The 57671-nt window shown below is 61.8% G+C and carries 44 protein-coding genes, 2 tRNA genes and 1 pseudogene (1 of these 47 running past the window's edge); 22 read left to right on the top strand and 25 right to left on the bottom strand.

Going from position 1 to position 57671, the window contains the following annotated elements:
* Positions 1 to 62, top strand: partial view of a YgdI/YgdR family lipoprotein gene (locus FFS12_RS03010; protein WP_137885457.1) — the final stretch only. Its footprint begins 160 nt before the window's first position; only the last 62 of its 222 coding nucleotides appear in the window; the start codon falls outside the window, past its left edge; its stop codon occupies positions 60 to 62.
* Positions 63 to 239: 177 nt separating this feature from the next.
* Positions 240 to 316: transfer RNA gene (locus FFS12_RS03005), tRNA-Pro, on the top strand.
* A 412-nt stretch (positions 317 to 728) separates the two neighbouring features.
* Here FFS12_RS03005 and FFS12_RS03000 read toward each other — a convergent pair.
* Together FFS12_RS03000 and FFS12_RS02995 are read right to left on the bottom strand one after the other, a co-directional pair.
* Positions 729 to 965 carry a glutaredoxin family protein gene (locus FFS12_RS03000; RefSeq protein WP_137817905.1) on the bottom strand — a complete coding sequence of 79 codons (237 nt, stop codon included), beginning with the start codon at positions 963 to 965 and terminating at the stop codon, positions 729 to 731.
* A gap of 164 nt (positions 966 to 1129) precedes the next feature.
* A complete protein-coding gene (locus FFS12_RS02995; protein ID WP_137885456.1) occupies positions 1130 to 1687 on the bottom strand; it encodes a TetR/AcrR family transcriptional regulator in 558 nt (185 codons plus the stop codon).
* A 147-nt stretch (positions 1688 to 1834) separates the two neighbouring features.
* Here FFS12_RS02995 and FFS12_RS02990 point away from each other — a divergent pair, with 147 nt between their 5' ends.
* The 4 genes from FFS12_RS02990 (at position 1835) to FFS12_RS02975 (ending at position 5675) form a co-directional block, all read left to right on the top strand.
* The gene (locus FFS12_RS02990; protein ID WP_137885455.1) at positions 1835 to 2431 is read left to right on the top strand and encodes a glutathione S-transferase family protein; all 597 of its coding nucleotides are present in this window, start codon (positions 1835 to 1837) and stop codon (positions 2429 to 2431) included.
* Positions 2432 to 2458: 27 nt separating this feature from the next.
* Positions 2459 to 3388: a pyridoxamine 5'-phosphate oxidase family protein gene (locus FFS12_RS02985; RefSeq protein WP_137885454.1), complete on the top strand. Its 930-nt coding sequence runs from the start codon at positions 2459 to 2461 to the stop codon at positions 3386 to 3388.
* 3 nt (positions 3389 to 3391) lie between these two features.
* Positions 3392 to 4255, top strand: coding sequence for an MBL fold metallo-hydrolase (locus tag FFS12_RS02980; RefSeq protein WP_137885453.1), 864 nt, complete (start codon positions 3392 to 3394; stop codon positions 4253 to 4255).
* A 139-nt stretch (positions 4256 to 4394) separates the two neighbouring features.
* On the top strand, positions 4395 to 5675 hold the full coding sequence (locus tag FFS12_RS02975) for an OprD family porin (protein ID WP_137885452.1): 1281 nt from the start codon (positions 4395 to 4397) through the stop codon (positions 5673 to 5675).
* A gap of 142 nt (positions 5676 to 5817) precedes the next feature.
* Here FFS12_RS02975 and FFS12_RS02970 read toward each other — a convergent pair whose 3' ends face one another.
* Positions 5818 to 7026 carry an ammonium transporter gene (locus FFS12_RS02970; protein WP_137885451.1) on the bottom strand — a complete coding sequence of 403 codons (1209 nt, stop codon included), beginning with the start codon at positions 7024 to 7026 and terminating at the stop codon, positions 5818 to 5820.
* Between the two features lie 463 nt (positions 7027 to 7489).
* On the opposite strand from FFS12_RS02970, the pseudogene FFS12_RS02965 reads away from it, so the two are divergent.
* Positions 7490 to 7678, top strand: a pseudogene (locus FFS12_RS02965) (diguanylate phosphodiesterase); the annotation flags it as partial.
* 134 nt (positions 7679 to 7812) lie between these two features.
* Here FFS12_RS02965 and FFS12_RS02960 read toward each other — a convergent pair.
* Positions 7813 to 8193 (bottom strand): DoxX family protein, encoded by a 381-nt coding sequence (locus FFS12_RS02960; protein WP_137885450.1) that lies wholly within the window; start codon positions 8191 to 8193, stop codon positions 7813 to 7815.
* 330 nt (positions 8194 to 8523) lie between these two features.
* Here FFS12_RS02960 and FFS12_RS02955 point away from each other — a divergent pair, with 330 nt between their 5' ends.
* From FFS12_RS02955 to FFS12_RS02945, 3 genes are all read left to right on the top strand, one after another.
* Entirely contained in the window at positions 8524 to 9855 is a 1332-nt protein-coding gene (locus tag FFS12_RS02955; protein WP_137885449.1) for a deoxyguanosinetriphosphate triphosphohydrolase, read from the top strand.
* A gap of 97 nt (positions 9856 to 9952) precedes the next feature.
* Positions 9953 to 11008, top strand: coding sequence for an FUSC family protein (locus FFS12_RS02950; protein WP_137885830.1), 1056 nt, complete (start codon positions 9953 to 9955; stop codon positions 11006 to 11008).
* A gap of 261 nt (positions 11009 to 11269) precedes the next feature.
* Entirely contained in the window at positions 11270 to 12715 is a 1446-nt protein-coding gene (locus FFS12_RS02945) for a transglycosylase SLT domain-containing protein (RefSeq protein ID WP_372239447.1), read from the top strand.
* 55 nt (positions 12716 to 12770) lie between these two features.
* Here the strand turns inward: FFS12_RS02945 and FFS12_RS02940 are convergent, their stop codons facing one another.
* On the bottom strand, positions 12771 to 13118 hold the full coding sequence (locus FFS12_RS02940) for a YggL family protein (protein WP_137885448.1): 348 nt from the start codon (positions 13116 to 13118) through the stop codon (positions 12771 to 12773).
* 252 nt (positions 13119 to 13370) lie between these two features.
* Here FFS12_RS02940 and dacB point away from each other — a divergent pair, with 252 nt between their 5' ends.
* Positions 13371 to 14828, top strand: a complete 1458-nt coding sequence (dacB, locus tag FFS12_RS02935; protein WP_137885447.1) for a D-alanyl-D-alanine carboxypeptidase/D-alanyl-D-alanine-endopeptidase — start codon at positions 13371 to 13373, stop codon at positions 14826 to 14828.
* Between the two features lie 75 nt (positions 14829 to 14903).
* Here dacB and rlmKL read toward each other — a convergent pair whose 3' ends face one another.
* Positions 14904 to 17165 (bottom strand): bifunctional 23S rRNA (guanine(2069)-N(7))-methyltransferase RlmK/23S rRNA (guanine(2445)-N(2))-methyltransferase RlmL, encoded by a 2262-nt coding sequence (gene rlmKL / locus FFS12_RS02930; RefSeq protein WP_137885446.1) that lies wholly within the window; start codon positions 17163 to 17165, stop codon positions 14904 to 14906.
* A 643-nt stretch (positions 17166 to 17808) separates the two neighbouring features.
* On the opposite strand from rlmKL, the gene rmf reads away from it, so the two are divergent.
* Positions 17809 to 18024: a ribosome modulation factor gene (gene rmf, locus FFS12_RS02925; protein WP_119954295.1), complete on the top strand. Its 216-nt coding sequence runs from the start codon at positions 17809 to 17811 to the stop codon at positions 18022 to 18024.
* Between the two features lie 321 nt (positions 18025 to 18345).
* On the opposite strand, the gene FFS12_RS02920 is transcribed toward rmf, so the two are convergent.
* A complete protein-coding gene (locus FFS12_RS02920) occupies positions 18346 to 19371 on the bottom strand; it encodes a quinone-dependent dihydroorotate dehydrogenase (RefSeq protein ID WP_137885445.1) in 1026 nt (341 codons plus the stop codon).
* Between the two features lie 88 nt (positions 19372 to 19459).
* The gene (locus FFS12_RS02915; RefSeq protein WP_137885444.1) at positions 19460 to 19681 is read right to left on the bottom strand and encodes a DUF2835 family protein; all 222 of its coding nucleotides are present in this window, start codon (positions 19679 to 19681) and stop codon (positions 19460 to 19462) included.
* Positions 19682 to 19831: 150 nt separating this feature from the next.
* Here FFS12_RS02915 and FFS12_RS02910 point away from each other — a divergent pair, with 150 nt between their 5' ends.
* Positions 19832 to 20710 (top strand): DUF6685 family protein, encoded by an 879-nt coding sequence (locus tag FFS12_RS02910; RefSeq protein ID WP_137885443.1) that lies wholly within the window; start codon positions 19832 to 19834, stop codon positions 20708 to 20710.
* Positions 20711 to 20842: 132 nt separating this feature from the next.
* Here FFS12_RS02910 and FFS12_RS02905 read toward each other — a convergent pair whose 3' ends face one another.
* A complete protein-coding gene (locus FFS12_RS02905; protein WP_137885442.1) occupies positions 20843 to 25720 on the bottom strand; it encodes an NAD-glutamate dehydrogenase in 4878 nt (1625 codons plus the stop codon).
* A gap of 194 nt (positions 25721 to 25914) precedes the next feature.
* On the opposite strand from FFS12_RS02905, the gene FFS12_RS02900 reads away from it, so the two are divergent.
* Genes FFS12_RS02900 through FFS12_RS02875 form a run of 6 tightly spaced genes read left to right on the top strand, consistent with a single transcriptional unit; the run spans position 25915 to position 32750 of the window.
* Complete coding sequence (locus FFS12_RS02900; RefSeq protein ID WP_137817921.1) at positions 25915 to 26874, top strand: MoxR family ATPase; 960 nt, start codon at positions 25915 to 25917, stop codon at positions 26872 to 26874.
* Positions 26875 to 26890: 16 nt separating this feature from the next.
* A complete protein-coding gene (locus FFS12_RS02895; protein ID WP_137885441.1) occupies positions 26891 to 27835 on the top strand; it encodes a DUF58 domain-containing protein in 945 nt (314 codons plus the stop codon).
* A complete protein-coding gene (locus tag FFS12_RS02890) occupies positions 27832 to 28326 on the top strand; it encodes a DUF4381 domain-containing protein (RefSeq protein WP_137885440.1) in 495 nt (164 codons plus the stop codon). Before FFS12_RS02895 ends, FFS12_RS02890 begins: the two co-directional genes overlap by 4 nt.
* Complete coding sequence (locus tag FFS12_RS02885) at positions 28319 to 29383, top strand: VWA domain-containing protein (RefSeq protein ID WP_137885439.1); 1065 nt, start codon at positions 28319 to 28321, stop codon at positions 29381 to 29383. Before FFS12_RS02890 ends, FFS12_RS02885 begins: the two co-directional genes overlap by 8 nt.
* A complete protein-coding gene (locus tag FFS12_RS02880) occupies positions 29380 to 31113 on the top strand; it encodes a VWA domain-containing protein (RefSeq protein ID WP_137885438.1) in 1734 nt (577 codons plus the stop codon). Before FFS12_RS02885 ends, FFS12_RS02880 begins: the two co-directional genes overlap by 4 nt.
* On the top strand, positions 31110 to 32750 hold the full coding sequence (locus tag FFS12_RS02875) for a BatD family protein (protein WP_137885437.1): 1641 nt from the start codon (positions 31110 to 31112) through the stop codon (positions 32748 to 32750). The genes FFS12_RS02880 and FFS12_RS02875 overlap by 4 nt, the downstream gene beginning before the upstream one ends.
* Positions 32751 to 33088: 338 nt before the next feature.
* On the opposite strand, the gene FFS12_RS02870 is transcribed toward FFS12_RS02875, so the two are convergent.
* The 10 genes from FFS12_RS02870 to FFS12_RS02825 form a co-directional block, all read right to left on the bottom strand.
* The gene (locus tag FFS12_RS02870; RefSeq protein ID WP_171011799.1) at positions 33089 to 35473 is read right to left on the bottom strand and encodes an RND family transporter; all 2385 of its coding nucleotides are present in this window, start codon (positions 35471 to 35473) and stop codon (positions 33089 to 33091) included.
* Positions 35474 to 35493: 20 nt separating this feature from the next.
* Positions 35494 to 36606 (bottom strand): WD40/YVTN/BNR-like repeat-containing protein, encoded by a 1113-nt coding sequence (locus tag FFS12_RS02865; RefSeq protein ID WP_372239444.1) that lies wholly within the window; start codon positions 36604 to 36606, stop codon positions 35494 to 35496.
* Positions 36607 to 36822: 216 nt separating this feature from the next.
* On the bottom strand, positions 36823 to 38193 hold the full coding sequence (locus FFS12_RS02860; protein ID WP_137885435.1) for a DUF1329 domain-containing protein: 1371 nt from the start codon (positions 38191 to 38193) through the stop codon (positions 36823 to 36825).
* 65 nt (positions 38194 to 38258) lie between these two features.
* Positions 38259 to 40292, bottom strand: a complete 2034-nt coding sequence (locus tag FFS12_RS02855) for a DUF1302 domain-containing protein (protein WP_137885434.1) — start codon at positions 40290 to 40292, stop codon at positions 38259 to 38261.
* A 504-nt stretch (positions 40293 to 40796) separates the two neighbouring features.
* Positions 40797 to 43454, bottom strand: coding sequence for an aminopeptidase N (pepN, locus tag FFS12_RS02850; RefSeq protein WP_137885433.1), 2658 nt, complete (start codon positions 43452 to 43454; stop codon positions 40797 to 40799).
* A 19-nt stretch (positions 43455 to 43473) separates the two neighbouring features.
* Positions 43474 to 44301 carry a DUF2797 domain-containing protein gene (locus tag FFS12_RS02845; RefSeq protein WP_137885432.1) on the bottom strand — a complete coding sequence of 276 codons (828 nt, stop codon included), beginning with the start codon at positions 44299 to 44301 and terminating at the stop codon, positions 43474 to 43476.
* Positions 44298 to 44558 carry a YeaC family protein gene (locus tag FFS12_RS02840; RefSeq protein WP_137885431.1) on the bottom strand — a complete coding sequence of 87 codons (261 nt, stop codon included), beginning with the start codon at positions 44556 to 44558 and terminating at the stop codon, positions 44298 to 44300. Before FFS12_RS02840 ends, FFS12_RS02845 begins: the two co-directional genes overlap by 4 nt.
* 27 nt (positions 44559 to 44585) lie before the next feature.
* Complete coding sequence (locus FFS12_RS02835) at positions 44586 to 45449, bottom strand: rhomboid family intramembrane serine protease (protein ID WP_137885430.1); 864 nt, start codon at positions 45447 to 45449, stop codon at positions 44586 to 44588.
* Positions 45446 to 46420 carry a metallophosphoesterase gene (locus FFS12_RS02830; RefSeq protein ID WP_171011797.1) on the bottom strand — a complete coding sequence of 325 codons (975 nt, stop codon included), beginning with the start codon at positions 46418 to 46420 and terminating at the stop codon, positions 45446 to 45448. The genes FFS12_RS02835 and FFS12_RS02830 overlap by 4 nt, the downstream gene beginning before the upstream one ends.
* A complete protein-coding gene (locus tag FFS12_RS02825) occupies positions 46421 to 47311 on the bottom strand; it encodes an NAD(+) kinase (RefSeq protein ID WP_137817934.1) in 891 nt (296 codons plus the stop codon).
* A gap of 261 nt (positions 47312 to 47572) precedes the next feature.
* On the opposite strand from FFS12_RS02825, the gene FFS12_RS02820 reads away from it, so the two are divergent.
* A complete protein-coding gene (locus FFS12_RS02820; protein ID WP_137885429.1) occupies positions 47573 to 48535 on the top strand; it encodes a DUF1853 family protein in 963 nt (320 codons plus the stop codon).
* Between the two features lie 52 nt (positions 48536 to 48587).
* On the opposite strand, the gene FFS12_RS02815 is transcribed toward FFS12_RS02820, so the two are convergent.
* The 5 genes from FFS12_RS02815 to FFS12_RS02795 all read right to left on the bottom strand — a co-directional run bounded on the left by FFS12_RS02815 (position 48588) and on the right by FFS12_RS02795 (position 54855).
* Entirely contained in the window at positions 48588 to 49697 is a 1110-nt protein-coding gene (locus FFS12_RS02815; RefSeq protein WP_137885428.1) for a cyclic nucleotide-binding domain-containing protein, read from the bottom strand.
* Complete coding sequence (locus FFS12_RS02810; RefSeq protein WP_372239443.1) at positions 49690 to 50712, bottom strand: 1-aminocyclopropane-1-carboxylate deaminase/D-cysteine desulfhydrase; 1023 nt, start codon at positions 50710 to 50712, stop codon at positions 49690 to 49692. The genes FFS12_RS02815 and FFS12_RS02810 overlap by 8 nt, the downstream gene beginning before the upstream one ends.
* A 3-nt stretch (positions 50713 to 50715) precedes the next feature.
* Complete coding sequence (locus FFS12_RS02805; RefSeq protein WP_137885427.1) at positions 50716 to 52080, bottom strand: chromosome partitioning protein ParA; 1365 nt, start codon at positions 52078 to 52080, stop codon at positions 50716 to 50718.
* Positions 52081 to 52294: 214 nt separating this feature from the next.
* Entirely contained in the window at positions 52295 to 52723 is a 429-nt protein-coding gene (locus FFS12_RS02800; RefSeq protein WP_137817938.1) for a nuclear transport factor 2 family protein, read from the bottom strand.
* Positions 52724 to 52818: 95 nt separating this feature from the next.
* On the bottom strand, positions 52819 to 54855 hold the full coding sequence (locus tag FFS12_RS02795) for an NADPH-dependent 2,4-dienoyl-CoA reductase (protein WP_137885426.1): 2037 nt from the start codon (positions 54853 to 54855) through the stop codon (positions 52819 to 52821).
* A 218-nt stretch (positions 54856 to 55073) separates the two neighbouring features.
* On the opposite strand from FFS12_RS02795, the gene FFS12_RS02790 reads away from it, so the two are divergent.
* Positions 55074 to 56204 (top strand): carbon-nitrogen hydrolase family protein, encoded by a 1131-nt coding sequence (locus FFS12_RS02790; protein WP_137885425.1) that lies wholly within the window; start codon positions 55074 to 55076, stop codon positions 56202 to 56204.
* Positions 56205 to 56208: 4 nt separating this feature from the next.
* On the top strand, positions 56209 to 57246 hold the full coding sequence (locus FFS12_RS02785; RefSeq protein ID WP_137885424.1) for an AraC family transcriptional regulator: 1038 nt from the start codon (positions 56209 to 56211) through the stop codon (positions 57244 to 57246).
* Between the two features lie 247 nt (positions 57247 to 57493).
* Here the strand turns inward: FFS12_RS02785 and FFS12_RS02780 are convergent.
* A tRNA-Asp gene (locus FFS12_RS02780) sits at positions 57494 to 57570 on the bottom strand.
* Between the last annotated feature and the right edge of the window lie 101 nt (positions 57571 to 57671).

Genomic DNA, 57671 nt, shown 5'->3' with positions numbered 1-57671 from the left:
AACTGGATGGTAAACACGTCAAGGTCAACAAAGACCAAGTCCGCACCGTCAAAGAACTCTAAGCAAGACCGGCAGTCATGAGTCACCCGATCGTGCATCGAATGACTCATGGCGAGCCACGCATCCCGCATGAATACTGGCGTTCTCCCCCGGCGCAGCAGCGCAAACGCCTGCTCCGATAAAAAAATCTAGCTAACCCCTTGTGCAACAAAACTTTTTCGGTAGAATTATTGCCAATTCGGAGTGTAGCGCAGCTCGGTAGCGCGTCTCGTTCGGGACGAGAAGGTCGCAGGTTCGAATCCTGTCTCTCCGACCAAATCCCCAAAAAACCCGCCTTCACGGCGGGTTTTTTATTGGCTGCGATTCGCCTTTACTGACACCGGCGGCCTGCCACACTTTTCAAGCAAGAAAGCCGCCGACCGGTACAGCGCAATGACAGCATCCGCGACAACGCTGTCGTTACTCTGCAACCTTTTACACACCTTTAGACTCAATGCGCGGGACACACCGATGACAGTAGGAAAAACCGTAAACGGCTATCTCATCAGCCAAGCCAGTGACGGCAACTGGTGGGTATGCACAGCCAATGAAGAACAGATAGCTGGCCCCTTCACCAGCGAGAAGCAGGCCGCAGAAGTCGCCGAGGTTCTTCAGGATCAGCCGCCACCGCCACGTCGCCGCTCGGGCCCGCGGGCGTAACTGGCTGGTGTTGTTCGGCGTAGATTGTTTCAGCGTAAAAACGCCACCACCTGCTCCGCCTCGAACGGCCAGTTGAGTTCGGCCCCGGTATCGCAACGGCGCAATACGGGGATGCGCAAGGCATAGAGTTCGACCCAGTCTTCGTGCTCGGCGATATCAACCAACTCGACCAGCAGACCGTGCTCGACAAAGGGCATCAGCAAGGTTTCAGCGACTTCACAGAGATGGCAGCCAAGGGTGCCGAACAGTTGGCATTCGGGAAGCATGATCGCGTCTCGCAAAGGAGTGAGACGCGCAGTTTAGCATTTGCCTCAGGCGGCTGAACCGGCCACGGCTGCTGGCGGTGGTGCTGTCCGGCCCATTGGGCGCTGGAAAGCCGTGAGGCGCGCCTGCTCGGCGGCCTGAGCTAGCCAGTTAAACAGCTGAACAGTTAAACGCCCGCGGCCTCGAGCAATTGCTCCGCCGCCGCCTTGGCCTCCAACGCCTGTTCGGCCGGGCCATGCAGGTGGGCCATGCTCAAGGCGCCCTCAAAGAGAAACTGCAGCTGTCGCGCCAAGCGCTCAGGCTCAATCGCCCCCAGACGTTGCAGCGCCGCGAGGAAGTAGTCGCAGACGAAACGCTTGTGCAGCGCCGCCTGCTGGTGAATCGGGTGCTCCCGGTTGGAGAACTCGGCGGCGGCGTGGGCAAACAGGCAACCGCAAAAGCCCTTCTCGCTCAACCACAGGTGCAGACCGTCATAGGTACGCAGGATCGCCTCGCGTGGCGGCAGGCTCTCTTGCGCGAGCTGCATGCGCTGGCAGATCTGCCGATGCTGCGAGTCCAACACCGCCAGGATCAGCTCATCCTTCGACTTGAAGTGCTTGTACAGGGTCATTTTCGCCACCCCGGACTCGGCCAGGATGCGGTCGATGCCCGTGGCGTGATAACCCTCGCGATAGAACAGCTCTAGCGCGGTACTGACCAGTTGATCACGTTTACTTGCTGCCATGTAAGGCCTCCTAGGCTCTGGCCATTATGCGCAAGCCGCGCAACCAGCTCAAAGTCGCACTCAGTGCAATCGAGCAAAATTGTCGCTTGAAATATACAGACCTGTCTGTCTAATATCCAGTTCACCGCCCACTCATGGAGAATTGCGATGCGGCTTCACGACTTTGACCTGTCCGGTAACTGCTACAAAGTGCGCCTCTTTCTCAGTCTGATCGGCCAACGCGCCGAGCGAGTGAGCGTCGATCTCCGCGGCGGCGAACACAAACGCCCTGCATTCCTCGCCATCAATCCACGCGGCCAGGTGCCCGCGCTGGAAGATGGCTCGCTGAGCCTTGGCGACTCCCAGGCCATTCTGGTTTACCTGGCGCGGCGCTATGCCGATGAACACTGGTACCCGCTCGATCCCGCGAGCCTAGGCCGCATCGCTGGCTGGCTGAGCTTTGCCGCCAACGAAGTACAGCACGGCCCCGGCCTGGCACGCCTGGGCAAGCTGTTCGGCGTAGCGATTGATGAAGTGGCGGTAAACGCCAAAGCCACGAGAGCGCTGGAACTGCTCAACAGCCACCTGGCGGAACACCGGTGGCTGGCGCAGACCACGGCGCCGAGCATCGCCGATGTGGCGGTCTACCCCTACGTAGCACTGGCGGCTGATGGCGGCCTCGAGCTGACGCCCTACGCTCATCTGCACGGCTGGTTCGCCCGCCTGCGCGAACTGCCGGGTTATATCGACATGCCGGGGCTGTAACACGGCCATTCCAGGAGCAGTTGCGCGATGAACAGTCCCTTCCATCCCGGCGAGCAGGCAGTCCAGGCCCAAGTCGGCGTGCGCGAAAAGGTCGAGGAAATCGGCAAGCGGGTCATCCGCAGCTTTATGCCGGAACAACACCGCGAGTTCTTCGCCCAGCAGCCCTGGCTGTTAGTCGGCAGCCTGGCGAGTGATGGCCAACCGCAGGCTTCATTAGTGTGGGGCGCCCCCGGGTTTCTCCATTCGCCCGAGCCGACTCGCCTGCGGATCGATGCCCTAGCGCAAAGCGATGACCTGCTGGCCACCAACCTGGTCCCAGGTGCGCGCCTGGGCCTGCTCGGTTTGGAGCTGCCAACCCGACGGCGTAATCGGCTGAACGGGACAGTCATCGCGGCTGATGCCAAGGGCTTTAGCGTCGAGGTCGCCCAATCCTTCGGCAACTGTCCGAAGTACATCCAGGCCCGTAGCTGGCAAGCGGTCGCACGCGAACCTGGGCCGCTGGAACTGGGTGTAGGCCTGGATCAACGCTGGCTCGCCCTGGTGACTCAGGCCGACACCTTGTTTATCGCCAGCCATAACAGCGATCCACAGGCCGGCGGGGTCGACGTGTCGCACCGTGGCGGCGCGCCGGGCTTCGTCAGCCTGGCCGCCGACGGTCGTTTATGGCTGCCGGACTACAGCGGTAACTTGCTTTTCAACACCCTCGGCAATCTGCTGCTGGAGCCACGCTGCGGCCTGCTGTTCGTCGACTTCGACAGCGGCGACCTGCTGCAATTGGAAGCCCGCGCCGAGCTGTATTGGCCGCAGCAGCTGGCGGCACTGGGGCAAACGCTGCCCGCCGGTGCCGAACGTCTGTTGGCGCTTACCCCCGGTCGTTGGCGCCTGCGCCGAGCGCGTTTGCCACTGGCCTTCGGCGCCCCCAGCGCCTCGCCTTTTCTTCCCGTACAAGGAGTCTGAACCATGCGTCTATTGAGCCTTGCACTACTCACCCTGCTGAGCCTGACGAGCCTGCCCGGTGCCGCCGCGGGTCTGCGGTTCAGCCTGGTGAGAACCGCCGAAGCCGAAACCCTCGACGCCTTCACGGTTGAAGGTGGTCAGTGGACCAAGAAAGTCACCCTCAACCATGTCGCGGTGCTGATCGAGCATCACGCCGCCACCCTGCTGTTCGACACCGGCCTGGGGCGTCAGATCGACAGCCAGTTCGCCGAGATGCCGATGTGGGACAAGCCGCTGCTACAGTACGGCCCCGTCGTGCCAGCGCGTGATCAGTTGGACCAGGACGGCATTCGGATCGACCGCATCCTGCTCTCCCACGCCCATTGGGATCACGCCTCGGGCCTCGCCGATTTCCCGGAAGTGCCGGTGTGGGCGCCCTACGAGGAAATCGAGTTCAGCCAGATCTCGACGCCGCCGGCGGTCCTCCCCAGCCAGTTCAAGCACCCGGTGAAATGGCTGCCCTTCACCTTCCAGTCGCCTGCTTTCATGGGCTTCCCGGCCAGCCTGGATATGTTCGGTGATGGCCGCGTGGTGTTGGTACCGCTAACCGGCCACACACCAGGATCGGTGGGGCTGTTTCTGACTCTGGAAGACGGCCGCCGCTACTTCTTTACCGGCGACGCCAGCTGGCGCCTGGAGGGCTTTACCGGCCCCCGAGAAAAATTCTGGATCAGCCGCAATATGGTCGACAACGACCGCGATGCCACGCGCAAGGTGTTGGAGCAGGTGCATCAGCTGATGGCCAAGGAGCCAAACCTCACGGTAGTGCCGGCCCATGACACCAAGGTGCAGCAAAAGCTGGGTTTCTATCCGCACTGGGTCGAATGATTAATCGCGCTAACGTCCTGAATCCGGGGCCTGCCGACTAAGGTCTAAAGGCTCCCAGCGTCTCTCTCGTGGTTTATTCCACCCGCCGTAACAGTTCGGTCACAACCCCTCTGTCCGCACCCACGAGAAGACAACAACAATGAGCCCCCTCAATAATGAGCACCCCCTCGCCCATGCCGTGGCTCTTGCCACCCTGGGCGTCAGCCTCACCCTGCCGAACCTGGCACAGGCTGAATTTATCCAAGACAGCAAAGCCAGCCTGGAGCTGCGCAACTTCTACATGAACCGTGATTTCCGCCAGGAAGGCGGCAACAAGGGCCAAGCCAAAGCAGAAGAATGGGCCCAGGGCTTCCTGCTGCGCATGGAGTCCGGCTACACCGAAGGCACCGTCGGCGTGGGTGTCGATGCCCAGGGGCTGGCCGGCTTTAAACTCGACTCGGGTGGCGGCACCGCCGGTACTGGCCTGCTGGAACCCGACCGTTCCGGCGGCTCGCAAGACAACTATTCGGAGCTTGGCCTGACCGCCAAGCTGCGCGCCTCGAAAAGCGCCCTGAAAGTCGGCACCTTGATGCCCAAGTTGCCGGTCCTGCAAGCCAACGACTCGCGCCTGATGCCGCAAACCTTCCAGGGCGGCCAACTGAACTCGATGGAAATCGCCGGCCTGACCCTCGATGCCGGCCAACTGCAACAGGTCAACTATCGCGACTCCTCGGACTACGAGGACATGACCATCAACGCTGGCGGCCGCCGCAACATCGTCTTCCAAAAAGGCCTGACCAGCGACCAGTTCAACTTCGCCAGTGCCAGCTACAAATGGAATGACCAGCTGACCAGCGCATACAGCTACGGCAACCTGGAGCAGTTCTACAAACAACAGATCGTCAACTTGGTGCATGTGCTGCCGATTGCCGACAAGCAGTCGCTGAAGAGCGACCTGCGTTACGCCCGCTCCACCGATGACGGCAGCAGCAACGTCGACAACCAGGCCTTCGGCGCCATGTTCACCTACGGCCTCGGTGGTCATGCCTTCGGCCTGGGCTATCAGTCGATGAGCGGCGACACCGGCTTCGCCTATGTCAACGCGACCGACCCCTTCCTGGTCAACTATGTGCAGATCGGCGACTTCGCCAACAAGGACGAGAAGTCCTGGCAGCTTCGCTACGACTACAACTTCGCCGCCATCGGTATTCCGGGCCTGACCTTTATGACCCGCTATCTATCCGGCGCTGATGTCGACCGCGGCGCCGCCCTCTCCGACGGCAAGGAGTGGGAACGCAACATGGACATCGCATACGTGCTCCAGGATGGCCCGCTGAAGAACCTCGGGGTGAAATGGCGTAACGCGACCACCCGCGCCAACTTCGGCAACGACCTGGACGAAAACCGCCTGATCGTCAGCTATAGCCTGCCGCTCTGGTAAACACCTGAATGTAGGCTGGGTAGAGGTGCCACGCCGAAACCCAGCGCGCGGAAGATGCTGGGTTTCGCTGCGCTCTACTCAGCCTACAAACGGAAAAAAGCCCGCTCAGTTGAGCGGGCTTTTTCATTCCGGGGCGAACGGCTCAGTCCTGGCTGACCGCCCCGATCTTGTGCACCGATAGGTCGGCACCGTAGTACTCCTCCTCCTGGCTCAGGCGAATGCCGAGCAGCGCCTTCAACAAGCCATAGACCAGGAAGCCACCGGCCAGTGCCACCAGCACCCCGAGCCCGGTGCCGATCAGCTGGCTGAACAGACTAACGCCACCCAGACCGCCCAGTACTTCCTGGCCAAACACACCGCAGGCGATACCGCCCCAGACGCCGCACAGTCCATGCAACGGCCAGACGCCGAGCACATCGTCGATGCGCCACTTGACCTGAGTCGCAGTGAACGCCCAAACGAACAAGCCGCCGGCGATCACCCCAGTCATCAGCGCACCAATCGGGTGCATCAGATCGGAACCGGCGCAGATCGCCACCAGACCGGCCAAGGGGCCGTTGTGCAGGAAGCCCGGGTCGTTACGCCCCACGAACAACGCCGCCACGGTGCCGCCGACCATCGCCATCAGCGAGTTGACCGCCACCAGGCCACTGACACCCGCCAGGGTTTGCGCACTCATCACGTTGAAGCCGAACCAGCCGACAATCAGAATCCACGAACCCAGCGCCAGGAATGGAATGTTCGACGGCGCGAAAGCCACCAGGCGGCCTTCACGGTAACGGCCATCGCGGCTGCCCAGCAGCGTCACCGCGCCGAAGGCCAGCCAGCCGCCCATCGCATGCACCACCACTGAACCGGCGAAGTCATGGAAGCTCGCGCCAAAGCGCGCGGCCAGCCAGGCTTGCAGGCCGAAATTACCGTTCCACACCAGGCCCTCGAAGAAGGGATAGATGAAGGCCACGATCAGCACCGTCGCGCACAGCTGCGGGCCGAACTTGGCGCGTTCGGCAATGCCTCCGGAGATGATCGCCGGAATCGCCGCGGCAAAGGTCAGCAGGAAGAAGAACTTCACCAACGCATAACCGTGGTCCGCCGTCAGCGCCGTCGCCGGCACCAGGAAGGTCACCCCGTAAGCCACCCAATAGCCGATAAAGAAGTAGGCCAAGGTCGACACGGCAAAGTCGGAGATGATCTTCGACAGCGCGTTGACTTGGTTTTTCTGGCGTACCGTACCGACCTCAAGAAAGGCGAAGCCGGCGTGCATAGCCAACACCATCACGGCGCCGAGCAAGATGAACAGGGTATTGGAACCGTGAACCAGGGTTTCCACGGCACTATTGAGATTTTCCATCGGCGAAGATGACTCCGGCGGCAAAGGAAAAAGCACCAAAGCAGCTCAGCTCAACCAATTACGCACCATCCTGATGCTTGCATGCACCAAATAAGCCCAATAGAGCGACCCGTTTTGGTACAAGCGGTATTGGCAGGAAACTCGAGTTTTTAGTCTTTTTCTTTATTTTTCATCTAGTTGAAGCAAGGTTTGCGGACTTATCCAATCAACCGAAATGCCCAAACAAAGGGCGCCTTGCTTCCGTTATGCACCAGCGCAATGCAATCGTTGTACCAGCACGGTTCGCAGGAACCCTCGGCTTCGCAGCGGACTCGCCCCCTGACGAAGCCAGCAACGGAGACATCGGCCTGAATTCTCCCCGCGCCGGATCGGCCGCCTGCGTCCCAACCGGCCCCGGCCCAACCGCAAACAACTTGAATAGCAAGGCGTGCCGCCCGAACGCGTGGTGTTCGACATCACCGAACTCGGCCACAACTGATCCTCGCGCCCCTACTTCTATCAACTACTCGCCGAAGGCTGGGACGAACGCCCACTGATCCTCTCCACGACCTATCGCGACGCGATCGGCAACCCGTACTGCCTGACGACCGGGCAATTTATCGACAATGGGCGACGGTTGTTGCTGCTGGATATTGATGCGGCGGGGTTGTAGCGATAGCGCAAAACTCGAGCGTAGGCTGGGTAGAGCCGCTTTTGGCGAAACCCAGCCTACGGATACCGCGTTTGCTAACTCCCAAGTCCAATCGACGCCAAACGCCACAGGCGTTCGGCGCCGGCTGGAAACTCTTACTTGGCGCGCCAAGCATCGACACTGAAGGCGCCAGCCCCCTGCACGTAGAGCAGAAGAAAACCGCCAGCTATGGCGAAGTTTTTCATAAACATGATCATCTGCATTTCATCGCTCCAGTTGCGATGAAAGATCAGCGCCGCCGCCAGACAAAATCCAGCCAGCGCCAGAGCGGCCCAGCGGGTAAGAAAGCCGATGATCACTGCAAGGCTAGCGCCGATTTCCAGCGCGATCACCAACGGCAGCAGCGCACCGGGTACGCCCATGCTCTCCATATAGCCCTGCGTGCCTGCGTAACCGGCACCGAGCTTGCCCAAGCCAGCGAGCAGGAAAATATGGGCGAGGAACAGCCGCGCGACCAAGACGATTGCATTATTCATACAGCCTCCTGTTGAGAGAAAACCGCTTTATCCAGCACCTAACATCGAGCTCACCGAGCTGCTTTAGTGGCTCCGCCCATGTAGGGGGGTGCATATGGGGAGAAACACAAACTAGCGAAACAACCCCCAGTACTGGCGGGATGCCTCCATTCGCACCTTGATTTGACCTTAGCAACGCTACACGCCGCTCGCCACCCGCGGCCAGATTGAGCGTCGACAAGACAGTGCCTATACGCCAGGCCTAATGCCACGGCGAAGCCTGGAGACTTGCAGCCAAGCGCCGGAACCCCGAAGCTAGGGCCATCAGCCACTGAACGGCGAGGACAGGCCTTGGACTGGCAAACACTGCTTAACCGTGAACGTCTCGGCAAACCCGCGCATAGCGCTAATGAACTGGGCCGCAGCCCTTTTCACAAAGATCACGATCGGATCATTTTCTCCGGTGCGTTTCGCCGCCTGGGCCGTAAGACGCAGGTGCATCCGGTCTCCAGTAACGACCATATCCACACCCGCCTGACCCACTCGCTGGAGGTCAGTTGCGTCGGCCGCTCGCTGGGGATGCGGGTCGGCGAGATGATCCGTGATGCCCTACCCGATTGGTGCGAGCCGAGTGATCTGGGCATGGTCGTGCAGTCCGCCTGCCTGGCTCACGACATCGGCAATCCGCCCTTTGGCCACTCCGGCGAAGACGCCATCCGCCACTGGTTCCAACAGGCCGCCGGGCGCGGCTGGCTGGAGGCGATGAGCGAGGCCGAGCGGCGCGACTTCCTCAACTTCGAGGGGAACGCCCAAGGTTTTCGCGTACTCACCCAACTGGAATACCACCAGTTCGATGGGGGCACGCGGCTGACCTACGCGACCCTCGGCACTTATCTGAAATACCCCTGGACCGCTCGTCACGCCGAGGCCCTTGGCTATAAGAAGCACAAGTTCGGCTGTTACCAGAGCGAACTGCCGCTGCTCGAACAGATCGCCCACAAGCTCGGCTTGCCGCAGATAGAGGACGAGCGCTGGGCGCGCCATCCGCTGGTGTACCTGATGGAGGCGGCGGATGACATTTGCTACGGCCTGATCGACCTGGAAGACGGCCTGGAGATGGAACTACTCGACTACGCCGAGGTGGAGTCCGTATTGCTCGGATTGGTCGGTGACGATCTGCCGGAAACTTACCGCCAACTGGGCCCGCAGGACTCACGCCGACGCAAGCTGGCGATCCTCCGCGGCAAGGCCATCGAACACCTGACCAACGCCGCCGCCCGGGCCTTTGTCGAGCAGCAGGATGCGCTGCTCGCCGGCACCTTGCCAGGCGATCTGGTCGAGCACATGCACGGCCCAGCCAAGCGCTGCGTACTGGGTGCAAAAAATATGGCGCGGGAGAAAATCTTCCAGGACAAGCGCAAGACCCTGCATGAGATCGGCGCCTACACCACCCTGGAAATTCTGCTGAATGCCTTCTGCGGCGCGGCGCTGGAGCAACAGGGCGGGCGCACGCCGTCGTTCAAGCATCGGCGCATTCTCGATCTGCTCGGCAATAACGCTCCGGACCCAGCCTGGCCGCTGCACAAAGCCTTCCTGCGCATGATCGACTTTATCGCCGGGATGACTGACAGCTACGCCACGGAAATGGCGCGGGAGATGACTGGGCGCTCCAGCCCGGTGTGAGGTGGCGTGGTGTTGGGGGTGACAGCGCCGAGCGACACCTATGCTAGACAGGGGAATCACCCGAGTGGCTTTTGGCAACTTTTAGAGATTGCTGATGATGCGTAAGGTCTTGCGGCAAGCCTTCAACTGGCATTCCGGGCCGCCGGCCTGGGGCCCGGCCATGGTCGCCGGCCTTGGCTGCGCCCTGCCCTTGTTACTGGGCCTGCTCAGCGCCCACCCAGGTTTTCTCTGGACCTCGGCGGGGGCCTTTCTAGCGGCTCAGGCTAATCCGCTACAGCGCTTCGGCATGTTGCGCATGTTGCTGCTGACCGGGCTCGGGGCCTGGAGTGCTGGCCTGGGGTTCTGGGGCGCGGATCAGCCCTTGATCAGCTTGGCGCTGTTCTCCAGCTACGGCTTCCTGCTGGCCTGGCTGCAACGTTTCGGTGCGGAAGCCGGCAAGCTCGGCCTCGGCCTCGCGCTGTGCCTCTGCCTGGGGCAAGGCCAACATGGCCTTGGCAACCTGAATAATCCTTATGCAGTGGGCATGCTGTTCATCCTCGGCGGGCTCTGGGTCACTCTGCTCGCCTTCGGTCTGCGCGGCCTGCACGGCTTACGCATGTGGCCGCGCATGCCACGGCTGTTAGGTCTGTTGAAAGTGCTGCGCCGGCATGCCCGGCGCTTACCGCAACAACAGTGGCGGTTGCACGCACTGAGCAGCACCTTGGCCTTCGCCCTGGCTGGCCTGACGGTCGAGCTGGCCGAGCTGTCGCGCGGCTATTGGTTGACCCTGACGGTGATCACCACCCTGCAGCTGGAGTTCCAAGGCAGCCTGGTGCGCGCCCTACAAGCCAGCCTCGCCAGCCTCTGCGCGGCAGCTCTGTTGATTTATCTCGGCCACAGCCTGCAAAGCCCGCCGCTGATGGTGGCCACCATGTTGCCGCTGATTGTCCTGAGCCGTACCTTCCAATCCCATAACTACGGCCTGTTCGTGCTGCAGAGCACATTGTGTTTCGTACTCCTGGCCGAAAGCTTGTCGCAGGATTGGCACCTGGCGCAGGTGCGGCTGTTCAACTCCTTAACCGGCGTCGCCATAGCCTTGTCGGTGGCCCTGTTGATATACGGCCTGCGGCAGTATCTGGCAAAACACCCCACTCCGGCGCCAGACGCGCCCTAAACCCTCTACCAGCGCATCCACGAAATACGCACGCGCTTCGAGCTCTTCAAGCGCGATGTCGGGGGCAGTTACTGGCAAGCGCTGGTGCAAGTCGGAGCAAATCGATGCGGTCGACCCAATCAGCATCCTCACCAGGGCCGGACTAAGCTGATGTGACCGGTCTGCGCGACTGGGGGTTGGCAGTCGGCCCGTTCTCACGAGTTCTGGAGCAACGTCATGCGTGGATGCCCCGCCTGGTGCCGCGATGCGATGCGCCTGTTCATGATCATCGCCATCAGCTGCTTGGCCCTGACCGGTTGGGCCGCCGACGAACTACCCAGCCCCGAGCTGACCCGCGCCGAGGAAGCCGAAGTCGACGCCATGGTGCTGCCGGTGCCGGATGCCTGGATCGGCGACTTCGACGGCATGCGCAAACGCCGCCTGATCAGGGTGCTGGTGCCCTACAGCAAGACCTTCTACTACGTCGACCGCGGCCGCGAGGGCGGGAGCGCCTACGAGTCGGGCAAGGCCCTGGAAACCTGGCTAAATCGGAAATACCCGCTCGAGGGTAAAGCGCTGCGTTGGCGGGTGATGTTTATCCCGATGGCCCGCGACAAGCTGATGCCCAGCCTGCTGGAGGGCCTTGGCGATATCGCCGCCGGCGGCCTGACCATCACCCAGGGCCGACTGCAGACCGTGGACTTCGCCGATCCCTTCGCCAGCGGTATCCGCGAAGCCCTGGTCAGCAGCCCCAACAGCAAGCCGGTCGGCAAACTGGAGGAGCTGTCCGGCCAGGAAATCATGGTGCGCGCCTCCAGCAGCTACTTCGAAAGCCTGAATGCGCTCAACCAGCGCTTCAAAGAACAGGGGCTCCAGCCGATCAAGGTCCTGCCGGCCGATGAAAACCTGGAGTCCGAAGACCTGCTGGAAATGGTCAACGCCGGACTGATCAACGCCACCGTGGTCGACCGCTATATCGCCGGCATCTGGCAGCCGCTGTACCAGGACATGGTCGTCCACGACGAGTTCTACCTGAAGGCCGATGCTGAGATCGCCTGGGCCATCCGCAAGAACAGCCCGAAGCTGAAAGAGCTACTCGCCGGCTTCGTCAAACAGCACGGGGTCGGCACCGCCTTTGGCAATACCCTGGTGCGCAAGTACGCGAACAATCCCAAGCGGGTGCTCAATGCCACCTCGGAAGCCGAGCTGCAGAAGTTCAACGAAATGCTCGGGCTGTTCCGCAAACACGCCGACAGCTACGGCTTCGACTACCTGATGCTGATGGCCCAGGGCTTTCAGGAGTCCCAGCTCGATCAGGGCGCGCGCAGCTCACGTGGCGCGGTGGGCGTGATGCAGCTGCTGCCGAGCACCGCGGCGGACCCGAGCGTGGCGATTAAAGGCGTAGACAAGAGCGCGGACAAGAACATCGAGGCCGGCAGCAAGTACATGCGCCTGCTCGCCGACAAGTATCTGAACGACCCCGGACTGACTCCGACGAACAAGACCCTGATGACCTTCGCCGCCTATAACGCCGGCCCGGGCAATCTGCGCAAGTTCAGGCGGCTGGCGGAGAAGTCCGGGCTCGACCCGAACATCTGGTTCCAGAACGTCGAGCACGCCGCCGCCCGCGTGGTGGGCCGCGAGACGGTGGATTACGTCGGCAATATCTACAAGTACTACGTCGCCTACAAACTGGTGCAGGGTCGGCAAAAGAAGACGCCGCCCTGAGTTTGACGGCCAGGGAGTAGCGTAACACCAAGGGGGCCATATGGCCCCCTTGGTGTTACGCGTGTTGCGAGTTGATCGCGTTGTCCGGGTACCAGACGTCGATCAACGGGCTAGCGGTGAAGTCAGTCACTTCGCTACGGCCCTTCAGCCAAGCTTCGACCGCGGCACGCTGCTCTTCGCTGACCGAGCCACGCTTAGCCAGGCATACCAGGCCATAGTCATCGCCGCCAACATAACCCAGACCATTGCCGGTCATGGCTTCACCCAGGAACTGGTCGAGGAAAGCGTCAACGGCCTCGTCGGCCAGATCTTCTTTGAAGTTCAGGTTCAGCTCAAAACCCAGCTCCTGGAATTCATCCACGCAGAGTTTTTTGCGCAGACGGCGGGAACGGTTAGTAGCCATGGAACAATCCTCAAGAGTGATAACGCGCGGCACTTTAGCAGTTTAGCCACCGACTTGCCCGACTCTCTGCCGCAGGCGACTTCACCTGCCCGCAGAAAATAGCGCCTTACGCTAGTCGCAGAGCGGCGCAAGCACCTTGGGCTTCGGGCATAATGCGTAGCACTTTCCCAAACTGCTGTGGGAACCCGCGACCATGTCATCTTTCTTCATGTCATCTTTCTTTTTTGGCCCTTGCCTGAAGGGTTTCTGCCAATGATCAAAACACTTCGTCACCTGGCATTCGCCAGCTTGCTGCTGCCAATCGCCTTGCCTGTCACCGCGGCGCCGATCAACAACACCCTGCCGCCCCTGATTCAGAAGGCGCTGAAAGCCGGCAAAATTGGCAACGACTCCCTCTCCCTGGTGTTGCTGCCGCTCAACGGCCCCGGCACGCCGACGCTGATCAATGCCGACGTGTCGGTCAACCCAGCGTCGACCATGAAGCTGATCACCACCTACGCCGCGCTCGAGCTGCTCGGCCCGACCCACCAGTGGAAGACCGAGTTCTACAGCGACGGCCCGCTGAAAAATGGGGTGCTGCACGGCAACCTGTACCTCAAGGGCGGCGGCGATCCCAAGCTGAACATGGAGAAACTCTGGCTGTTGATGCGCGACCTGCGCGTCAATGGCGTACAGCAGGTCACCGGCGATCTGGTGCTCGACCGCAGCCACTTTATGCAACCGCAGTTGCCGACCTTCGATGACGATGGCGGCGACGAGAACAAGCCGTTCCTGGTCGGCCCGGACTCCTTGCTGATCAACCTCAAGGCCGTGCGCCTGATCAGCCGCGCCGAAGGCGGCAAGGTCAGCGTGGCCATGGAACCACCGCTGACCAACGTGCGTATCGACAACCGCGTGAAGGCCCTGGGCAAAGGCAAGTGCACGGGCAATGTCCGCTTCAACCCGGTCAGCCAGTTCGACGGCACTACGCTGGTCGTCACCGGGCAGCTGGCGGAAGGCTGTAGCACGCAGGCCTATCTCTCGTTACTCGATCACCCGGGCTACGCCGCGGGCGCCGTGCGCGCCATCTGGCAAGAGCTGGGCGGCAGCATCCTCGGCAAAGACCGCATTGACGCCGTACCGAAGAACGCCACCCTACTCGCGCGGGCCTTCTCCCCCGATCTGGTGGAAATCATCCGCGACATCAACAAATACAGTAACAACACCATGGCCCGGCAACTGTTCCTCAGCCTCGGCGCACGGTTTCGGAACGCCGAGGATGGCGACGACGCTAAGGCTGCACAGCGAGTGATCCGTCAGTGGCTGGCCCGCAAGGGCATTACCGCGCCACACTTGGTGATGGAGAACGGCTCCGGCCTGTCGCGCGCGGAACGGGTCAGCGCACGGGAAATGGCCACCCTGCTGCAAGCCGCCTGGAAGAGCCCCTACGCCGCCGAATACATCAGCTCCCTGCCCCTGGTCGCGATGGACGGGACCATGCGTAAACGCCTGAAACGCACGCCTATGGCGGGCGAAGCGCATATCAAAACCGGCACCTTGAACACCGTGCGCGCCATCGCTGGCTTCAGTCGCGACAGCAACGGCAATAGCTGGGCGGTCGTCGCCATTCTCAACGATCCACGGCCGTGGGGCGCCTCGGCGATCCTCGATCAGGTACTGGTCGATCTGTACCGCCAGCCGAAAGCCAGCGCTAACACCGCACAGCGCTGAGCCCAGGCGCACCACTAAAAAGGCCGCCCTGCTTTACGCAGTGCGGCCTTTTAAATGCCTCACGACAATTCGTGCTTAACGCGCAGTCAAGCGCCAGGCCCGATGAATCTTCGCATTGCGCGCGAAGTCCGGGTCCAGACTTGTCGCACTGATTTCCTCCACCGCATAGCGCGCCGCCAAGCCTTCATCGAGCTGGAATTTGCGGAAGTTATTGGAGAAATACAGCACCCCACCGGCCGCCAAGCGCGCCATGGCCAGGTCGAGCAACTCGACGTGGTCACGCTGCACGTCGAACACCCCCTCCATGCGCTTGGAGTTGGAGAAAGTCGGCGGGTCGATAAAGATCAGGTCGTACTCCTCGCGATCCGCCGCCAGCCAGGTCATCACGTCACCCTGCTCCAGGCGGTTCTTGTCGGAGAAACCGTTCAGCGCCAGGTTGCGCCGCGCCCAGTCGAGGTAAGTCTTCGACAGGTCGACGCTGGTGGTACTACGCGCCCCGCCCTTGGCCGCATGCACGGTGGCCGTGGCGGTGTAGCAATACAGGTTGAGGAAGCGCTTGCCGGCGGCCTCACGCTGGATGCGCAAGCGCAGCGGGCGATGGTCGAGGAACAGACCGGTGTCGAGGTAATCGGTGAGGTTGACCAGCAGCTTCACCCCGCCCTCGCTGACCTCGGTAAAACGCCCCTGAGTCGCCTGACGCTCGTACTGCTTGGTGCCGCTCTGGCGCTCTCGGCGCTTGATGATGACTTTCGCCTTGTCGACATTGAGCGCCTGGGGAATCGCCGCCAACGCATCGAACAGACGAGCCTGGGCCTTCTCCGGGTCGATCGAGCGCGGCGCTGCGTATTCCTGCACGTGTACCCAGTCGTGATAGAGATCGATCGCCAGGGCATATTCCGGCATATCGGCGTCATACACGCGATAGCAGTCGACACCTTCACGGCGAACCCATTTACCCAACAACTTAAGGTTTTTCTGCAGACGATTGGCGAACATCTGCCCGCCTTCGCTCAAGCGCGCCTGCTCGACTAGCGCTGGCGCCTGCTGGTTTTCAACCTTTCTGTTGTCAACCTTTCTGTTGTCAACCTCTGGCTCCGACTGGCCTAACGCGGCCTGTTCACGCTCGCGTTCGCGCTGCTCGGGAGTGCGGCGCTCACCGGTGACGAACTGCTCGGGCTGCACCTTGATCAGCAACAGCTTGCAGGGCAGCGCGCCGTTCCAGAACGCGTACTGCTTGTGACTACGAATACCCATGCGCTTGCCCAGATCAGGCGCACCGGTAAACACCGCCGCCTCCCAATTCATGCAGGCCTGACGCAGACGCTCACCGAGGTTTTGGTAGAGGTACAGCAGGCTCGCTTCATCGCCCAAGCGCTCGCCATAGGGCGGGTTACAGACCACCAACCCGGTCTGATTCTGATCCGGACGCGGCTCGAAAGTCGCCACTTCGCCCTGGTAAACCTTGATCCAGTTCGACAGCCCGGCGCGCTCGATATTGTTGCGCCCCGGCTGAATCAGCCGGGGATCGGCCTCATAACCACGAATCCACAGCGGCGGCTTCGCCAACCCAGCTTCGGCGCGGGCCAGGGCCTCGGCATGGAGCTTTTTCCACAACGCCGGCACATGCCCCAGCCAGGCCGAGAAGCCCCAGCGCTCGCGCTTGAGGTTCGGGGCGATGTCCGCCGCGATCATCGCCGCTTCCACCAGAAAAGTACCGACACCGCACATCGGGTCCGCCAGCGCACCGCCCGCCGCGGCAATTCGCGGCCAACCCGCGCGGATCAGAATCGCCGCAGCGAGGTTTTCCTTGAGCGGCGCCGCGCCCTGCTGCAGGCGATAGCCACGTTGGTGCAGGCTGTGACCGGAGAGGTCGAGCGAGAGAATCGCTTCGCCGCGGTCCAGACGCAGATGGACGCGCAAGTCCGGGTTCAGCTTGTCGATCGAGGGCCGCTCGCCCGCGGCAGTGCGCAGCTTGTCGACGATCGCATCCTTGACCTTCAGCGCACCGAAGTGGGTGTTGTCGATACCGGAGCCATTACCGCTGAACTCCACCGCCAGGCTGCCCGTCGGCTCCAGGTGCTCGGCCCAGTCGACCTCTAGTACGCCCTGGTAGAGATCGTCCGCGTTGCTCATGGGAAAGCGCTTGAGCACCAGCAACACGCGGTTGGCCAGGCGCGACCAGAGGCACAGGCGGTAAGCCGTTTCCAGCTCGGCGAAGCCGCGGATCGCCGAGGTGTGCTCGCGGGTTTCCTCCAGCCCCAGGCCTGCTGCTTCTTCAGCGAGCAGCCCTTCCAAGCCCTTGGGGCAGGTGAGAAAGAGTTCGTAACGATCCGACATGTGGGTATCCAGTGCCTAAGCAATGTGCGGCGGGCAGTTTGTACTGCGGCGCCAAGGTTAAAAACCGTGGTTCTACCCAACGGCTCCGCGACACCAGGATGGGTCGCCTATCGAACAAAAGCCAAGGCCTGAGTTCGATATCAGCCAAGTCTGGTCGCGTTGCAACTTGCCGGGAGCCTAGTAGCAAGCCCCACGCCGCGCCTGCTGCCAGACTTAGTGTGTTCGATACAATTACGCGCTGTTCTGTCCAATTTTCGAACAGCCGGGCAAAGCTTAATAAGCGGCGAAGGGCGACAACGCGACCCTTCGTCGGAATAAATACAGGATGCGGCCGCGAAACATTCGCGAGGGCAGAACGACTTCATAGTCGCCTGCACCCGCATGCCTCCTGAGTTTAAGCAAAAAGCCCAGGATCGGCGGGTCAAGCCTTATGGCCTCACTCCTAAAAACGTTACGCGCTTATGACAAAACGATCATTCCCACGGCCGGTGTCATTCGTTAGAAATCAACTCAGGCCAACGCCGCAATGGTGACGGCAGGAGACCCGCGACGCCGGAAGCGGGTTCCACTGGTAGAAGCTTTCTACCAGGCCTCGACACGGGGCCAATAGGACATAACAGTCAACAAGTGAGGGCAACACCCTATGAGAAGACTTAAGCGTGATCCTTTAGAACGAGCGTTTTTACGCGGTTATCAATATGGCATCCATGGTAAATCTCGCGAACTGTGTCCATTCACCCTTCCGTCCGTACGCCAAGCCTGGATTAACGGCTGGCGCGAGGGTCGCGGCGACCAGTGGGACGGCATGACCGGCACCGCCGGTATCCATCGACTCAACGAACTTCACGCTGTCGGCTGATCACGCTGTCGGATAGTAAGGACCACCGACTCCGCTTTACCATGCACGCCCCATCCGGGCGGCGGGCGAGAGCCCAGGGGCTCCTTAGGGGAGCCCTTTTTATTGCCTGTCATTTTAGAACCTGTTCAATATCTGCTGCGCTTGACCATGCTGCGTTGAAAACAGGCTCGGAATGCTCATTTACCACTTGTAGACTCCGCCTCCTCGCCTGTTTGACTCGCTGGCGCTCGCCCTTCGGGCCAGCCTGCGGCTGTTACTCCGCTTCGCTTCGTTGCGCCTTGCCTGACCTGCGCTCGCGACGATCTTGAACAGGTTCTTAGATTACTGCCGCGGCAGCGCCGCAATAGCGTCCACTGCTTCGCGAATCAGCGCCGGGCCCTTGTAGATAAAGCCGGAATAGATCTGCACCAAACTGGCTCCAGCGGCGATTTTCTCAGCTGCGTGCTTGCCTTCGGTGATACCGCCAACGGCAATGATCGGCAGACGCCCCGCCAACTCAGCCGCCAGCACTTGCACCGTATGCGTGCTCTTGTCGCGCACCGGCGCGCCGGACAGGCCACCGACCTCAGCGCCAAACGGCAAACCTTCGACACCTTCACGCCCGAGGGTGGTGTTAGTCGCAATCACCGCATCCATGCCCGAGTCCAGCAGCGCCGCGGCGACCTCGACGATCTCGGCATCGCTCATATCCGGAGCAATCTTGATCGCCAGCGGAACCCGCTTGCCCTGCCGCTGAGCGAGGACTTCCTGGCGTTGGCGCAGGGCTTCGAGCAACTGTTTCAGCGAGTCGCCAAATTGCAGGCTGCGCAGGCCGGGAGTGTTCGGTGAGCTGACGTTGACGGTGACGTAGCTGGCCTGGGCGTAGACCTTGTCCAGGCACAGCAAGTAATCGTCTACCGCGCGCTCGACCGGCGTATCGAAGTTCTTGCCGATGTTGATACCGAGCACACCGTTGAACTTGGCAGCTTTGACCCGCGCCAGCAGATGATCGACGCCATGGTTGTTGAAGCCCATGCGGTTGATGATCGCTTCGGCTTGCGGCAAGCGGAACAGCCGTGGCTTTGGGTTACCCGGCTGCGGACGCGGGGTGACGGTACCGATTTCGACGAAACCAAAACCCAGTTGCGCAAAGCCATCGATGGCATCGCCGTTCTTATCCAGGCCGGCCGCCAAACCCACCGGATTCGGGAAGTCCAGCCCCATCACGCGCACCGGCAGGCTGGCCGGCGCCTTGCTCAACAGGCCATTCAAACCCAGACGGCCACCGGCGCCGATCAGGTCAATAGACAGCTCATGAGAGGTTTCCGGGGACAGTTTGAACAGCAGCTCGCGGGCCAGGGTATACATGGGCAGGCTTAGCTCGGTAATGGGCTGGGAAAGTTAGCCGATGATTATAGCCGCCCGCAGCCCCGACAGGCGAGGCAACCGCGACCGATCAGCCCAGGCGACGCAGGCTCAGCGGCTCACCGGCAACACTGAAGCCCAACTCGAAGGAAGCGTAGACGCCTTCATGGGTAAAAAAAGCCCGCAAATGATGAGCCGGTAAACTGACGCGTCGACCGTCACGACTGGGTAACAAGATGCAGTTGGCATGGCCTTGATAGACCACGCGCAAATATTCGGCGAATAAGGCAATATCCGGCTCCAGGCTGGGCATGGAGGCTTCCCCGTAAATGATTGCTGCACTATTGCCACAGGTGGCACCAAGGACAGCGGGCCGCGACCGTCACTTGGCCAGCAAAGGCTGTGCAACGGGCGTTTTCGTCTGCCACACTGGCACCGGTAACCCTGGAATTCGCAGTTAGCCATGAGTCCGAGCGAGCACCCCATAACGCTGACCGCCCGCCTGACGGCCCTGGCCCAACGCCTTGGCCTGACCAGCCGTGCGCCCCGTCAGGTACTGGAACGTGCCAGCGTTCTACGCTTGCCGTTCCAGCCGTTACCGCAACCCCAAGAACAGATCTGGTGGCACACCGGCCCACCGCTGCAACGTTTGGTCGACTTACCGCGCAACGCCCTCTCCGGTCCGGTACAAGAAGACAAGGCGCAAGCCCACTCGATGTTGATCCGCGTGGTGGAACAGGAGCAGCAACAGCTGAGTTCCTTCGACCTGCGCCTGATCGACGGTCTCTGTGGCAGTGACCCGGATGCGCAGCCGTATGCCAACTTCGAGGACTACAGCACAACCCCAGCCTGTCGCGGCATACGCATCATCAGCTACAAGGATTTCGTCAAAACCATCAGCCAAGCCTTGCCGCGCTTCCTCGTCGGCGAGCCGATCGGCCTGCGTCAGGCCAGTTGGTACGGCAAACGCATGTTCTGGGCCGGCGAGCAACATATTGAAGCGTTCGCCTGCGCCATCGCCTACGCCCGGCGGCGTGGCCTGGAGGCAACCCTGCCAGCCGAGCTAACCCGCTATCGCTTACGCCCCAGCGGGCTCAACCAACTGCAAGAGCGCTATCACGTGCTGGCCATGCCCGTGCAAGCCTGGAGCGATCCTGCCTTTATGGGTCTGCTGCTGGATAACGGCCTGCCCTATGCGCGCCTCTCGCTACTGCGCAATCCAGGCGCCCCGGAGTTCCTCCTGCTGCCGAAACACAACCCGGAGGCCACCGCCCTCGGCGAAGGTTTGCGTCTGGCTGGCGCGCCGGATGTGGTGGCTTACCTGCGCCAGCTGAAAGCCTGAAATCTGCGACGGCTGATCCACAGCAACCCGTCTGCGCCTGCTCCTCACTCCACCCACAATAAAAAGCCCCGCACTAGGCGGGGCTCCGGGTTTTCAACGGGGTTTATTCAACCACGTCGGGCAGCTAACCCATCAAGGAATACAGGTCCCATGCTGACTGCTCTGCGCCAGGTCGAGTAGCTCACGGTTAGCCACCGCGTACATCGCGTAGTCGGTAGTGGTCGCCGCACGCAGCTCGGTGAGCATGGCACGCCAGCGCTCGACCAGCGGACGATGCTGCGCCAGCCAAAGCACCGCACGCGCTTCGATATCTGCAGGGCCATCGGCCATTTGCAGAACCGAGACAGTGATTGCCCGTTGCTGCCAGTCCAGATCGTCGCGGAAGGCTTCCCGCGCCAGCGCCTGCCAGTTGTTTTCCACCGACAAACTGGTGATCTGTTGCAGATACCAGGACAGATCCAGCGCACCGCCGAGCGCGAAGTACGCCGCCGCCACTTGAGCAGGATCCTGCCCGGTGACATCCGCGGCCTCGATGATCGGCAACAGCGTGTACAGATGGCTGGTCCCCGCCACTACCCGCGCCAGTTCCTCCGGCACACCGGCTTCGACATAACCCTGGAAGCGCGCCAACCACTGCTCACGCGCAGGGCCTTCGAGCAACTCATCGAGGCGCCCGGCCAGCGCCTCGAGGCGTGGCGCGAAGTGACCAACGTCACGCGCGGCATCCAGCTCATTGCGGCGGCTACGCAGGAACCAGCGGGTGGCACGGCGACCGAGACGCATCAACTCGTCCATCAACTGCAGTTGCAGCTCGGCCGGCACTTGGTAGTCCAGCGCCTCGATCTGCTGCCACCAGTACGGCAGGCGGAACACATCGCGGACGATGACATAGGCCCCGGCGACGTTCGCCGCACTCATGCCGGTGGACTCCTTCAAGCGCTGCACGAAGGTGATGCCCATGTGGTTGACCAGATCGTTGGCGATCTGCGTGCTGACGATCTCGCGCTTCAGACGGTGACGACGCATGGCCTCACCGAACTTCTTCGTCAACAGCGGCGGGAAGGCGGTTTCCATCTCCCGGGCCAGATAATCATCGTCCGGCACCAGGGACTTCAGCAGCGATTCCTTGAGGTCGATCTTGCTGTAGGAGATCAGCACCGACAGCTCCGGCCGGGTCAGGCCCTGGCCGTTGGCGATGCGCTCGGCCAGCAGTTCGTCAGACGGCAGGAACTCCATCGCCCGATCCAATTTGCCGGCGCTCTCCAGCGCCACGATCAGGCGCTTGTACTCGCCGATCCGCTCACGGGCCCGGCGTTGGGCCAGCGACAGCGCCTGGGTCTGCTTGTAGTTGTTGCCCAACACCAGGTTGCCCACGGCGTCGGTCATCTCCGCCAGCAGCTTGTTGCGCTGCTTACCGGTCATGTCACCGGCGGCAACGATCTCGTTGAGCAGAATCTTGATATTCACTTCGTGGTCGGAGCAGTCCACACCGCCGGCGTTGTCGATGAAGTCGGTGTTGCTGGCGCCACCGTTGAGGCCGTACTCGACGCGACCGAGCTGGGTCATGCCGAGGTTGCCGCCCTCGCCCACCACCTTGGCGCGCAACTCGCGGCCATCGACCCGCAGGGCGTCGTTGGCCTTGTCGCCGACGTCGACGTGGCTTTCAGAGCTGGACTTGACGTAAGTACCGATACCGCCGTTCCACAGCAGATCGACCGGGGCCTTCAGCAGTGCATTGAGCAACTCGGTCGGCGTCAGCTTGTCGGCGCTAATCTCGAAACGCTCCTGCATCTCCGGGCTGATGGCGATGCTCTTCGCCGCGCGCAGGAAGATGCCACCGCCGGCAGAGATCAGTGAGCTGTCGTAATCCGCCCAGCTGGAGCGCGGCAGATCGAACAGGCGCTGGCGCTCGACAAAGCTCTTCGCCGCGTCCGGGTTGGGGTCGATGAAGATGTGCTGGTGGTTGAAGGCCGCGACCATCAGCAGCTTCTCCGACAGCAGCAGGCCGTTACCGAACACGTCACCGGCCATGTCGCCGATGCCAATCACCGTGGTGTGATCCTTCTGCACGTCGATCCCGCACTCGCGGAAGTGCCGCTGCACCGAGACCCAGCCACCCTTGGCGGTGATCCCCATGCCTTTGTGGTCGTAGCCGGCGGAACCGCCCGAGGCGAACGCATCGCCGAGCCAGAAACCATAGTCCGCGGCGATACCGTTGGCGATATCGGAGAAGGTTGCCGTGCCCTTGTCGGCCGCGACCACCAGATACGGATCGTCTGCGTCATGCCGCACCACATTGAGCGGCGGCACCACCGCACCTTCTTTCAGGTTGTCGGTGATATCCAGCAGGCCGGAGATGAAGATGCGGTAGCAGGCGATGCCTTCGGCCAGGATCTCATCACGGCTGCCACCGATCGGCAGGCGCCGTGGAATGAAACCGCCCTTGGCGCCGACCGGCACGATCACCGCGTTCTTCACCTGCTGGGCTTTGACCAGGCCGAGCACTTCGGTACGGTAGTCCTCTTCCCGATCGGACCAGCGCAGCCCGCCGCGGGCAACCTTGCCGCCGCGCAGATGCACGCCCTCGACCCGTGGCGAATAGACGAAGATCTCGAACATCGGCACCGGCTTCGGCAATTCCGGAATCGCCCGCGGATTGAATTTGAAGCTGAAGTAGGACTTGTTCTGCCCCTGGGCATCGGTCTGGTAGAAGTTGGTCCGCAGCGTGGCTTTGATCAGATCCAGGTAGCGCCGCAGGATGCGGTCTTCGTTGAGCACCGCCACATCATCCAGCGCGGCCAGAATCGCCTGTTCCAGTCGCTGCTGCTTGTCCGCCAGATCGTCCGCGGTCAGCTTGCGCGCCAGGTAGAAACGGGTTTTGAACAGGCGCACCAGTTCCTTGGCGATATCGACATGGTTGAGCAAGGTGCTGGCGATATAGCTGAGATCGAAGCCCAGGCGGATCTGCTTCAGGTAACGCGCATAGGCCCGCAGCAGCGCCACGTCACGCCAGGGCATCGCGGCGGTCAGCACCAGGCGGTTGAACGCATCGTTCTCGGCGGCGCCACCGACGATCTGCACGAAGGCATCCTGCAGCGTGTCATTGAGCTGCTGGATATCCACCTCCAAAGCCTCACCCTGCCGTTCGACGTGCGGAGTGAAGGCGAAGTCGTGAATCCAGAACTCGCGGCCACTCTGGTGCTGCAGGCGGTAAGGGAATTCGCCGAGGACGCGCAGGCCGAGATTTTCCAGGATCGGCAGCACATCCGACAGCGCCAGCGGCGTGTCGGCGTGATAGAGCTTGCAGTGCAGCTGCTGCTCGCCGGCAGTCAGCGGCTGGTAGAAGCTCATCACCAGCGGACGTTCGTCCGACAGGCTGAGCAGGTGCTGCATGTCGACGACCGCCGAATGCGGGGCGAAACGCTCGCGGTAGCCGGCCGGGAAGCTTTTCGGGAAGTCGGCCAGCACCTTGGTGCCTTTCGCCTCGCCAAAGCTCTCCACCACCAACCCGGCGTAATCGTCCTTCCAGGAGCGGCAGGCCTGAATGACCTCGCGTTCGATCTGTTGCGGGTCGATCTGCAGCTTGGTCTTCGGGTCGATGCGCAGAATGAACTGCACCCGCGCCAATACCGACTCGGAGAAGTAGGTCCAGAACTCGCAATCGGTCGCCTGCAGACGGTCCACCAGCACCTGCTGGATGCGCATGCGGGTTTCGGTGGAGTAGACATCCCGCGGCACATAGGCCAAGGCGTAAACGAAACGGCCGTACGGGTCCGCGCGCAGGAACAGGCGGATCTTGTTGCGTTCCTGAATCTGCACTATCGCCAGGGAGGTGCTGTACAACTCGTCCACCGGGGTCTGGAACAGGTCATCGCGGGGCAGCACTTCCAGCACCTTGACCAGTTCTTTGCCCAGGTGCCCCTGTGCGGTGAAGCCGGAGCGCTGCTCGACCTCGGCGACTTTGCGGCGGATGAAGGGGATTTCGCGCACGCTTTGGCTGTAGGTGATGGAGGTGTAGATGCCCAAGAAGCGGCATTCCTTGAGCACCTTGCCCTTGGCGTCCAATTCGCGGATAGAGACGAAATCCGGGTAAGCCGGGCGATGCACCCGACTGGGCTGCGCGGCCTTGGCAAAGGACAGCAGCACCGGCTCACGCAGGTACTTCACCGCGTAAGACTCGATGTGCAGCTCTTCCTTCTTCAGCCCGGCGCGCAGGCGCTTGGACAGGCCCAGCAACGAGGTCTCGTCGTAGACGATGTGACCACCGTCGGTCTCATCGACCACGGTGAACTCCTCGTAGCCGAGGAAGGTGAAGTGATTGTCCAGCAGCCACTCCAGAAACACCTTGATTTCCGCCAGCTCGGCGCCATCCACCTTCAGCTTGGCCTTGCCCAGCCAGGCCAGCAGCTCCTCGGCCTTGGCGCGCATCGGCAGGAAGTCGGCAACCGTCACGCGCACTTCTTCCAGCACTTCCAGCAGGGCGTGCTCCAGCGCGCGCAACTCGTTGGCATTGGCGCAGCGGTCGATCTCCAGGAAAATCAAGGATTCCTGCAGCACATCCTTGCCCAGGGTGCCTTTGGGCAGGACTTCCAGCAGTTCGCCTTTCTTGTTGCGGCGCACGCTGAGCACGCTGTTTTGCAAGGTATGAATGCTGTGACCGCGGCGGTTCAGCTCCATGCGTACCGAGTCGACCAGGAACGGGACATCCGGATGCAGCACTTCCACCGCGGTGTGAGTGGATTGCCAGCCGTGCTTCTCATAATCCGGGTTGAACACCCGCGCCTCGGGCGCGGCGTGATCGAAGCGCTCTAACAGTCGCCAGGCCGACAAGGTGCAGCCAACCAGGTCGGAAAGCCGGCGCTGGGTCAGCTCATCGAGGGCGATGATGCCGAAGAACTGCTCGGCGAACAGGGCCACTTGTGGCAGCGCCTGCTCGCTAACGTGCTGCGCCAATGCCGCTTGCAGTTGATGCTGGAAGTCGGCTTTGCTGGCCGCCGTAAAGAACGCCATGGTTGTGCTCCGCTGGGCTTGTTATTCGAGTGGAAATGACTGGCCACGACTGCCGTGGCTCAACAACAGTGCCGTGGTTCAAGAATGCTGTAGTTCAACGTTAGTCTAGGCAGCCCGTCTTGCATTAAAGTGGCGACCTCAGACTAAGGCGGCACCCTCGACTCGCCAGTCACATTTCCCGGAAGAGCTTAACGATGGAACACCGTGAAGCGCTTGTCGCGCTGCGACATTTTCTGTCAACCCAGATCCTTGGCCAGGAAAAACTCATCGAAAGACTGCTGATCGCCCTGCTCGCCGACGGCCACATGCTGGTCGAGGGGGCTCCCGGTCTGGCCAAGACCAAGGCGATCAAGGAACTGGCCGAAGGTGTCGAAGCCGAATTCCACCGCATTCAGTTCACCCCCGACTTGCTCCCGGCGGATATCACCGGCACGGAAATCTACCGCCCGGAAACCGGCAGCTTCGTCTTTCAACAAGGGCCGATCTTTCACAATCTGGTGCTGGCCGACGAGATCAACCGCGCGCCGGCCAAGGTCCAGTCGGCGCTGCTGGAAGCCATGGCCGAGCGCCAGGTCAGCGTCGGGCGCAGCACTTATGACCTGTCGCCGCTGTTTCTGGTGATGGCGACGCAGAACCCGATCGAGCAGGAAGGCACCTACCCGCTACCGGAGGCCCAACTCGACCGCTTCCTGATGTACGTGAAAATCGGCTTCCCTGACGCCTCGGTGGAACGCAAGATCCTCCAGCAAGCCCGTGGCGAAGCGCTCCATGGCGAAACCAAGCCCGAGCACAAAGTCAGCCAGCAGGCGATCTTCGCCGCACGCAAAGAAGTTCTCGGTCTGTACATGGCCGACGCGGTGGAGGAATACCTGGTGCAGCTGGTGATGGCCACCCGCAACCCGGGCAAGTTCGACCCGGAAATGGCCGAGTGGATTTCCTATGGCGCCAGCCCTCGCGGCTCGATCGCCCTGGATCGCTGCGCACGGGCGCATGCCTGGCTAGCCGGGCGCGACTTCGTCAGCCCGGAAGACATCCAGGCCGTGCTGTTCGATGTGTTGCGCCATCGGATCATTCTGTCGTTTGAAGCGGAAGCGGCCGGCATCGATCAGGACCGGGTGCTGCAACGCATTCTCGACGCGGTCGCCGTAGCCTGAGAATCATCTAGCCCCTATGCAAGCACCCCTAGTTGCCGAACCCGGAATCCGCGTCAGCCACGCCGAGCTGATCGAGATGCGCCATCGCGTCCGCGAGGTGCAGCTGTTCTCGACCCCTGCCCGCCGTAGCCCGCTGATTGGCCTGCACCACTCCAAACTGCGTGGGCGCGGCGTGGACTTCGATCAGGTGCGGGTGTATCAAGCCGGCGACGACGTGCGCACCATCGATTGGCGCGTCACCGCACGCACCCAGGAGCCGCACACCAAGCTGTTCCATGAGGAGCGCGAACGGCCGATTTTCATCCTGGTGGAACAGAGTCAGCGGCTGTTCTTCGGCTCGGGCCTGGTGTTCAAATCGGTACTCGCCGCGCAGGCTGCAGCCTTGATCGGCTGGGCCGCACTGGGCCATAACGACCGGATCGGCGGTCTGGTATTCGGCGACAGCGAGCACCACGAAATCAAACCACGGCGCAGCAAACACAGCTTGCTGCAATTGCTCAACCGTCTGGTGCGCGTGAATCAGGCCCTGCACACCGAGGCCCAACCGAGCCGCGACGCGTTCGGCCTGGCTCTGCGCCGGGCTCGCGAGGTGCTGCGCCCCGGCAGCCTGGTGATCGTGCTCTGCGACGAGCGCGCACTCACCGAGAGCACCGAACAACAGCTGACCTTGCTCGCGCGCCACACCGACTTGCTGCTGCTGCCGCTGTCCGACCCGCTCGACCATGCCCTGCCTGCCGCCGGCTTGCTGCAGTTCACCCAACGCGGTGCGCAACTGGAGCTGGACACCCACTCCCTCGAACTGCGTCAGGCTTACCACGCCCAGGGCGAGGCACGCCGCGCCCGCTGGCAGTTGCTGGCGCAAAAGCTTGGGGTGCCGCTGTTGCCGCTGAGCACGCAAGGCGAAATGGTCGAGCAGTTACGTGACCATCTGAACGCTCAGCGCCCCAGGAAACAGCAATGAACCCCCTCGATCAGTTGGAGCCCCTGATCGCCCCGCCCGCGATCCCCTGGTGGCCGCCCGCACCCGGTTGGTGGCTGCTTGCGTTGCTGCTGCCACTGCTGCTGTGGGGCCTGTGGCGACTGCGCCGGCGGCTGCCTTGGCAACGCAAGAAAGCCCCGCAGGAACTCCCCCTCGACCCGCTGCGCCAAGCCGCCCTGATCGAGCTGGCGCAACTGCGCAAGCCTTACGACGGCGCTCCCGCCAGCGTTTGGCTGCAACAATTGAATGCACTGTTGAAGCGCCTGTGTCGTAGCCACTACCCGGCCAGTCACAGCCACACCTTGAGCGGCCGCGCCTGGCTAGCCTTTCTCGACAACCGCTGCCCGGCCGCCGGCCTGACCCGCTGGATGGTGCTGGTGGAAGGCGCCTACCGCCCGGAGTGCAAGCTCGACGACAAGGCCGTGAATGGTCTCAACCAAGCGATCGACATCTGGATTCGCAAGCATGTTTGAGTTCACCTGGCTCTGGATCTTCCTGCTCGCCCCCCTGCCCTGGCTGCTGCGGCTAGTGCTGCCCGAAGCCGACAGCGGTGAGGCGGCGCTCAAGGTCAGCTTCCTCAATGAACTCGAAGGCCTGGCCGGGCGGCGTGCGCGCGCCAATCTGCCGGCCTGGCGCCAGCAAGCGCCCTTCGCCCTGCTCTGGCTGCTGCTGCTCTGCGCCGCGGCGCGCCCGGCCTGGGTGGGCGAACCCTTACCGCTGGCCGCCAGCGGGCGCGACTTGTTGCTGGCGGTGGATGTTTCCGGCTCGATGGACTACCCCGACATGCAATGGGACGGCGCCGAGGTCAGCCGCCTGACCCTGGTCAAACATCTGCTCGGCGACTTTATCGAAGGCCGCCAAGGCGATCGGGTCGGCCTGATCCTGTTCGGCAGCCAAGCCTACCTCCAGGCCCCGCTGACCTTCGACCGCCATACCGTTCGCACCTGGCTGGACGAGGCGCTGATCGGCATCGCCGGCAAAAACACCGCCGTCGGCGATGCCATTGGCCTGGCGGTGAAACGTCTGCGCCAGCGCCCGGCGGAAAGCCGCGTCCTGGTGCTGGTCACCGACGGCGCGAACAACGGCGGCGAGATCGAGCCGTTGACCGCCGCCCGCCTGGCCGCCGAGGAAGGGGTGAAGATTTACCCGATTGGCATAGGTGCCGATCCCGAACAAGGCGGCGCACTCGGCCTGCTCGGCCTCAATCCGGGGCTGGATTTGGACGAGCCGACCCTGCAGGCGATTGCCGGGCAGACCGGCGGCCAGTACTTCCGCGCCCGTGACAGCGAAGAGCTCAAAGCCATCGAAGCCAGCCTCGACCAACTCGAACCGGTAGCCCAGCAACCGACCCAGGCCCGTCCAACGCTGGAGCTCTACTGCTGGCCGCTGGCCGCCGCGCTGTTGCTCAGCCTGCTCCTGGTCGCCCACGCACTCTGGCCGCACCTGCTGCAACAGCGCCTACAGCAACCTTTACAACAACGTTTACAACAGCGGGCCAACTGGCCACAGCGGCTGCGGAGGCGCACATGATCGCCCTTTGGCCACATTGGCTGAGACCCTTCTGGCTACTCATCCTGCCGCTGCTGGGCTGGCTACTCTGGCGCCTCTGGCATCGCCAACGGCGCGTCGGGCGCTGGCAGATGCTGCTGCCGGCCGCCTTTCATGGCGTGCTCCTGAGTGGCGGCAACAACCGCGGCAGCCGTCTACCCTGGATCGCCCTCGGCCTCGCCTGGCTGCTGGCCCTGCTCGCCTTGCTCGGCCCCGGTTGGCAAAGAGTCGAACAGGCCAGCCAGAAGCGCGCCGACCCGTTGGTGGTACTGCTGGAGCTGACCCCGGCGATGCTCGCCAGCGACGTCACCCCGACTCGTCTGGAACACGCCAAACGCAAACTGTTGGACCTGCTGCAAGCACGCCGCGATGCCCAGACCGCCATCGTCGTCTTCGCCGGCAGTGCGCATACCCTGGTGCCGCTTTCCGACGACCTGGCGACGACCCGCAATCTGCTCGAATCGCTCAAGCCCTCGATCATGCCAGAAGCTGGCCACCGCGCCGACCTGGCCGTCGGCAGGGCGCTGGCCCTCTTGGAGCAAGGTGCGCAAGGCCAGGGACGGCTGCTCTTGATGGGCTCGACCCTGGACGAGCAAGAACGCCAAGGCATCCGCCAGGCCCTCGGCGACAAAGGCGAGCGCCTGCACATTCTCGGCATTGGCACCGCCCAGGGCGCACCTATCGCCCAGGAAGACGGCGGCTTTCTCAAGGATGAGCAAGGGGCGATCCTGCTCCCGCGCCTGGATAGCGCCGGTCTCAAGCGCTTCACCCGCGAGCTGGGTGGGCGCTATATGAGCGCCCGCCTGGATGACAGCGATTTACGCAGCCTCGGCCTGCTCGACGGCGCCCAGAGCCTGCGCGAGGCGGAGCCCATGCGTCTGGCGACCTGGGCCGATCAAGGCCACTGGCTGCTCTTGCCGCTGCTGCTGCTCGCCGCCTGTGCCGGCCGCCGCGGCTGGCTGTTCTGCCTGCCGCTGTTGCTGCTGAGTCCGCAGCAAAGCTATGCTTTTGAGTTTAAAGACCTCTGGCTACGCCCCGACCAGCAGGGCCAACGCCTGCTCGAGGCCCAACGCCCGGTCGAGGCCGCGCAACACTTCCAGAACCCGCAATGGCAAGGCCTGGCGCTGTACCAGGCAGGTGACTACGCCGGGGCGGCCGCGCATTTTGCCCTCGGCGATACGGCCGCCGAGCACTACAACCGCGGCAATGCCCTGGCCAAAGGCGGTGAACTGGAAGCGGCGCTGGATGCCTACGAGCAAGCACTGGAGCGCCAAGCCGACTTACAACCGGCACTAAAGAACAAGGCCCTGGTCGAACAACGGCTGCGCCAGCAACAGCAACAACCGGCAGACGCACAGCAGCAGGGGTCCGCCAACGCGGCACAACAGCAGCAAAATCAGCCAGGTCAGCCACAAGCAGGCGAGTCGGATGAACAATCGGCGAGCCAGAGCCAACCGAGCGAAGCCAGCAGCCAAGACGGCGAGTCGAAGGCCGCAGGTCAGCCTGAAAGCCAAAGCGGCAACCCGCAGGCAGGCCAACCCGGCGACGACAACCTGGCCAAGCCGATGCAAGCCAAGGCACACGAAACCCTCGGCGGCGAACGTCGCCAGGCTCTGGAACAGTGGTTGCGGCAGATCCCAGATGACCCGGGCGAACTGCTGCGGCGTAAGTTCTGGTATGAACAGCAACAACGTCAGGAACAGCCCCGATGACCCGCCTGCTTTACGCTCTGCTTCTTAGTGTTATGGCGCTGCATGCCAGCGCGGCGGGGTTTTCCGCCAGCGTCGACCGCACACGCCTGAGCGAAGGTGAAACCATCGAGCTGACCCTCGAGTCCGATGACGTCACCCTGTTCGGCAAACCCGACCTGACTCCGCTGAACGAGTTGTTCGAGGTTCTCGGCACCCGCCAGCTCAACCGCCTGACCACCCTCGACGGTGAGGCGCGCGCCACCACCCGCTGGATGGTCACCCTGCAGCCGAAACACAGTGGTTCGGTGGTCATTCCGCCCTTGCGCCTGAGTGACGTGGAAACCCAGCCCATCACCCTGCAAGTGCTGAAGACCGACGAGCGCACTGACAGCGACCCGGTAGTGCCGGTCTTCATCGATGCCAGCCTGGACCAGGAAAGCGTCTACGTTCAGGCCCAGGCGGTGCTGACCCTGCGCATCTACCACTCGGTTTCGCTGTACGACGACAGCAGCCTGAGCCCACTGCAGATCCCCGAGGCACGCATCGAACCACTGGGCGAGCCGCGCACCTACGAGAAAGAGATCAATGGCGTGCGTCATGGGGTGATAGAGCTGCGTTATGCGATCTATCCGCAGCAAAGCGGCGAGCTGCAGATTCCCGCCCTGCTGTTTAGCGCCACCGCGGCAGACCGTAGGCAGAGTAACGACTATCAGCCCTTCGGCCCGCGGCCCGGCAAGTTGATGCGGGTGGAGTCCCCGACTATCGCGCTGACGGTCAAAGCCAAGCCAAGCGACTACCCGGCCAAGGCTCCCTGGTTGCCGGCCCGCGCCCTGAGCCTCGCCGAGGCCTGGAGTCCAGAGCCAAACAACGCACAGGTCGGTGACTCGCTGACGCGCAACCTGATGCTCAAGGTCGAAGGCCTCTCCAGCGCACAGCTACCACCGTTGGCACAGACCCAGGCGGAAGGCTTGCGGCGTTATCCGGATCAACCGCAACTGGCCAACCAGGCCAGCGAACGCGGCCTGATCGGCAGCCGTGAAGAACGCGAGGCGCTGGTGCCCAACCGCAGCGGGCGTATCGAGCTCCCCGCCGTGGAAGTGGTTTGGTGGAACACCAAAGAGGACCACCTGGAGCGCACCAGCCTGCCGGCGCGCACGTTAGAGGTGGCCAATAACCCGGCGCTGGATGTGGACGCGCCAGTGGGCTCGGAGCCTTCAGCGATGTTGGCCGAGGGCCCGCCGCTGTGGCCCTGGCAGTTGGCCTGCGCGCTGCTCGGCGGCACCACCCTGCTCGGCTTCGGCCTCTGGTGGCATGCTCGGCGACAACCTGCGGTATCCCGGGCGGCGCAGAATGGCCCCAGCCCGCGCAGCCTGCTCGACGACCTCAAGCGTGCCTGTTTGGCCAATGATTCGCAGGCCACCCGCCAGGCACTAGACGCCTGGGCCCGCCAGCAACCGGAAACCCTCGCCGATATGGCGGCACGCTTCGTCCCGCTGTCGGAGGCGCTCGACGGCCTGAACGGTGCGCTCTACAGCGAAAGCGGCCAATACTGGCAAGGTGAAGAGCTGTGGAAAGCGATCCTCGCGCTACCCGCCGCTGAAGCCATGCTGGCGGGCACGCAGGAACCCAGCCCACTGCCCCCGCTGTATCCACGCTGACATTATCTAGCGGCCAGTTTGGTGGATTACGCCGCTACGCAGCTAATCCACCCCTACCACAGCGCCAAGCTACAGGCCGTCTCTTGCTCAGCGCTATTATCAGGCTGGGTAGAGGCGCTAGCCGAAACCCAGCTCATACCCTGCGAGGTTTCACGAGGTGCATCCATGCACCTCGCCCTGCGGGCAGCTAAAGCTGTGCAAAACGGCTTTCCTGCCGTTTTGTCGCTTCGCTCTACCCTGCCTACAGATACCGCGATGGGTCAACAAATCAACCGGCCTTTCAGCCGAGCATAAAAAACCGCAGCCTAGGCCGCGGTTTTTTGCTCTTGCAGTAACCCTTAGTGCGCGAGCAGCGAACCACCAACTTTGCCGGCCAGCTTCTCTGGTTTGATCAGGAAGCGAGCCAAGGCTGGGAGCAGCCACAACGCGCCGAACATGTTCCAGAGCAACATGAAGGTCAGCATCAGACCCATGTCGGCTTGGAACTTGATCGCCGAGAAGATCCAGGTCGCCACCCCGATCGCCAGGCACAGACCGGTGAACAGCACCGCTTTACCGGTCGACTTCAGCGTTTGGTAGTAAGCCTCTTGCAGCGGCAGACCGGCCCGCAGGAAGCTCTCAAGACGGGTGTAGATGTAGATGCCATAGTCGACCCCGATACCCACGCCCAGCGCAATCACCGGCAGGGTCGCGACCTTCACGCCAATACCGAGGAAGGCCATCAGCGCGTTGCCCAGCACCGAGGTGAGGACCAGTGGCAGGACGATACACAGGGTCGCGGCGATGGAGCGGAAGGTGATCAGGCACATCGCGGCGACGCAAATGTACACCAGGATCAGGATAGTCAGCTCGGACTCTTTGATCACTTCATTGGTGGCCGCCTCGATGCCGGCGTTACCCGCCGCCAGGAGGAACTGCAGACCGTCCTTGTTGTGGTCCTTGGCGAACGCCTGCACCGCAGCTACAGCACGATCCAGGGTCTCCGCCTTGTGGTCATTGAGGAACACCAGCACCGGCGCCAAGGAGCAATCGGTGTTGAACAGACCATCGGCACGGGCGATGGAGTTATTCAACACGTCTTTGTTGCGCGACAAGGTTTCCCACTTCAGGTTGCCCTCGTTCATCCCTTTGATCATCTGCTTCGACACAGTGACCAAGGAGATCGCCGATTGCACGCCCTCGGTGTTCGTCATCGTCCACATCAGCTCGTCGATCGGCTGCATGGTCTCATGGATCGAGCAACCTTCGGCAGCCGTCTTGACCATCACCACCAACACATCCGAGCTGGTCGAGTAGTTGTTGATGATGAATTGGTTGTCCAGGTTGTAGCGCGAGTCTGGACGCAGCTCGGGTGCGCCCTGATCCAGGTCACCAATCTTCAGGTTATGCCCGTACCACAGGCCACCGGCAAAGGCTGCCAAGGCAATGACCACCGAGATCGGCGCCACCACCGGATGGGCGAAGTTCGACAGCAAACGCCAGAACGGGTGCTCGCGCACCGCGTCCTTCTTGCTGCGCTCGATCGACTTCTGGCTGATGCCGACATAGGAGATGGCCACCGGCAGCAGGATCAGGTTGGTAAAAACGATTACCAGCACACCGAGGGAAGCACTGATCGCCAGCTCACGAATCACCCCGATGTCGATGATCAGTAGTGTGATGAAGCCCACGGCATCGGCCAGGATCGCAATCGCCCCCGGCAGGAACAGCTGCCGGAAGGTGCGCCGCGCGGCGGTCAGGGCGTTATCCGCATCGCCCGACTGCAAGGCAATCCCGTTGATTTTCTGTACCCCGTGGGAGATACCGATGGCGAAGATCAGGAACGGCACCAGCATCGAGTACGGGTCCAGACCGAAGCCGACGGTGTGCATCAGCCCCAACTGCCAGAGCACCGCCACCAAGGTGGTGGACAGCACGGCGATGGTGCTGCGGATGCACAAGGTGAACCAGTAGAGCAGCACCAGAGTGATCAGGAAGGCAATGCCGAAGAACGCCACCACCATGACCAGGCCATCGATCAAGTCGCCGACCTTCTTGGCGAAACCCACGACATGGACCTTCACATTCGGGTTTTGCGCTTGGTACTTGTCGCGGATTTTCTCTTCCAGCTCGTGGGAGAACTGCCGGTAATCCAGCTTGAGCAGCGTGCCTTGGTCGTTCGGGTCCGGATAGGACTCAAGCAACGGCACGTCGACGATGCTCGACTTGAAGTTGTTCGCTACCAGACGGCCGATCTGCCCGGACTTGAGCACATTGTTGCGCAGCTCTTCGAGGCTAGCTTCGGAGCCGTCATAGGTCTGCGGGATGACTTCGCCACCGGCGAAGCCTTCCTCGGTCACTTCGGTCCAGCGCACGCTCGGACTCCACAGTGACTTCAGCCCCGAACGGTCAACGCCAGGAATATAGAACACCTCGTCATGCACCTGACGCAGGGTCTCCATGTACTCCTTGCTGAAGATGTCACCATCCACGGCTTCCACCGAGATACGCACGGTGTTGCCGAGGTTGGCCAGATCATTGCGGTGCTCGAGCATCTTCTGAATGAACGGATGCTGAAGCGGAATCATCTTCTCGAAGCTGGTGGACGGACGCACCTGCAACGCTTGGTAAAATAAGAAGATACTAACCAGCAGGCAGATCAAAATCACTGCCGGCCGGTTGTTGAAGATCAGGCGCTCAAGAAAAGTCGCCTTATCCTGGTGATGGTTACTCATCGTACTCATACCTCAAAAGCCCCGGCTTATTATTTTTGGCCTAGATCAGGTTGGCCTAACTCAGCGCCAGTCGGCGAGGAGACATGCACGCCACCTTGTCCCACTAGGATCAAGTTGCCCTTGTTGTCAGCGCTCACGCCGGCCAAAGACAAGCGATCTGGACGATTGACCAGGCTGAAGCTGTGGCCGTTATCGGTACTCTTAAGTACGCTGCCACCATGCCCCACTACGACCAGTGAGCCGTCTTTCAGCACGGCGCCGCTGGCCAGCCCGAACTCCAACGGGCCGTTACGCTGCATGCTCAGCGGGATGTTTTGCCAGGTGCTACCGAAATCGCTGGAGCGGAACAGGTTGCCGCGCAGGCCATAGGCCAGCAAGGTGCCGGGCTGATTAATGCCGAGCACACCGAACAGCGAGCCTTCGTAAGGGCCTTTAAGGGTTTCCCAGGTTTGCCCCCAGTCCGGCGAACGGAACATGCTGCCCGCCTCGCCGACCACGAACAGGCCGGAGTCCTTGACCTCGGTGATGGCGTTCAGGTGGTAGCCATCTGGGTTGTCCATGCGCTCACTGACGTCTTCCCAGGTCTTACCGCCATCGGTCGTTGCGAACAGCGCACCGTAAGCACCCACGACAAAACCGCTGTTTTGATCCTTGAACCAGACATCCAGAAAAGGCGCACCTTCTTCACGCTCTAGATCACTGAACTGCTGAACCCAAGTGGCACCGCCATCTTCGCTGGCGAGGATCTGCGCATCGTGACCAACAGCCCAGCCACGCTGGTCATCGACGAAGAAGACCGCAGTAAGCATCTGCCGAGTCGGCACCTTGGCCTGGGTCCAGACCTTGCCATTATCATCGGAGTAAAGGATGTGGCCACGATCCCCCACTGCTACCAAGCGCTTGCCCGCATGAGCTATATCGAGCAGCAGAGCGCTCGCGGCCTTCGGCGACTCAATGGCATAGACGGTTGCTGAATCGGCGGCGCTTTGCGCCTGCAGCGGAGCTGCTGCAAGGCTCAGAACAGACAGCACACTACACAGCGAAAGCACTTTAGCCAGCGGCGAGTGGAAGCGGAACGCCGGTGCGCGAAGGAACTTCACAGCTTCACCGGACTGGGTGCGCCGCATGACGGGCTCACTCATATGCCTTTCCCCTTTATTGTTATGGGTCGATCGGTCTTTTAGCAGACCGCCTATCCTATCCAGCTTTCGAAAGGCCTGACAATCAACATGACGTTATGTTTTGTTAAGGCAAACCCGCATGATTGAGGCCTTATTCGGCGCCCTGATGCAGAAAGGCCGCTACTACTGTAGCGGCCTTTCTCCAACACTACACAACCTCGGTTGTGATGGCTGCGGTCAACGCGTGCCGCGGCGACGCAGCGCGGCTGGCTTGAAGTAGCCGTCGTCCGGAATCGGCTGGCTAAAGTCGATGGTGGTCGGCTCTTCGTTATCCAGGTTCTGCACGTGGTAACGACGCGCTTGCAGATCGTGGAACACGTCCAGTGCAGACCAGGTGGTCGGCAGTTCGTAATAGTTCTTCAGGTACGCCTGGGACACACGCCACAGCTCGCCACGACCATCGTACTGGTCCACTTCAGCCGCTTGCCAGCTGTCCTCATCGAGGAACAGGGTGCGTTTGGAGTAGATATGACGGGCGCCGGCTTTCAACGTACCTTCCACCACCCACACACGGTGCAACTCGTTACGTGTCAGCGCCGGGTTCAAATGCCCCACCTGCAGCAGATCCGCGTACTTCACATCGGGGCTGGTGACTTTGTAGTTGTTGTAAGGAATGTAGATTTCCTTCTTACCTACCAGCTTCCAGTCGTAACGGTCCGGGGCACCGTTGAACATGTCGGTGTCATCGGCGGTACGCAGGCCATCGGCCGCGGCAATCGGCGTGTCATAGGCCAGGTTCGGCGCGCGGCGAACACGACGCTGACCGGCGTTATAACCCCAAGCCTGACGCGGCTCTTTCACCTGATCCAGGGTCTCGTGTACCAATACCGCACCACCAGCCAGGCGCGCCGGGCTCTTGGTGAAGGACAGGTAGTAGAACATGATGTTGTTCAGGTCAGCGTACGCGCCCTTAGGGTTGTAGAACTTGAACATTGCCTCTTGCTGCGAGGTCACCAGGGTGTAGGCACCGTTACGCTGAACGGCCACTTCGGAAGCGCGCCGGACGATGTAAGTACCACGGTAGCGAGCGATGTGGTTCCACACCGCCTCCACGCCATTCTGCGGAATCGGGAACGGGATGCCGCCGTAGGCGTCGGCAAAACCATTGCCGCCGTCCAGCAGCTTGGCATTAGTGGCGTTCTTCACGCTGTTGTCATACACCCACTGCGGCGCGGAGCCGGAGCGGCGAGTCTGGTACACCGGTATCTGGTAGCTGTTCGGATAAGCATTGAACAGGGCGATCTGACCGGGGGTCAGGTTGGCCTTGTACTGATCCAGGTTGGCCTTGGTGATGGTGAACAGCGGCTTGTCCGCGGGGAACGGATCCGGGTGGTGCTGGCCTGGCGTCTTGTGTTCGGCCGGCGCCTTGGTGATGCCACCGGTCCACGCCGGGATAGTGCCAGCGGCATTACCGGCCTTCTCAGCACCAAAGGGAGTCAGGCTAGTACCCAGCTTGGCCGCTTCTTGCGACGAGACCGCCGCCAACGCGTTACCAGCAGTCAGCGCCAGGACAATCGCGGCGCCAATCAGCATGTGCTTTTTCAGCATCATATTTCTCCGTGAGGATTCATCCACCGAGCGCCCGTAGACACCCGGCATTTTTCTAATAGGTTTTAGAAGGAGTACTTGACGTTGACGCCGACGTTGTCGCGGTCACGACTCGAGTTGTTCTGGCCGCCACCGAAGAACTCGGTGTACTGCAGCTCGGCTTCCAGGCTGCTCAGGTAGCTGGCCTTGACACCCAGGGTGTAAGCCTTGCGCCCCTCGATGAAGTTACCGGTCTGGAAGGAGTTACCCTCGAAGTCGTCCTTGTAGACGGCATATGGGGAAACGTTCACGCCGGCGTACACGTCGTTCCAGGTACCGCTGAGCAGCAGGGTATAGCCGTAGGCGTTTTTATCGACCTGATCTTCGGGGCCGTAGCCAGATGCGAAGGAGCCATTTACCCGACTTGCAAATCCACGCTCCTCTCCATCAAAGGTTGTGTACTTCAGGCTGCTGCCACGCAGGTGCTCGGACGCCAGCTCGGCGACACCGAACAACGAGTCGAAACTCAGCGACGGACCGAAGTTATAGATGGTGCCCAGAGAGGTATTGAAGGCCTCTACGCGCTCATAGTTGTGGAATATCTCACTGCGACACATCTGCTTGCCCGAGATCAGGGCACATGCTTGATCGTCAGCCACGCTCTGGTCGTAGAGATCGGTAGTACCGAGCACCCCCTGTGCCAGAAGGTCGCGAACGATGTCGTTAGTCGCACTGATGCCGACCGGCAGGTTCGGGCGGTAAGACAGCTCACCGAACACCGAGGCCTCACCCACAGTAGTATTGAAACTCATGCCGAACATACGGATGTCTTCGACATATTCACGACGCACTACGGCGTTGCCTGCCGCATCGATCGACCCCAGCAAGTTGGCAGTGAGCTCAGGATCGGTAATCAAACCCGGCGCAAGGAGTGCGCCGGTCTGCGCGGCCTGCCGCAGCGCAGCGATATCCAAACCATCGTACTGGCTGAAATCCACCGCAATCTGCGGTTCTTTGGCGTGGTAATTGACGTAGTAGAAACCGAACTCGGTGGAGTTCAGCCCCTCGGCGATATAGCGGAAGGCCGCGCCGAACTGACCATCGTTCTTGGCATTGATATCGCTGCCAACGTTGGCCACCTTGATGACGTTGCCAGAGGCGAAATCCGAACCATTCAGACCGAAGTTATAACCCGGCCGACCCGCTAACAGCCCCAGGTTGCCCGCCACGGCATTGTCATACAGGCTTCTGCCATTAAGGAAGCCGAATGGTGTTCCCGTCAGCGGAGTCACTGCAGGAGCAAATGCATCGTTCTGGCTATATGCAGTATTACCACCATCGGCAAACAGGTCGGTTTCAGAGAAATAAGTACCTACCGGGTCAATCGCGCTTTCCTTCCAGTTGAACTGGTAGAAAGTCTCCACCGACAGATTGTCGGTCAGGCCGAGGTTGAAGCTCAGCGCCTCCACCGGCACCAGCACCTCTTTCAATTCTGAGCCAGGCAGGCGGAACTTGGCGGCATCCACCGGGTTGGTGGTGTTCACGCCACCACGGTAGAACAAGCCTTCGCCCCAGTTGAACACCTGCTTACCGATACGACCGGTAACCGGCATATCGGCGATATCCCAGTTGCCATATAGGTAGGCATCGAGGATCTGCGCATCACGCCCGGCCTTGTGGCGGGTTTCGTAAGTAAAGCTGTCGTCTTTCGGGAAATTCTGGCTCGGCTGTACCGGGCTGTTGTTGTCGTAGTAATCATTGCGCTTATCCATGATCTGGGTGTCATAGAAAGCCGTGCCACGAACGAAAACGCCGTAGTTCTTATAGGTCGCTTCCAGGTCGGAAGTGATCTTGTAGACCTCGGAAACCAGGCCGGTATCGAAGTTGCGATTGCCGTCGTTGGTGTTGATATCGTCGTTGGTTTTGTCACGCCCCTGCACACGCCAGAGTTGGCCGTAGGACACCGTGGTATCGATGGAACCGCTGACTTCATTGTCGGCAAAGCTGAATTCCACCGCCTGGGCCTGAGCGGCGACCAGCAGCGGCAGGATACCGGCAAAGGCAAAACCGGCCTTGGACGGCGCGAAACGCAACAGAGGATTACGGGACTTGAATTCCATCGAGACTTTAACTCCGAGGACAGATCATTCTTCTTATTGCGCCCCAACTAAAGGGGCGCAGCGCAGCCGCACTCGTGGCGGCCTTTTAGTTGATCGGAAGAGAAATTCCCCAACGCGCTTGACGCGCACCCCGGGGCTAGAAATGCACCATTGCGGGGCCAAATCCTTGGCTCTATTGCAACCATGGTGCCAAACGGTCGTTTTAATTCAATAAAACGGCGCCAACAAACCGTGAACAAACAGCCGTTTTATGACCGATCATTCACCAGCCGATTCATTCATCATTCAGTCGATAGCTGCTCAAGTTGTCCTACGATCTGGCGCGCATTGTCACTCAAGGCCACACTCCATAAAATTTCTGGTGCACGTAAGCAACCAGCAGTCAAGGCAAAACCCCCAACCTAAAGAGGGTTAGCTGATAAGCAGGAGGCTAGTTATTTCAATAGGTAACAAAAAGTGTTACCTATACGCACCAGGTAACACTCTTGAGAGGCGGGACTCGCCTTAGGCTAGGCTTTTGCTAACGACTTCGTAGACATCGCTGGAGAGTTCACCCGAGGCGAGGATTCGCTCTAGCTCGGCCTTCATCAGCACCTGGCGAGCCGCGTCGTATTTGCTCCAACGCGTCAACGGCGCCAACTGGCGAGAGGCAATCTGCGGGTTGAGGCCGTTGAGCGTAATCACCAGATCGGCCAGGAAGCGGTAACCGGCACCGTCTGCGCGGTGGAAGTTGACCAGATTCTGGCCGGCGAAAGCACCGATCAACGCCCGCACCTTGTTCGGGTTTTTCAGGGTAAACGCCGGATGCTGCATCAGTTGTTGAACCCGCTCCAAGGCGCCCGGCAGGGTGCTCCCCGCCTGCACGCTGAACCACTGATCCATCACCAGCGGGTTGTCCTTGAAGTGCTCGGCGAAAGCCGCCAACGCCTTGGTCTTTTCCTCGGCAAACGCCGAGTTGACCAGCACGGCCAGAGCCGCCAGGCGCTCGGTCATGTTGTCACAGGCTTCGTACTGCTCCAGGCAGGCGCCGAGTACTTCTGGCTTTCCACTCAACATTAAGTATGAGAGCGCGATGTTTTGCAGGCTGCGCCGGGCGAAATGCGCCGCTTCGGCGACATACGCACTGTGCCGAGACGACTCACGATTGGCCTGATAACGCTGCCAGAGCGGTGCGAACAAGGCCTCGGCCAGTTGCTGCCGAGCAAACTCGCGGGCGGCATGGATGGCATCGACGTCCGCGCTCTCGCTGATTTCGGTGAGATAGGCCTCGCTCGGCAACGACAGCATCTCGGCCACCATCGCCTGATCCAGCTGCTGGTCTGCCAGCACGGTGCGTAACGCAGCCACCAGCCGCTGATCGAGCAGCAGCTTCTCGCCACGCTGGTGCTGACCGATCAGCTCTTGCAGCACCTGCACGGCCAACTGTTGGCCCGCCTCCCAACGGTTGAAGCCGTCGGAGTCGTGCTGCATGAGGAACATCAGTTGATCACGATCGTAGGGGAAACTCAGTTTGACCGGTGCAGACAGGCCGCGCAGTAACGACGGCAAGGGTTTCTCGGCCAGATCGACGAAGGTGAACGACTGCTCGGCCTCGGTAACGGCAAGCACTCGAGTCTCGCCCAGCGCCTTGGCTTCGCCGGCCAGACGCAGTGGCAGCGCCCCACCCTGGCCATCCAACAGACCCAGCTCGAGCGGAATCACGAACGGCAGCTTCTGCACCTGCCCCGGCGTGGCCGGGCAGCTCTGGCGGAAGGTCAGGGTGTAGGTTCTGCCCGCCGCATCATAGGCCTCGCTGACTTGCAGGCGCGGCGTGCCGGCCTGGCTGTACCAGCGCTTGAACTGGCTCAGCTCGACGCCATTGGCGTCTTCCATGGCCTTGATGAAGTCATCGCAGGTCACGGCCTGGCCATCGTGGCGCTGGAAATACAGATCGGTGCCCTTGCGGAAACCCTCGGCGCCGAGCAGGGTGTGGATCATCCGCACCAGTTCCGAGCCCTTCTCATACACCGTCAGGGTGTAGAAGTTGGAGATTTCGATAAAGCTGTCCGGGCGCACCGGGTGCGCCATCGGGCCGGCATCTTCGGCGAATTGATGGGTGCGCAGGTAGGCCACGTCCTCGATCCGCTTGACCGTGCGCGAGTTCATGTCGGCGGAGAACTCGGCATCCCGGAACACCGTGAAGCCTTCTTTCAAGGACAACTGGAACCAGTCACGGCAGGTCACCCGGTTACCCGACCAGTTATGGAAATACTCGTGGGCAACCACGGCTTCGACACGCTGGTGCGCGGCATCGGTGGCAGTCTCGGCCTTGGCCAGCACGCAACTGGAGTTGAAGATGTTGAGGCCCTTGTTCTCCATGGCGCCCATGTTGAAGTCGTTCACGGCGACGATCATGAAGATGTCCAGGTCGTACTCGCGGCCATAGACCTCTTCATCCCAGCGCATGGAGTTCTTCAAGCTGTCCATGGCGTGCTGGCACTTGTCGATATTTTCCGGCTCGACATAGATGCGCAGTGCCACTTCGCGCTGGCTCATGGTGCTGAAGGTATCTTCGATGCACCACAGATCACCGGCGACCAATGCGAACAGGTAGGCCGGCTTCATGAACGGGTCTTCCCAGGTCGCCCAATGCCGACCACCCTCCTCCGGTCCACTGGCAATCGGGTTGCCGTTGGACAACAGCACCGGATAGCGATGCTGCTCGGCGCTCAGGGTGGTGGTGAAACGGCTCATCACGTCCGGGCGATCGAGGTAATAGGTGATCTTGCGAAAGCCCTCGGCCTCGCACTGGGTGCAGAACATGCTGCCGGACTTGTACAGGCCCTCCAGGGCGGTGTTGCTTTCCGGGTGGATGCGCACGCTGCTGTCGAGGGTGAAGCTGGCCGCCAAGGGCTGCAAGCGCAGGTGGCTATCGCTCAACTGGTAGTCGGCAGCCGACAGCTGAATGCCGTCCATGCTCAGGGACAACAGTTCCAGCTGCTGGCCATCCAGCACCAGCGGCGGCAGGCCGGCGCCACGTTCAGGATTGCGGCGCATCAGCAGTTGCGCATGAACCAGGGTGTGGTCCTCGAACAACTCGAAGGTCAGATGGGTCTCGTCGATCAGGTAGTCCGGCGCCTGATAGTCCTTCAGGTAAATCATCTTCGGTTGTTCGGTGCGCATGGCTTATGGCCCTTTACGTTCAGGAATGCACGGCGAGTTGGTAAGCCGTGTATTTGCGGATATTGATGACGCCGGTATCGAACAGCAGGTATTGGCCCTTGATGCCCAGCAGCGTGCCTTCTGCGATCGGGTCCTTGTCCAGGTTGAAGCTGGTGATCTTGGCCGGGTAAGCCTCGATCGGGTAACGAATCTCGGTGGGTTCCAGGTCACTTAACTGCTGAATCGCCTGCAAGCCAAAACGCTGCTGCAACGCCTGCAGGCCTTCACCACAGGACGCGAACAGCTGCTCGCGAATCGCCGGCAGATCCACCGGCGGCGCATCGCCTTTAAGCAACGCCCGCCAGTTGGTCTTGTCCGCCACCTGGCTACGCAGCAGATCCTCGACCAGGCCGGACTGCTGCCGGGTCGCCACCCGCAAGATCGGCAGCGCCTGAGTCGCGCCCTGATCCAGCCAGCGGGTAGGCACCTGAGTCGCGCGGGTGATGCCGACCTTGACCCCGGACGAGTTGGCCAGATAGACCACGTGATCGGTCATGCAGAACTGCTCACCCCAGCTCGGCTCGCGACAGGTGCCGGCCTCGTAGTGGCACCTTTCCGGGCTCATGATGCAGATATCGCACTGCGCCAGCTTGGTCATGCACGGGTAGCAATAACCCTGGCTGAAGCTGGTTTTGGTCTTGCGTCCGCAATGGCTGCAGTGAATCGCGCCGAGGTACTCCAGACGCAGGGTTTTACCGATCAGCGGATTGACCGGCAGCTCTTCATCACCCAAGCGAAACGCGTACTGCACCGGCGCTTCCAGACGCGCCGACATTTTGCTTAACGCACCGCGGCCAAGCTCGCTCAATGGATGACATCCGATTTGAACAGAAGGTTCGGCACTGGCGCGGATTTCGAGCTGCACTCCTGCGGCCCCATGTAACCGGTGCGCTGTTCCTCGGGCAGATTTTGCAGCTCCCAGGCGATGACGGCCTGCAAACTCAGTTCTTTCTGCTCCTGGCTGAGCTTGCGGCCATCCGACCATTTGCCGATTTCAACTGCCAGCTTGAGGCTCTGGTAAATCTCGGGGGTGATGTTTTCAATCATTTCAGCAAAAGACGACATGAACGCCTCCAAACATAAAGTGGCAGTTTAACGGCGCAGGCTCGCCAGCGCACCGCCTAGCAGCCCCGTGGCACAGCCCACCAGCAAGCCACCGACATGCGCACCGTTGGCAATCGCCCCGAAGCCCAAGGTCTCGGTCACGCCGGACAGGCAGACCAGCAACCAGATCAGCATCATCACCACCACGCCCTTGGGCAAGTGATACGCCGTGCTAGGCGCCAGCCGCTGGAAAATCCAGCAGTGCCCGAGCAGGCCATAGAGCACACCGGACAGCCCGCCGAACAACGCAGGCCCGGCAAAGACATACTGGACGCAGTTGGAGACCAGACCGAACAGCAGCGTCAGCCCCAGCAGCATCACGCCGCCTTGGCGCGCCTCGATCCGCCGCCCCAGCTCCCAGAACCACATGGCATTCATCGCCAGATGCAGCACGCCGAAATGGATCAGCATCGGCGTGATCAGCCGCCACCACTGTCCGGCGGCCAGGCTCTCGGCCAGCGGCGTGAACACGATGTAGTCACCCTGAATCTGGAAGTCCTGAAAGCTCAGCCAGCGGATGGTGGCGAAGTTGTCGCCGAGCAAGGTCACCCCGGCCACCAGCAAGGTCAGCAACAGCACCCAGGTGGTCAGCGGGTTGTCGCGCAGTTGCTGGACAAAGCCGCCCGTATTCTCCGGGGCCGACGCTGGCACCAGCTGAAAATCGGGGTCACCCTCGGGAAAGCGCCGATAAAGGCCGCGCACATCCGCAGCCAACTGCTCGCCCGGCACCCACAGCACCTGCTCGCCGGATTCCTCACTGACGCGATGCGGTACTTGCAGGCGCTGCAACAGCGCCACAAAGCCGCCCAGATTAACGCTCAGCGGCAGACGCAAGACTTCAACAGCACTCATTGCACTAGCTCCGGCCGCTCAACTTCAACCCAGACGAACTTACGCGGGTCGAGGCGGGTTTCTTGATCCAGGCGATAGGCCACCAACTTGCCGGACAGCACGGCGCTGTAATCCAAGCAGGCCAGGTTCGGCCGAATCGGCGCCGGCTTGCCGCTTCGCCAGTAATGGCCGACGAACAACAGCGGCTCTTTCGGCCCATAGCGCAGCAGTTCGGTTTTTTCCGCGGCGGACAGCGGCGTCTGCGCCACCAGCTCGGGCAAGGCGTCCGGCTGAAACACGATGTCACCGTAGGTTTGCGGATCTTCTTCCCAGAACTTGGTGCGAAAGAACGCGCGGGTAAAGCCATCGTCGCTGGTCAGTGTCAGGCCGTGGGGCAAGCGCATGTCCGTACCGCGCAACAGGCGGTTAAACACCCTATCGGCAAAACTGCCCGACACCGCGGAGGCTTGCAGGAACGACTCATCCACCCGGCCGTCGGCATACAGTGCGCGCAACGACTCGATCAAGCCGGCATCCCAGCAGGCATGCACGACGCGGAAGCGACCGGCATCGATAAACAGCGGCAACTGATAAAACCAGCCGAGAAACTCACGCCACTCGCCCGGGTAAGCCTCGAACTGCGCCAGACTTTCTTTGATCAGCCGCGTATGCCGCGGCGTGTGCTCACGGACATAGTGCCGACCGCTACCCGGCAGCGCCGGGGTGCTCCAGCCGAGCGCATTGAACTCGTGGTTACCCATGATGCACAGCGCTTGGCCCGCTTCGACCATGCCATGGACGATATGCAGCGCCTCACGAATGCGCGGCCCGCGGTCGATGATATCGCCGAGAAACAGCGCCAGGCGCCGTGGATGACGCCAACTGCCAGCCTGCCGACGGTAACCAAGCCTATCCAGCAAGCGCTCGAGGGTGCGGGCGCAGCCGTGCACGTCACCAATCAAGTCGTAGCCGCGCGCCGGATCGAGCAACATTTAATCCCCTCCGCCACCGAGCCTGCTGCCCCAGCCCAGTTTGGTTCGGCAGACCTCGTAATAGTTGTGCTCCAACGGGTGAATCAGGCAGAGCTTCTGTGGCTTCTTGCTGATGGTGATGGTGTCGCCGGGCGCACAGGTGAAGTGGTTTTGTCCATCGCAGGAAACCTGCGGATAGATCTGCATGTCCTTGGCGACGACGATTTTCAGCTCACTATTGCCATCCACCACAATCGGCCGGCTGGACAGGGTATGCGGGTACATCGGCACTATGACGATGGCGTCCAATTTAGGGTGCATGATCGGCCCGCCGGCCGACAGCGCATAGGCGGTCGAGCCGGTGGGCGTGGCGACGATCAGGCCGTCGGCCTTCTGGCTGCAGACGAACTGACCGTCGATGTGCAGCTCGAACTCGATCATCCGCGTGGACTTACCGGGATGCAGCACCACATCGTTGAGGGCGTCGCCCTGACCGATAGTTTCGGCATGCCGGCGCACCTCGGCCTCCAGCAGGAAGCGGCTCTCCACCAGGTACTGGCCGTCGAGCACCCCGGCGACCTTGACCTCCAGCTCATCCGGGCGGATATCGGTGAGAAAACCCAGGCTGCCGCGGTTGATCCCCAGCACCGGCACCTTATGCTGGGCCAGCGCCCGCGCGGCGCCGAGCAGGCTACCATCGCCGCCGACGACAATCACCAGATCGCAGGCCTCACCCAGGCTCTTGCGCGACGAGGTTTGCAATCCGTGGCCCGGCAACACCTCGGCGATGGTGTCCTCGAGGATCACGTGCAGATGGCGATCGAGCAGGAATTTCTTCAGCCGGCGAATGGTATCGAGCACCTGCGAACTGCCCAAGCGACCGATGATGCCGATATTGCGAAATTGCTCCATGGGGCTCCTACGGGGCTCAGGGACAGTGAAGTTAGGCCGATTATGGGCGAAAGCCGCCGACAGCGGCAAACCAGTGCCGCGACCTAGAAGTTCGACACAGCGCTGGCCACTGGGTTTTGTCGCGAGGCCTGGCGCCACGAGGCGGCATAGTCGGCTATGGCTAGGAGTGGCAAGGTCCAAGAGGTGCGGCCAGGATCGGCTGAAACCTGTGTCTCGAGGCAGTAATACCTCTTTTGTAAAGACAGGCGCTATGCTCGCAGAATGATGCCTTTCACCGCGCTTGCCGACCTGCCCCGCCAGTTGCACCAGCCCCAGGTGCGCGATCTGGCCTGGGTGCTGCTCGCCCCACCGATACTCAGCACCACCCCGTGGCCACAGCGTCATCCACTCAGCGCCAGTGCCTGGGCCGCTGCGCCGGAACAACTGGCCGACTGGCTGCAAACCCTGGACCGCAATAGCGCGGCGCTCGAGGCCTGGTTAGCCCAACATTCGGTGCGGCGCCTCGGCCTGTATTACGAGCGGCTTTGGCAATTCGCCCTGAGTGCGGCACCAGGCATCGAGCTGATGGCGGCTAACCTGCCGATCCGCCAAGCCGGGCATACCTTGGGCGAGCTGGATCTGCTGCTGCGTGATGCCGAGGGCGTGCACCACCTGGAGCTAGCGATCAAGCTCTACCTCGGTCCCCAACACGGCGATGGCACTGCCGCCGCGTGCTGGCTCGGCCCTGGCAGCCATGATCGGCTGGATCTCAAACTGAACCATTTGAGCCGGCATCAGCTGCCCCTCTCCGCTCGCCCCGAAGCACAGGCAGCGCTGGCCGAGCTCGGCATCACACAGATTCAGGCCGAACTCTGGCTCGGCGGCTACCTGTTCTACCCCTGGCCCGGTTGCAGTGAAGCTCCGCACGGTGCTCAACCGCAGCATCTGCGCGGCCGCTGGCTGCACCGCCGCGACTGGCCAGCCTTCCTCGCCGCAAGTGCCATGGGGCGCTGGCAACCCATACCTCGACAGACCTGGCTGGCGCCGGCGCGGGTGGTCGCAGCGGACACCTGGACGCCATTACAGCTGGCGCAATGGCTGACTCAACTGGACGAGCATGCGCCGGCCCAACTGCTGGTCAGATTTACGGAGAACTCAGCGGGGAGCTGGGAAGAAGCCGAACGCTTATTTCTGGTCGCCGATCAATGGCCACAACGGGGCGGCGAGGGGAAAGCCAGGCCGTAGGCAGAGCGAAGCGGCTCTACCTAGCCTACAGATACCGCGATCGGTAAACGAGCTAGCGGCTACGCTCGGTGCGCCCGCCGGAGCGTGCCAGGTAGCCCGGACCACTTTCGCAGAGCAGGCCGTCACGCAGCACCGCCGGCAAAGCGTCCAAACCATCGCGCAGGGCATACGCCTTGAATCCCAACTGCGACAGGAGAAAGACCGCACTGGCGCTGCGTTTACCGCTGTCGCAATAACACAGGTAAGTGCGTGCCTTATCCAATAGCCGAGCCTTCAAGCGCAGCAGTTGCAACGGCATGTTCAGCGATTCCAGGGCATGGGCGCGTTCGTACTCCTCTTGCAGCCGCACATCCAACCACTGCGCGCCAGCGGATAGCAGCCGCGCCGCCTCACCGAAAGACACCTCGTCGACCACCGGTGCCTTGAGCAAGGCGAAGAAGTCCTGGCGATCCAGACGCAAGACCACGCCATCTTCGAGCATGGTCACGGTGGCGTTGCGCGGCCGGTCGGCCAGCAGCGCCTCCTCACCGAAACACGCGCCGACTTCCAGTTCGGCCAGCACCTGATGCGCGCTGCCCGCACTGCGAATCACCTCGGCACGCCCACTGTTCAAGAAGAAGCAGCAATCGCCCTCCTCCCCCTCACGCAGCACCGTGCTCCCGGCTGGCAGCTCGATGCGCTGCAAACGTTCGAGCATGGCCCGCACATTCGGCGACGGTACTTTGGCGAAGAGGGGGTTTTCCAGCAGCCGCTCGAGCCACTCCACGTCCTCGCCGGCCTGCCCCAACTCCAGCAGCAGATCCTGATAGGCCAGGCGCCAGGTCAACAACCGTGTCAGGGTTGCGCTGTCCAGCGTCAGCAGGCTGACATCGGTCAGCGCCCGGGCCTCATGCAAGCGCGGTAGGCTGGGTGACAGCGGATGGCAGCTGGCTTCACTGCCCGCGAGCAGATGCTCTTCTTCTCCGTCGACAGAACGCAGCAGCAGTTCACCCGCCAAGAGGTAATGGGTCAGCCGCGCCTGATCACCCTGGCGGAACAGCAATTGACCGGCCAGCACGGGTTGCGGCACTAGCTGATCGCGCAGCTCGCGCCACTGCTGTTCGGAGAGCACGTTGAGCGGCGTCAGGCTGCGCAGCTGTTCGGGATTCAGGGGATCACTCATAAGGATATCCAGACTCCACCGGTCGAAGCTCAGCATCACCGGCCACAGGTCCAGCCAGATCGCGCAAGCGCATCGGCTCGTTGTTCATATCATTGTTCATACGGGCGGCCCTGCACCCCTGCAAGCCGCCCGTATGGACGAAGAGCAGGCGTGTACCAGGGGCAAAGTAACCGGCCTCAACCTGCTGGCGCAATGCCATTAATGCTTTCGCGGTATATAACGGTTCTAGCGGCACGCCGCTGCACGCCTCAAGCTCAAGAATAAAGCACGCCAACTCGGCATCGACCTTGGCAAAACCACCGCGATAGGCGTCCAGCAACCGATAACCACGATCTGCCACGCCTGCCTGGCACAGAATCGTCTGTACCTGCTGCGCCACGCCATGATCGCCCGGCACCGCCATAGCGCCGAACACCGGATGCGCACCCGCCTCCGCCAGCACCAAGCCAGCCAAGGTAGTACCCGTGCCCACGGCCAGCCACCAGCCGTCATAGTCAGCCCAACCGAGCGCAGCCAACTGCTCGCGCGCCTGCGTCACCAGCGCCGCACAGCCCAGCGCCCCCGGCAAACCACCACCGCCCTCCGGCACGGCGTGCAGCTTGGGGTAGCGTGCCTGCCATTGAGCCCAGAAATCCGGCCGATGCCGCGCTCGATAACCGCCGTAGCCGAGCCAGTGCAGTTGCATGCCCCACGCCTGCAGATCACGCACGGTTGGCGTGTCTTGCGGTTCACCGCGCAGCAAGCCGGCGGTGGGAAAGCTAAAGCGCTTTCCCGCCGCGGCCAGGGCATGCAGATGATTGGAATGCGCCCCGCCCAGGCTGATCAAGCCATCGGCACCCACCGCGGCGGCGCTAACCAGATGCGGGGTCAGCTTGAACCACTTATTGCCGGAGATCAGCGGGTCGATCAGGTCGAGGCGCAGCACCGCCAGCTCGACAGCAGCCTGCGCCAGCCAATCGAGCTGCAAAGGCTCAAGTGGCGCCCTTGGGGCCCACTGCGGAATAACCAGAGACAAGGCTTAGCTGACGGTGCGCAGGCGGCTGGCCTTATGCCGCGCACAACAATTGGAGTCGCCCGCGACGAACCGACTGGGGCTGTCCACCCGCTCGATCGGCATGGCGCAGCGCTCACCGCTGGACAAGTTCGCCTCGCAGTTCGGTTGCTGGTAATGCGCCAGCCACTGGAGATATTGCGCTTGCGAAACGAAGCACTTGGTCGCGGCGTAGGCCAGCGGATTGTCCTGATAACGGGCGACATCCTGCAGCGGGATAGTCAGGTGACCGGCACCCGGGTGATAGACGACGAATACCACGCCGAGCTTGGTCAGCCGCTCGAGAATCTGTTCGCCGCCTTGGCTGGCAAACGCGTCACGCTCACACTTGAGGCGCTCGACTTCCTGTTGCAGTTGCGCGTCCAGTTCGTTGCGGTAGGCCAGCTCAACGTCACGAATGGCGATCTGCTCTTTGTACTCCACTACCGCAGACGCGATCTTGGCTTGCAACTCAGCATCAAACTGCGCACGCAGGATATCGCTCTCGGTGCGGCCATGGTGCTCCAGAGCCCGCAATTGCTGGGTCATTTCTTCGCGGTTTTTCTGCAAGCCATCGGCTTGCGCGGCTAATTGCGCCTTGAGGTTCGCGTTGAGTTCCTCCTGTTGACGCAAAGCCAGGTGCAGGCCATGGATTTGCACCTGCAGCGTTTTATTCTGCTCAGCATTGGCCAGTTTGAGTTTGGCCAACTCCTCTTCGTGTTGCTGGCCCAGGCTGCTGATCCGCAGACGCTGCTGTTTGATCAGTTGCGCGGTTTTCAGGCGGTGCTCCTGATCGTTTTTCTCAGCCAGTTTCTCCGCCACCTCCTTGGCTGGATCCGGCGCATGCCATTTGTCCTCGGAAGCCATTTGCAAACGTTCGGGAGCGACTGTCTGTGCCGAGTCATCCTCAACCAGCAAGCCCAACTGATTACGCTTGGCCGCATCGCGCAGCAGTACGAGGTCGTTCTGCCCCGGCGCCAGGCTGGGGTCCCACAGGTGCATCTGCTGCCAGGACACCGGACACTGGCTGCGGCAGGCCAAACGAATCGGCCCCGCACCGAGGTCTGGGCCACGCCCGGAGCGCTCGGCCAGATGCCGTAGGGGGATATTCCAACCGCTATCGGCCAAGCCCTTCTTGTCGAAATCCAGATAGAAGAACACCGCCGCGCGGATTAACAGACGCGGGTTGATCAACACATAGGCCACGCGCACCTGCTGATCGGCGAACTCCGGCATAGTCACCATGCCGTCGAGCAAAGCCTCGAATTCTGGAAAAAGCATTTCCTTGCAGATGCCGCGCTCACTGAAGAACATCACGGCTTCCACTATCTGTGGCTTGTTCTGCATGCTCATCGGCTTCCCTCTAGGCCAACACGGCGATAGTCCACTCGGGGGTGACGCTCCTGGCAGCCTGAGTAAAGGCGGCAACACCAGGCGTTATCCCGTGATATCGACAAGTCTAGGGGAAAAAGGGGCGCGGGCAATGTGACTGGGTTGGCAGTCGCCCGCCGTGGCAGTTAGACAGACCAACGGCGGGGCGAAACTGTGATGGGCTTGGTGCAATATCTCAGGACTTGGAGCTGGCCAAAAAGGGCGCCAGACGCCGCCCCATCTCCTCGCCCAACGCCTGCAAACCACTCAGGGGCCGAATCATCACCTCGAAATCGACAATCTTGCCGTCGTCATCGAAGCGAATCAGGTCGATACCCTTGAGCTGACGGTCACCGACGCGGGCACTGAACTCCAGCACCACGCTCAGACCATCTTCGCTGAACAGCTGCCGGTGGTAAGCAAACCCCTCGAACACCTGCGAGACCGTGTTCAGAATCAGCGTCACCAGCGGCGCACCGCTATAAGGTTTGAATGCCATCGGCGAACGAAACACCGCCTGCGGATGCAGCAAGGCCGGCAGAGCACGCAGATCCTGTTTTTCGAGCATGGCATGCCATTGCTCAAGCGTGACGGCAACAGCTGGGTTGGGCGATATAGCTAGCATGTGCAGCGTACCCCTTATGAAAAGCCTGAAGACCAACCATCGAGCCGTCATACCCAGCTTCGCGGGCACGACGGCTTATTCAGATTCAGATCATCTTAGAGTTCAGCGGCCAGGCGCGAACCCTGATTGATCGCCCGTTTGGCATCCAATTCAGCCGCCACATCGGCGCCACCGACCAGGTGCACGCTCTGCCCAGCGGCGACCAGCCCCTCCTGCAACTCACGCAGCGGATCCTGGCCGGCGCAGATGATCACGGTATCCACCGGCAGCACTTGCGGCTCACCCTCGGCGATGCGGATATGCAGACCGGCGTCGTCGATCTTCAGGTACTCGACGCTATTGAGCATCTGCACCTGCTTGTTCTTCAGGCCGGCACGATGAATCCAGCCAGTGGTCTTACCCAGGCCGTCGCCGACCTTGGACTTTTTCCGTTGCAGCAGGAACACCTCACGGGCCGGCGCATGCGGGTCGGCCTGGATGCCGGCAACCCCACCGCGAGCCTCCAGATCGGCGTCGATGCCCCACTCCTTCCAGAAGGCTTCGCGGTTCTGACTGGTGGCTTCGCCTTGGTGCACGATGAACTCGGAAACGTCGAAGCCGATGCCGCCGGCACCGATCACCGCCACCTTCTGCCCGACGGGCTTGCGCTCGAGGATGGCATCCAGGTAGCTGATCACCTTCGGGCTGTCGACGCCAGGAATGGCTGGTGTGCGCGGCGCGATACCCGTGGCCAGGATGATCTCGTCGTAGCCGCCTTCGGCCAGCTCGGCGGCATCCACCCGAGTGTTCAAGCGCAGCTCGACCCCGGTAGTCTCCAGCTTGCGCTTGAAGTAGCGCAGGGTCTCGAAGAACTCTTCCTTGCCCGGCACGCGCTTGGCCACGTTGAACTGGCCGCCGATCTCGCTGGCGGCATCGAACAAGGTCACCTGATGGCCACGCTCGGCCGCCACGGTGGCGGCGGACAACCCAGCCGGGCCGGCACCGACCACGGCGATCTTCTTCACCGTCAGGGTCTTTATGTAGTTCAGCTCGGTCTCATGGCAGGCCCGCGGGTTGACCAGGCAACTGGTCAGCTTGCCGCCGAAGGTGTGATCCAGGCAGGCCTGGTTGCAGCCGATGCAGGTGTTGATCTCGTCGCTGCGACCTGCGGCGGCCTTGTTGACGAAGTCCGGGTCGGCCAGGAACGGACGCGCCATGGAGACCATGTCGGCGTCGCCTTCGGCCAGCACCTGCTCGGCGACTTCCGGAGTGTTGATGCGGTTGGTGGTGATCAGCGGGATGCCGACCTCACCGCGCAACTTGGCGGTAACCTTGGTGAACGCGGCACGCGGCACCTTGGTGGCGATGGTCGGGATACGCGCTTCGTGCCAGCCGATACCGGTGTTGATGAGGGTGGCGCCGGCCTGTTCGATGGCCTTGGCCAGCAGCACGATCTCGTCCCAGGTGCTGCCACCTTCCACCAGATCGAGCATCGACAGGCGATAGATGATGATGAAGTTCGCCCCGACCGCCTCGCGCACGCGGCGGACGATCTCCACCGGCAGGCGCATGCGGTTCTCGTAGCTGCCGCCCCAGCGGTCGGTACGCTGGTTGGTATGCGCGGCGAGGAACTGGTTAATGAAATAACCTTCCGAGCCCATGATCTCGACGCCGTCGTACTCGGCCACCTGGGCCAGGCTGGAACAGGTGACGAAATCCTGGATCTGCTTCTCGATACCCTCCTCGTCCAGCTCTTTGGGCTTGAACGGGTTGATCGGCGCCTGGATCGCGCTCGGCGCCACCGACTTCGGGCTGTAGGCATAACGGCCGGCATGCAGGATCTGCATGCAGATCTTGCCGCCCGCCTCGTGCACCGCCTGGGTGACGATCCTGTGCTTTTGCGCCTCTTCCTCGGTGGTCAGCTTGGCCGCACCGGAATACACCCCACCCTCGACGTTCGGGCCGATACCGCCGGTCACCATCAGGCCCACGCCGCCACGCGCACGCTCGGCAAAATAGGCCGCCATGCGCTCGAAGCCGTTGGGCTTTTCTTCCAGGCCGGTGTGCATGGAACCCATCAAGGTGCGGTTGCGCAGGGTGGTGAAACCCAGGTCAAGCGGGGCCAACAGGTGCGGATAGTGAGCGGCGGTCATAGGAGCTCCACAAGCAGTACATTCACGGGATGCCGCAGCCTCAGTAGCGGTTGTTGTCGAAACCGGGCAGCGATCAGTTATGCAGCAGACGATAGAGAGCTACCGAGCCCCACTCAATGATCCAAAGTGACAAGTTATTGATCGAAACGAGCAGCGCGACTTGGCAAGCACAGCCCAGCGTCCTACCCTAGACAGTGAATCCCGCACGCCTTTATCTCATGCGCAAACTACTCAGCTTCGCCGTCATCAGCCTCCTCATCGGCGCCATCAGCGCTTATGCCGTTTGGACCGGATTGCGTCCGAGCGGCCATTACCTGTCTGACCTGCGTAGCCAGGTCGTGCTCAACCAAGGCCAGCCAGGCGAGCGCGGCAACCTGCTCGGCATCCAGCCGGAGCTGTTCTCCGGCGATTATCAGAGTGTCGAGCTACTGCACCTGAAACTCGCCGCCTACCTGGAAAAAGCCCGCAGCGAAGGCCTGCTCAACCGCAAAACCATCGCCGTACTGCCGGAACACATTGGCACCTGGCTGATCGCGAGCGGAGAGAAGGCCGAGGTTTATCAGGCCAAAACAGTGAAAGAAGCCATGGCCTGGCTAGCCGCCAGCCATCCGCTGCAACTCGTCAGCGCCCTGCTTGCCGCGCAAGGCGAGGATCGTCTGGCCGACGCGCTGTTGCGCATGAAGGGTCAGGCCATGGCCCGCGACTACCAAGCCTTGTTTGGCGGTTTGGCCAAGGAGTTCGGCATCACCCTGGTAGCCGGCTCGATCGTGCTACCCGAGCCCCGGGTGGAAAACGGCACTCTGACGGTCGGCGCTGGCCCGCTGTACAACATCAGCCTGGTGTTCGGTAGCGATGGCGCACCACTCGGCCAGCCACAGCGCAAAAGCTTCCCGATTCGCGACGAACAAGGCTTTACCGCCGCCGCCCCGATTGCTGCGCTACAGGTGCTGGATACACCAGCCGGGCGCCTGGGCGTGTTGATCTGCGCCGACAGCTGGTACCCGGCCGGTTACGCCGAACTGGCCCGCAACGGTGTCGAGCTGCTGGCCGTACCGGCGTTTCTCACCGGCAATGGCCATTGGTCGAAGCCTTGGGGCGGCTACAATGGCGCCACGACGCCAGCCGACGTCAGCCTTAAACCCGGCGAACTGAGCGAAGGGGAAGCCTGGCAGCGCCTGGCCATGGCCGCTCGCCTCTCCAGCAGCGGCGCCCAGGCGGGTATCACCGTGTTCATGCGCGGCCAGTTGTGGGGCATGGGCAGCGATGGCCAAAGTTCGCTCGCCACGCCCGGCCAAAATAGTCTGGCTAGCGTTGGCCACGGCGCCCGCTTGATCAACCTCTGGCTGTAGGCCGATGAAACCCACGCGAGTACGTCTTGGCGACCTCTCGGTCGGTTTCGTCCACAGCCTGGCCGAGGCCGTACGCGCGCTTGCGCAAGACCCCGCACCGCTGCTCGACCAATATGGTCTGGATGCTGCGCGCCTGGCCGAGCCGCGGGCCAGGCTGTCGATCCCGCGTTATATGCGCCTGGGGCACGCCGCCATCCAGTTGACTGGCGACCCCAGCCTGGGCCTGTTGATGGGCCAACTGAACCGACTCAGCCAAGTTGGCCTGGCCGGTGTGACCGCCGCCCAAGCCCCGACCGTGCGGGAAGCCGCCCGCGCACTGATTCGCTTTGAACCCCTGTACGCCTACAACTATCGCGGCCAGTCGAGCTTGCATGAGGATGCCCAAGGTGCCTGGCTGCGCTTCTATTCGATCAACCCGTACAACGCCTACAACCGCTTTGTCGTGGACTCGGTACTGGCCAGCTGGACCTGCCAGCTGAGCAGCCTGGCCGGGCAAAAGCTGAACCTCGAAAAGGTCGAAATCGAATTCCCCGCCCCCAGCTACGCCGAGCGCTACGCCGAGGTGTTCGGCTGCCCGCTGGAGTTCGGTGCCAGCGTCAATCAGCTGCGACTGAACCAGGCCAACCTGGCATTGCGCAACCCCGAACACTGCCCGAGCACCTGGCGCCATCTGCTGGAAATCTGCGAACGCGAACTGGAACAACTGACCCGCACCCGCAGCCTGCGCGAGCGCATCAGCCAACTGCTCGGCCCGCTGCTGCATGGCCGTGAGCCCGACCTGGAAGAAGTCGCGGCACGCCTACAGCTCCCCACCTGGACGCTGCGGCGCAAGTTGGCGGAAGAAGGCACGCAGTACCGGGCGATTCTCAACGATACCCGCCGCGATCTGGCGATGGCCTATATCCGTGACACCGAACTGGCCTTTGGCGAGATCGCCTACCTGCTGGGCTTCGCCTCGGCGGAAGCCTTTCAGCGCGCGTTCAAACGCTGGAGCGGGCAAACCCCTGGCGAGTTCCGCCGTGCGCAACGGCAAACAGGCTAACGGGCCTCGTCACAACTCAGTGGCGTCTTCCACAGGCTCAGCAGGGTCCTCTTGCTCGCCAGCGCGGTACTCGAGGAGCTCTTCTTGATAGTCGTCCATTGGGTTACCTCTCGATCTGAAGACATGGGCCTAACAAAGACCCTAGCAAGCAGATTAAAGATCCCTGATGAACAAAAGATGAAACAAAATCGAAATATTGCAGGCAATAAAAAACCCCTAGGTTTTTCAACCTAAGGGCTTTCTAAGATGGCGCAGCGGACGGGACTCGAACCCGCGACCCCCGGCGTGACAGGCCGGTATTCTAACCGACTGAACTACCGCTGCGTGTCGGTTGGACTTGCGTCCAATGGAACTCTTTTAAACCTCTGACCAGCTCCACCCTGTAGGGCTTCACCCGTCTCAGGCCGACCGTGATCGAACCTGGA

It is taken from the genome of Pseudomonas sp. 2FE (assembly GCF_005503735.1).
In the GTDB taxonomy this organism is placed as follows: domain Bacteria; phylum Pseudomonadota; class Gammaproteobacteria; order Pseudomonadales; family Pseudomonadaceae; genus Aquipseudomonas.
This window is presented reverse-complemented; position numbering and strand designations above follow the sequence as displayed.

Bases quoted from the DNA above. Each gene is read 5' to 3' on its own strand.
- FFS12_RS03000 (WP_137817905.1), bottom strand. From the start codon at position 965: ATGCTTCCCGAATGCCAACTGTTCGGCACCCTTGGCTGCCATCTCTGT.
- FFS12_RS02995 (WP_137885456.1), bottom strand. From the start codon at position 1,687: ATGGCAGCAAGTAAACGTGATCAACTGGTCAGTACCGCGCTAGAGCTG.
- FFS12_RS02990 (WP_137885455.1), top strand. From the start codon at position 1,835: ATGCGGCTTCACGACTTTGACCTGTCCGGTAACTGCTACAAAGTGCGC.
- FFS12_RS02985 (WP_137885454.1), top strand. From the start codon at position 2,459: ATGAACAGTCCCTTCCATCCCGGCGAGCAGGCAGTCCAGGCCCAAGTC.
- FFS12_RS02980 (WP_137885453.1), top strand. From the start codon at position 3,392: ATGCGTCTATTGAGCCTTGCACTACTCACCCTGCTGAGCCTGACGAGC.
- FFS12_RS02975 (WP_137885452.1), top strand. From the start codon at position 4,395: ATGAGCCCCCTCAATAATGAGCACCCCCTCGCCCATGCCGTGGCTCTT.
- FFS12_RS02970 (WP_137885451.1), bottom strand. From the start codon at position 7,026: ATGGAAAATCTCAATAGTGCCGTGGAAACCCTGGTTCACGGTTCCAAT.
- FFS12_RS02960 (WP_137885450.1), bottom strand. From the start codon at position 8,193: ATGAATAATGCAATCGTCTTGGTCGCGCGGCTGTTCCTCGCCCATATT.
- FFS12_RS02950 (WP_137885830.1), top strand. From the start codon at position 9,953: ATGCGTAAGGTCTTGCGGCAAGCCTTCAACTGGCATTCCGGGCCGCCG.
- FFS12_RS02945 (WP_372239447.1), top strand. From the start codon at position 11,270: ATGATCATCGCCATCAGCTGCTTGGCCCTGACCGGTTGGGCCGCCGAC.
- FFS12_RS02940 (WP_137885448.1), bottom strand. From the start codon at position 13,118: ATGGCTACTAACCGTTCCCGCCGTCTGCGCAAAAAACTCTGCGTGGAT.
- dacB (WP_137885447.1), top strand. From the start codon at position 13,371: ATGATCAAAACACTTCGTCACCTGGCATTCGCCAGCTTGCTGCTGCCA.
- rlmKL (WP_137885446.1), bottom strand. From the start codon at position 17,165: ATGTCGGATCGTTACGAACTCTTTCTCACCTGCCCCAAGGGCTTGGAA.
- rmf (WP_119954295.1), top strand. From the start codon at position 17,809: ATGAGAAGACTTAAGCGTGATCCTTTAGAACGAGCGTTTTTACGCGGT.
- FFS12_RS02920 (WP_137885445.1), bottom strand. From the start codon at position 19,371: ATGTATACCCTGGCCCGCGAGCTGCTGTTCAAACTGTCCCCGGAAACC.
- FFS12_RS02915 (WP_137885444.1), bottom strand. From the start codon at position 19,681: ATGCCCAGCCTGGAGCCGGATATTGCCTTATTCGCCGAATATTTGCGC.
- FFS12_RS02910 (WP_137885443.1), top strand. From the start codon at position 19,832: ATGAGTCCGAGCGAGCACCCCATAACGCTGACCGCCCGCCTGACGGCC.
- FFS12_RS02905 (WP_137885442.1), bottom strand. From the start codon at position 25,720: ATGGCGTTCTTTACGGCGGCCAGCAAAGCCGACTTCCAGCATCAACTG.
- FFS12_RS02900 (WP_137817921.1), top strand. From the start codon at position 25,915: ATGGAACACCGTGAAGCGCTTGTCGCGCTGCGACATTTTCTGTCAACC.
- FFS12_RS02895 (WP_137885441.1), top strand. From the start codon at position 26,891: ATGCAAGCACCCCTAGTTGCCGAACCCGGAATCCGCGTCAGCCACGCC.
- FFS12_RS02890 (WP_137885440.1), top strand. From the start codon at position 27,832: ATGAACCCCCTCGATCAGTTGGAGCCCCTGATCGCCCCGCCCGCGATC.
- FFS12_RS02885 (WP_137885439.1), top strand. From the start codon at position 28,319: ATGTTTGAGTTCACCTGGCTCTGGATCTTCCTGCTCGCCCCCCTGCCC.
- FFS12_RS02880 (WP_137885438.1), top strand. From the start codon at position 29,380: ATGATCGCCCTTTGGCCACATTGGCTGAGACCCTTCTGGCTACTCATC.
- FFS12_RS02875 (WP_137885437.1), top strand. From the start codon at position 31,110: ATGACCCGCCTGCTTTACGCTCTGCTTCTTAGTGTTATGGCGCTGCAT.
- FFS12_RS02870 (WP_171011799.1), bottom strand. From the start codon at position 35,473: ATGAGTACGATGAGTAACCATCACCAGGATAAGGCGACTTTTCTTGAG.
- FFS12_RS02865 (WP_372239444.1), bottom strand. From the start codon at position 36,606: ATGAGTGAGCCCGTCATGCGGCGCACCCAGTCCGGTGAAGCTGTGAAG.
- FFS12_RS02860 (WP_137885435.1), bottom strand. From the start codon at position 38,193: ATGCTGAAAAAGCACATGCTGATTGGCGCCGCGATTGTCCTGGCGCTG.
- FFS12_RS02855 (WP_137885434.1), bottom strand. From the start codon at position 40,292: ATGGAATTCAAGTCCCGTAATCCTCTGTTGCGTTTCGCGCCGTCCAAG.
- pepN (WP_137885433.1), bottom strand. From the start codon at position 43,454: ATGCGCACCGAACAACCGAAGATGATTTACCTGAAGGACTATCAGGCG.
- FFS12_RS02840 (WP_137885431.1), bottom strand. From the start codon at position 44,558: ATGTCGTCTTTTGCTGAAATGATTGAAAACATCACCCCCGAGATTTAC.
- FFS12_RS02835 (WP_137885430.1), bottom strand. From the start codon at position 45,449: ATGAGTGCTGTTGAAGTCTTGCGTCTGCCGCTGAGCGTTAATCTGGGC.
- FFS12_RS02830 (WP_171011797.1), bottom strand. From the start codon at position 46,420: ATGTTGCTCGATCCGGCGCGCGGCTACGACTTGATTGGTGACGTGCAC.
- FFS12_RS02825 (WP_137817934.1), bottom strand. From the start codon at position 47,311: ATGGAGCAATTTCGCAATATCGGCATCATCGGTCGCTTGGGCAGTTCG.
- FFS12_RS02820 (WP_137885429.1), top strand. From the start codon at position 47,573: ATGATGCCTTTCACCGCGCTTGCCGACCTGCCCCGCCAGTTGCACCAG.
- FFS12_RS02815 (WP_137885428.1), bottom strand. From the start codon at position 49,697: ATGAGTGATCCCCTGAATCCCGAACAGCTGCGCAGCCTGACGCCGCTC.
- FFS12_RS02805 (WP_137885427.1), bottom strand. From the start codon at position 52,080: ATGAGCATGCAGAACAAGCCACAGATAGTGGAAGCCGTGATGTTCTTC.
- FFS12_RS02800 (WP_137817938.1), bottom strand. From the start codon at position 52,723: ATGCTAGCTATATCGCCCAACCCAGCTGTTGCCGTCACGCTTGAGCAA.
- FFS12_RS02795 (WP_137885426.1), bottom strand. From the start codon at position 54,855: ATGACCGCCGCTCACTATCCGCACCTGTTGGCCCCGCTTGACCTGGGT.
- FFS12_RS02790 (WP_137885425.1), top strand. From the start codon at position 55,074: ATGCGCAAACTACTCAGCTTCGCCGTCATCAGCCTCCTCATCGGCGCC.
- FFS12_RS02785 (WP_137885424.1), top strand. From the start codon at position 56,209: ATGAAACCCACGCGAGTACGTCTTGGCGACCTCTCGGTCGGTTTCGTC.